The organism is Streptomyces sp. NPDC051243, from assembly GCF_044455405.1.
GTDB lineage: Bacteria > Actinomycetota > Actinomycetes > Streptomycetales > Streptomycetaceae > Streptomyces.
On record NZ_JBITES010000016.1, the window covers coordinates 114,536 to 170,538 of the forward strand.

Here is a 56,003-nt window from a genome sequence, read left to right on the forward strand (position 1 = left end):
CCGCTCCTTGGCGAGGGCGATGTCGCGAACGGTGATGCGGCGGGTGCCCTTCCCCCCGTACAGCGTCTTGCTGCCGTCGGAGGGCTTCGCCTGAGGCGTCTGGGCAGCCGAAAGCTGCGTCATTGCAACGGCTCCTTCTGTCATCTCGAGGCGCCCTTACGGCGTCCCCGGATCCCCTCCATGGTGGCACTTCGTGCCAGGGAGGGCCAGGCCCCCTCGTGTGAGATCCACCCCGCGTAAGACCTCGGTAAAAATTTACGATACGAGACGGTTCCGTATCGGAAATCTTCTAGGCTCGACGGCATGACTTCTCCCGTCCCTGACACCGGCCCCCGGATACCCGAATCCGTGCACCGGCGCCGCTGGGCGATCCTCGGCGTGCTGATGCTCAGCCTGCTGATCGTCGTGCTGGACAACTCGATCCTGAACGTCGCCATCAAGACCATCTCGACCCCGGCCCCGACCGGCCTCGGCGCCACCCAGAGCGAGCTGGAGTGGGCGATCAACGCGTACACGCTGGTCTTCGCCGGGTTGCTGTTCAGCGCGGGCATCCTCGGCGACCGGCTCGGCCGCAAGAAGGTGCTGCTCGGCGGGCTCGCCGTGTTCGGTGTCGGCTCCGCCCTGGCCGCGTTCTCCGGCTCGCCCGGCGAGCTCATCGCCTTCCGCGCGGTGATGGGCCTCGGTGCCGCCTTCGTCATGCCGGCCACGCTCGCCGTGCTCATGAACGTCTTCGAGCGCGACGAGCAGCCCAAGGCCATCGGCATCTGGGCCGGCGGCGTCGGGCTCGCCATCGCGATCGGGCCCATCACCGGCGGTCTCCTGCTCGACCACTTCTGGTGGGGCTCGGTCTTCCTCATCAACGTGCCCATCGTGCTGATCGCGGTCGCGCTGATGGTGTGGCTGGTCCCGGACTCGCGCGATCCGAACCCGGGGCGCATCGACCCCGTCGGTGTCGTGCTCTCCGTCGTCGGCCTGGTCCTGCTGGTCTACGGCATCATCAAGGGCGGCCAGCTCGCCGACTTCACGGACGTGACGGTCCTCGCGACGATCGCCGCCGGTCTCGCCGTCCTCGTCGGCTTCGTCATGTTCGAGAAGCGCAGCGACCATCCGTCCATCGACGTCACGTACTTCAGGAACAAGGTCTTCTCGGCCGCGGTCGGTGTCATCGCGCTGGTCTTCTTCGCCCTCATGGGCGTGACGTTCTTCTCGGTGTTCTACACCCAGAGCGTGCGCGGCTACTCGCCCCTGCAGACCGGCCTGCTGATGCTGCCGCTCGCCGCCGCCCAGATGATCTTCGCGCCGCGCGCCCGGCTCCTGGTGGACCGGTTCGGCAACCGGGCCACGACCACCGGCGCGATGCTCCTCATCGCCGCCACCCTGACCGCCTTCGCCGGGTTCGAGGCGGACACGCCCATCTGGATGCTGGAGGTCGTGTTCTTCCTCATGGGCGCCGCGATGGCGCACATCATGACGCCGCTCAGTGTCGTCATCATGCAGGCCCTGCCCCGCGAGAAGGCCGGCTCCGCCTCCGCCCTCAGCAACACCTTCCGGCAGGTCGGCGGCGCCCTCGGCATCGCCGTGCTGGGCTCGGTCATGTCGACCGCGTACCGGGGCGGCATCGAGGACCGGCTCACGGTGCTGCCGGAGGGCGTACGGCACACGGCGGGCGAGTCCGTCGAGGCCACGCTCGGCGTCGCGGAGCGGCTCGGCGCACGGGGCGAGGCGCTCGTCGGGCCGGCCCACGAGGCCTTCCTGCACGCCATGCACGTCACGGCGCTGTGGGGAGCGGGCGTCGCGGTGCTCGGCGCGGTGGTCATGGCGCTGTTCCTGCCCGGACGGCCGACAACGCCTCAGGAGGGAAAGCCCGAGCGGGAGTTGGCGGCCGCGGACCAGTAACCGAACCGGACACGCGCCGGATCGCGCCTGGTCCCCCGGCCGCCGCCCACCAGGGAGAATCAGCACCACCCACGGAAAGGACCGAGTTCGAGTGAGCCTCGCCGAAAGCCACCCCCGGCAAGACGGCCCCGTCAGGGGCCGCCCCCGCAGCGAGGCCGTGGAGCGGTCCATCATCGAGGGCGTCATGAAGCTGCTGGAGGACGGCGTTCCGCTCGCGGAGCTGTCCATCGAGCGCATCGCCCGCACAGCCGGTGTCGGCAAGGCCACCATCTACCGCCGCTGGAGCGGCAAGGAGGAGCTGTTCGTCGACGTCGTGCGCGCCGCCGAGCCCCCGGACCCCGAACTCCCGGGCACCTCGCTGCGGGACGACCTCGTGGCGTTCCTCGAGCAGATGCGCCAACGCGGGCTGATGACCCGTTCGTCGGCCCTCCTGCGCAGCGTGTTCGCCCAGGTGAAGAGCAGTCCGAAGCTCTGGGACGCCTATCACACGATCGTCGTCGAGCCGCGGCGCAGGAGGCAGGTCGCGCTCCTGCGCCGCGCGCAGGAGAACGGCGAGCTGCGCACGGACATCGACGCCGAGCTGATGAACGACCTGTTCACCGGCCCGATGCTGATGCGCACCCTGGTGCGCGCCGACACCGTGCTGCGTGCGGACGGCGACCTCCCGGAGGGCCTGTCGGAGCAGATCGTCGACGCCGTGCTCGAGGGTCTACGGCCCGTCAGTTCACGCACCTCGTAGATCGCATGTGCGCGTTTCGTCACAGAGCGCGCTTTCCCCCGCCGCATCCGGAACTCCTGACGGCGACTTGTACGTCCTCGCCCCCGTACGGCCGTCATGAGACGGCGGGATCGGAGCCGATCATCCCCTAGGGTTTCTCTGGGCGCGGGGGGACGACGGTGTGCACGGCAGGTAGTGAGGCGACGGTATGGCGCAGCAGGCGTACGTGACGGAGACGGACAACGGAGGCTCGGGGCCCGAGCGCCGGGAATCCGGGCTTCGGCGCCTGACGAACCGCCTGAAGGAGAGCCGCCTGGTCGCGGGCTGGCGCGGCGACCGGCGCATCTGGCGGCGCGGCATCGTACTGGCCGCCGTCGCGGTGATCCTCGCCCTGGTGATGGCGCTGCACGCGCAGATCCCGAACGCGGTCGGCAACCTCGGCAGCCTCACCGAGACGTTCCTGCCCTGGCTGGGCCTGCTCGTCCCGGTGCTGCTCCTGCTGGCCCTGGTGCGGAAGTCCGCGACCGCCCTGATCGCCGTGCTGCTCCCGGCGATCGTGTGGCTGAACCTCTTCGGCGGCCTCCTCGTGGACCGGACCGGCGCCGGCGGCGACCTCACGGTGGCCACGCACAACGTCAACGCCGACAACGCCGACCCGTCCGGCACCGCCCGGGACGTGGCCGCGTCCGGCGCGGACGTGGTGGCCCTGGAGGAGCTGACGGCCACGGCGGTCCCGACGTACGAGAAGGCGCTGGCCTCGACGTACAGGTACCACTCGGTGCAGGGCACCGTCGGCCTGTGGAGCAAGTACCCGCTGTCCGGCGTCAAGCCCGTCGACATCAAGCTGGGCTGGATCCGGGCCATGCGGGCCGTGGTGGCCACGCCGTCCGGGCAGGTCGCGGTGTACGTCGCCCACCTGCCGTCGGTGCGGGTGAAGATCGAGGCCGGGTTCACCGCCCGGCAGCGCGACAAGAGCGCCGACGCGCTGGGCGAGGCCATCGCCGACGAACCGCTGGAGCGGGTGGTCCTGCTCGGCGACCTGAACGGCACGATGAACGACCGCTCGCTCAGGGCCGTCACCGCCCAGATGCGCTCCACGCAGGGCGCCTCGGGCAGCGGGTTCGGGTTCAGCTGGCCGGCGTCGTTCCCGATGGCGCGGATCGACCAGATCATGGTGAAGGGCGTCGAGCCGGAGAGCTCGTGGACGCTGCCGGCCACGGGCAGCGACCACCTCCCCGTGGCCGCGCGTGTGAAGGTCGACACGTCCTCGTAACCGCAGGAATACCGGGCCGGGGAGCGTTTGTTCCGAAGCTGAACATAAGCTTGGTACGGAACTCCGCTCTCCCTCGAAAGGCACGGCTCTTTTCATGCCCCTGGCCCTGCTCGCCCTGGCCGTCGGCGCCTTCGGCATCGGTACGACCGAGTTCGTGATGATGGGCCTGCTGCCCGAAGTCGCGAACGACCTGGACATCTCCATCCCCGCCGCCGGGCATCTGGTCTCGGCGTATGCGCTGGGCGTCGTCATCGGCGCCCCGCTGCTGGCGGCCGTGACGGCGCGCATGCCCCGCCGGACGGTCCTGATCGGCCTGATGGCGCTGTTCGTGGCGGGCAACGCGGCGTCGGCCTTCGCGCCGGACAACTCCTGGCTGCTGGTGGCCCGCTTCGTGAGCGGTCTGCCGCACGGTGCCTTCTTCGGCGTCGGCGCGGTGGTGGCGACGAGTCTGGTCGCGCCCGAGCGCAAGGCGCGGTCGGTGTCCCTGATGTTCCTGGGCCTGACCGTCGCCAACATCGCGGGCGTGCCGGTCGCCACGCTCATGGGGCAGAACCTGGGCTGGCGGGCGACCTTCCTGGGCGTGAGCGCGATCGGCCTGGCCGCCATCGCCTCCCTCGCGCTGCTGATCCCGCGCGACCGGGTGCCGGCGCCGTCCGCCGGGCTGCGGGGCGAGCTGGCCGCGCTGAGGTCCCTGCCGGTGTGGCTGGCGCTCGCTACGACGGTCGCGGGCTTCGGCGCGCTCTTCGCGGCGTACAGCTACGTCACGCCGATGCTGACCGACTCCGCCGGGTACGCCGATGCCAGCGTGACGCTGCTGCTGGCGCTGTTCGGAGTGGGCGCGACCGTCGGCAACCTGCTGGGCGGGCGGCTCGCGGACCACGCGATGCGCAAGACGCTGTTCGGCGGCCTGCTCTCGCTGGCCGCGGTCCTGGCGCTGTTCCCACTCATGATGTCCACGGCGTGGAGCGCCGCCCTGGCGGTGGCCCTGCTCGGCATGGCGGCCTTCGTGGCCGGCTCCCCGCTCAACCTGATGGTCATGGAGAAGGCCTCGTCGGCCCCGTCCCTGGCCTCCTCGGCCAACCAGGCCGCCTTCAACCTCGCCAACGCGGGCGGCGCCTGGATCGGCGGCCTGGCCCTCGCCGCCGGCTTCGGCGTGACGTCCCCGGCGCTCGCCGGGGCGGCGCTGGCCGTGCTCGGGCTGGGGGTCGCCGCGGTCGCGTACGCGGTGGACCGGCGCCGGGTCTTTCCGCGGGGCGGGCGGGAGCGGGTGGTCGCGGGGCACGTTCCGCAGCGGGCGGAGACGGTTCGGCGCTGAGCTCCGCGCGACAACGGTTCTCTGCGCCTCGTACGACCAAGGGGCGGCCGGTGATGGTCACCGGCCGCCCCTCGTCGCACCCCGACCCCGCACTGTCGGTTCGCTGTAGGCCGTGTCGGTGATCTGTCGGTCGTTTGTCGGCGGCCCCTGGCACCGTCGTGGGCATGACGCGAATCGACAAGAACCCCGACGGCGTGAGCAGCGCCGTGTCCGTGCGGGGGTTGGTCAAGCACTACGGCGAGACCAAGGCTCTGGACGGTGTCGACCTCACGGTGCGCGAGGGCACCGTCATGGGTGTGCTCGGGCCGAACGGCGCCGGGAAGACCACCCTCGTACGGATCCTGTCCACGCTGCTGGCCCCGACCGCCGGGCAGGCCACCGTCGCCGGCTACGACGTCCTGCGGCAGCCCCGGCAGCTGCGCCGGGTGATCGGGCTGACCGGGCAGTACGCCTCCGTCGACGAGAAGCTCCCCGGGTGGGAGAACCTCTACCTCATCGGACGGCTGCTCGACCTGCCCCGCAAGGAGGCACGCGCGCGTGCCGACGAGCTGCTGGAGCGGTTCTCGCTGACCGAGGCGGCCAAGCGGCCCGCCGGCACCTACTCCGGCGGTATGCGGCGGCGGCTCGACCTCGCCGCGTCCATGATCGGTCGGCCCTCGGTACTGTTCCTCGACGAGCCGACCACGGGGCTCGACCCGCGCACCCGCAACGAGGTGTGGGACGAGGTCAAGGCCATGGTCGGCGGCGGAGTGACGGTGCTGCTGACCACCCAGTACATGGAGGAGGCCGAGCAGCTCGCCTCCGAGCTGACGGTCGTCGACCGGGGCAAGGTCATCGCGGGCGGCGGGATCGAGGAGCTCAAGGCCAAGGTCGGCGGGCGGACCCTGCGTGTCCGGCCGGCCGATCCGCTGCAGTTGCGGCCGCTCGCCGGGCACCTGGACGAGCTCGGCATCACCGGGCTCGCCACCACCACCGTGGACACCGAGAGCGGCACCCTGCTGGTCCCGGTCCTCAGTGACGAGCAGCTCACCGCCATCGTCGGCGCCATCACCGCCCGCGGCGTCACGCTCACCTCCATCACCACCGAACTGCCCAGCCTGGACGAGGTGTTCCTGTCCCTCACCGGCCACCGCGCCAGTGCCCCCCAGGACGCCGTGCCCGCCGACGACCGCGAGGAGGTCGCCGTATGAGCGCCGCAACGACCGTCACCACCGCCGTCGCCACCAACGACGCCCGCATTCCGCTGCGGTCGCATCTGCGGCACACCGGTGCGCTCGTCCGCCGGAACCTTCTGTGGGTCCGGCAGAACCCGGAGTCGATGTTCGACGCGATCCTGATGCCGATCGTGTTCACCCTGCTGTTCGTGTACGTCTTCGGCGGCTCGATCGGGCAGGCACTCGGCGGCGGCCAGGACCAGTATGTGCAGTACGTCGTACCCGGAATGATGGCCATGATGGGCATGAGCATGGCCATGTCGGTCGGTACCGGGTTCAACGAGGATTTCAACACCGGCGTCATGGACCGCTTCCGCTCCCTGCCGATCGGGCGGGGCTCGGTGCTCTTCGCCAAGATCGCGGTGGAGTTGCTGCGGATGATGGTCGCGACGACGATCATGCTGGTCGTCGGCGTTCTGGTCGGCTTCGACATCACCAACTGGGGCGGACTGCTCGCGGCCGTGGCGCTGGCCGCGCTGTTCGGCTCGGCGCTGATGTGGGTCTTCCTCACCCTCGGCGTGGTGCTGAAGAGCGCGCAGTCCGTACAGGGACTGGGCTTCCTGGTGCTGATGCCGCTCCAGTTCGGCTCGTCGATCTTCGCCCCGACCCAGTCGATGCCGGGCTGGCTGCAGTCCTTCACCGACGTCAACCCGCTGTCCTCGCTCGCGGACGCCGCGCGGGGGCTGATGGTGGGCGGCCCGGTCGCGCACGACCTGTGGGTGACCGTCGCCTGGTCGGTGGGACTCACTGCGGTCATGGCGCCGATCGCGATCCACAAGTTCCGCACGAAGAGCTGACGCACCGGGCCCCGCATCGGTGCGCGTCACACCAGGGCGGCGGCCTCCCGGGAGGAGAGGCCGCCGCCCTCCGCGTACGCCGCCTCGTACGCCGAGTCGCCGAGCACCGCACGCGCGGCCTCGACCGCACCGTCGTGCACCACGCGCTCATGGGACGTCAGGACATGCCGGGGCGGCAGCAGCGCGTCCGCGGCGCCGAGACAGCGGGCGGCGTCCCGGGCCCGGCTGCCGTCGTCGACGCGGGCGAGGGCGTACGCGGCCATGGCGAGATAGCCCGAGCGCATCTGCGGGGCGATGGCCTCGGACAGCGGGTCCTCGGCGCGTTCCAGCGCGCCCCTGATCCGCTCCAGGGACTCCGGGTAGCGCCCGTCGGCCGCGTCCAGCCAGGCCTCCGCGCCGAGGATGAAGGCGTCGAAGACGATGAAGTGGGCGATCTTGAACTGCTCGCGCAGCAGCCGCAGTTGCTCACGCGCCTCCGGAATCCGGCCGGTCAGGCCGAGCCGGCCGGCCAGGATCAGCCGGGCGAAGGGCATCGACTGGTCGTTCGGGCCGCTCGCCTGGTCGAGAACCTCGCGCAGCAGGCGCTCTCCCCGCTCGGCCTCGCCCGCCTCGATGAGGACGCTGCCGAGCCGGGCGTTGAGCACACCCGTATGGCCCCGGGCGCCGAGGTGTTCGGCGCGCTCGATCGCCGCCTCGTAGTCGACGGCGGCCTCGCGGTACTCGCCCCTGCGCTCATGTGCCTCGGCGCGTGCGGCGAGTGCCTCCGCGGTGCCCCACCTGTCGCCGAGGCGGCGGTAGATCGCCAGCGACTCGTCGGCGTCGCGGGTGGCGTCACCCGCCCACTCGGTGCGGTTGGCGAGCAGATTGGCCCGCATCTGCAGATTGGCGGCGAGGTCCCACTCGTACCCGGGCACGCCCCGGCAGGTGTCGACGGCGGCGTCGATGATGGTCCGCACCCGTTCCATGTTCCCGGTGAGCAGGACGGCGTAGAACCACAGGGAGCCGGGGAAACGGCACCCCTGGGGCAGTCCGGGCCGGTACGTCTCGCCGACGGCGCGCAGTTTCCGCTGCCCCTCGGGCGACTGCCAGAGCTCCAACTCCGTGTCCATGCAGGCGAGATGGACCAGATGGACGCTGCGCCGGGCCTCCGTGAGGACCTCGCCGGTCCAGGGCGGCGGTGCGGCGATGCAGCGCTCCCATATCGGCGCGGCAGGGCTGATGGGCTCGGTGAAGGGGTCCGGGCCGAGGTCCTGGATCTCCCGGGCCCAGTTGCGGGCGACGATGCGCTGGTCGCGCATCAGCCAGTACCAGGCCATCGAGAGCACCAGGCACATCGCCTCCTGCTCGTCCCGCACGGCCACGGCGTGGTGCAGAGCGGCGCGGATGTTCTCGCTCTCGCGCTCGAACCGGCGGATGACGGCGAGCTGCCCTGCGCCGCGCAGCGAAGGCTCGCTGGTACGGACGAGTTCGCGGTAGTACGTCAGATGCGCGCGCTCGGTCTCCGACCGCCGGCCGACCTCGTCGAGCCGTTCGGCGGCGTACTCGGCGACGGTCTCCAGTAGCCGGTAGCGCATCTCTCCGTCGCCCGAAGGGGCCGCCACCACAAGGGACTTGTCGACGAGCGAGCCGAGCGTCTCCAGTGCGACGGGCCCGCACACGGCCTCGGCGGCGGCGAGATCACATCCGCCGGCGAACACGGACAGCCCCCGCAGCACGTCCCGTTCGTCCTCGTCCAGCAGCTCCCAGGACCAGTCGACGACCGCGCGGAGGGTCTGCTGGCGGGGCAGGACGGTACGACTGCCGGAGGTGAGGAGCCGGAAGCGGTTGTCGAGCCGGTCGGCGATCTGGCGTGGCGTCAGCACGCGGAGCCGGGCAGCCGCGAGCTCGATGGCGAGGGGAAGGCCGTCGAGGCGCCGGCAGATCTCGGCGCAGGCCTCCGGGTCGGCCTCGATCCGGAACCCCGGCCTGGCCGCGGAGCCCCGGTCGGCGAGCAGCCGCAGCGCGACCGGCTCGGGCAGCGGGTCGACGGGGCGCAGCAACTCCCCCGGTACGCCGAGAGGTTCACGGCTGGTGGCGAGCACGGTCAGCCGCGGGCAGCGCTCCAGCAGCTCCGCCACGAGGCGGGCGGCGGCCTCGACGACATGCTCGCAGTTGTCGAGGATCAGCAGCATGCGGCGCTTGCCGCAGTGCTCGGCGAGCCGCTCGACGGGGTCGTCGTGCCGGTCGGACCCGGCCCGCATGGCCTCGGCACCGGCGCCGTACAGCACGGTCTCGCGTGCGCCGACGGCGGTGAGCACGGCCTCCGGTACGGCCTGCGGGTCGTCGACCGGCGCGAGCTCGGCCAGCCACACCCCGTCCGGCGCGGCGCCCCGCACGCTCTCGGCGGCCTCCTGCGACAGCCGTGTCTTGCCGGCGCCGCCCGGGCCCAGCAGGGTCACCAGGCGGGCGGTGGTCAGATCACCTCGGATGGCCTCGATGTCCGCTTCCCGGCCGACGAAGGAGGTGAGGCGGGCTCGGAGGTTGCCGGTGGGGTGGGGGTGGGGTGGTGGAGCGGTGGGGGCGATGGAGGCGGTGGGCTGAAGGGTGGTGGAGGCGGTGGGCTGGAGGGTGGTGGAACCGGCGGGTGAGAGGGCGCCGGGCGGATCGGCGGCGGGGAGCCCGCGGGCGGCACTGCCAGGGGCAGGGGCAAGGGAGTTGCCCGAGACGCGGGCGTCGGCGGCGGAGGGAAGCCGAAGCAACTCGCCGTGCAGCGCCCGAAGTTCCGGTCCCGGGCCGGAGCCGAGCCGGTCCGCCAGCAGGCGGCGTACGGCCTCGTAGGCGTCCAGGGCCTCCGCCGTGCGGCCCGCGTCGCGCAGGGCGCGCAGGCGCAGAGCCTGAAGGGATTCGTCCAGGGGGTGGGTGTCGCACAGGGCGGTGAGCTCGGGCAGGGACTGCTCGGCGTGGCCCAGGGCGAGGGCCGCGGTGTGCCGGGCGCGCAGGGCGTCGAGGCGTCGGGTCTCCTGGCGGGCCGCCTCGGCGGCGCGGTCGGGGAGGTCGGCGAGGGCGGGGCCGTGCCACAGGGCGAGGGCGTCGTCGAGGGCGACGGCGGCCTTGGCGGGGTCGCCGTCGGCCAACGCGCGCGTGCCCTCGCCGGCGAGGCGCTCGAAGCGGTGCAGGTCGATGTCGTCGGGCGCCGCGGCGAGGCGGTAGCCGCCCTCGACGGAGACCACCGCGTCCGCGCCCAGCGCCCGCCGCAGCCGGCCGACGAGGGCCTGCAGCGCGCCCGTCGCGTCGGCGGGCGGAGCCCCGTCCCACACCTCGTCCACCAGCAGACTCGCGGGCACGGTACGCCCGCCCCGCAACGCCAGCACGGTCAGCAGGGCACGCAACCGTGCCCCGCCCACCGGAATGGGGGTGCCGTCGGGGCGAAGGGCCTGGGTGGTGCCGAGAATGCGATAGAGCACGGGGTCCATTGTCTCTGGTGGGTTCGGGGGCGGTCACAGGGTTGGGGCGCGCGGCGTGTGCGGAGGTACGGGAGCCGGGTGTGCGAAAGCACGGGGGCCACACGCGGGAAGGCACGGGCACGGCAGGCGGAAAGCCACGGGGGCCGCAAGCGGGAAGGCACCCGCGCCGTACGCCCAAAGTCACAGGCCCTGCAGGCAATGGAAGGCCCCGGCGCCGCACGCCCCGCGCCCGAAGCACAAGCCCCGCATGCCCAACGCCACAGACCCCGCACACCCGAAGCCGCAGAGTCCCGACGCCCAAAGGCACAGGCCCCGCACGCCCAAAGGAACAGTGGCGCCCTCACCCCGGTTCCGGGACCGTGCTCAGGGTCGTCAGCAGTTCCGCGAGGGCGGCCGGCGGCAGGCCCGTCACCTCCGTGCCGGGGGCCGTGTGCGGTAGGCCCCGGGCCTCGCGCACCGCGTGCGACAGCCAGGAGTCGGTGCCGGGTACCTCCAGGGTCACGATCGCGCCGGCGTCGGCGTCCGCGAACCACTTCGGGCACTCCCACACCGACCGCAGCGAGCGGTCCCCGGCGACCGGCTCCCGTGTGAGCGCACCCGGCGCCACCTCGCTGAATCCCTGCCGCAGCACTTGGATCGCCCGTACCCGGCCACGGGTCTCGGGCAGGTCGGGATCTCCGTGGAACTCGGCCGTGAGGAGCCCGACGAGACGCAGCACGTCACCTGGCCGCACGTCGCCCAGCTCCTCCTCGGCCAGGACGCCGACCGGATGCCCGTGCAGGGCGACCACGAGTCCGTTCTCGTCCCGCAGGACCCGCACCGCGCCGTCGTCCCCCGGTATGTCCTCCACCGGGCCGACGACCTTGGTGAGCTGGTCGTGCCAGCCGCCGCCGAGGAAGTCGTCGGAGGAGCTGAACAGCAGGGGCCAGCTCACCTCGTCCCCGACCTTGAAGGGCGTACCGCAACACCCCATCTGCCAGTCCGCGTAGAACACATGCCAAAGCCCCATGCCCCCACCCTCCCCGGAACCACCGCCCCACCGCGAGACGTTTTCCGCTTGCGCCCGGTACGGTCGGGCAGTCCCCACGCGGTCCCGCACGTGTACGAGACGCGTGTACAAGAGTCCAGGGAGCCCCATGACCACCGCCCTCACCCGCCGCAGCGAACGGCGGATCAGCCCCGTCTTCGTCGGGATCCTGGCCGTCACCGCGGTGACCGGCTGGGCCACCTGGACCGGGTTCGCCGAGCAGCCCGGGCTGGCCGTGTTCCTGTTCGTGACCGCCGCCTGGATCGTGTCCCTGTGTCTGCACGAGTACGCACACGCGCGTACCGCCCTGCACAGCGGCGACATCTCGGTCGGGGCGAAGGGCTACCTCACCCTCAACCCGCTGAAGTACACGCACGCGCTGCTCAGCATCGTGCTGCCGGTCGTCTTCGTGATCATGGGCGGCATCGGTCTTCCCGGCGGTGCCGTCTTCATCGAGCGCGGGCGGATCCGGGGCCGCTGGCGGCACAGCCTGATCTCGGCGGCGGGGCCCTTGACCAACGTCCTGTTCGCCGTCGTGTGCACCGCCCCGTTCTGGCTGGACGCCCTGGACGGCGTCCCCCGGGACTTCCGCTTCGCGCTCGCCTTCCTCGCCCTGCTCCAGGTCACGGCCGCGATCCTGAACTTCCTGCCGGTCCCGGGCCTGGACGGCTACGGCGTCATCGAGCCCTGGCTGTCCCAGAAGATCAAGCGCCAGGTGGAGCCGTTCGCCCCGTTCGGCCTGCTGTTCGTGTTCGCACTGCTGTGGCTGCCGGCGATCAACGGCGTGTTCTTCGACATGGTCGACGCGGTCCTGCGCGGCCTGGGAATCGGCGACGTCGACACGTACTGCGGCTACGACCTGTTCCGCTTCTGGCGGGAGGCCAATCCCTACTGCTCGGTCAGCCCGTGACGGACCCGCTCTGCCGATCGGCCTTGCCACGCCTCAGGTAGTACCAGGTCATGTTCGACGACAGCCCCGCCAGCAGGACCCAGACGATCCCCAGAAGGCTGCCCTGCACGAAGGACACGACCGCCGCGGCCACGGAGAGGAGACAGACGATCAAGGCGTAGATGGCGAGGCGGGGCATTTCGGTCGGCTCCTTCGGGGGACACTGCTACAGCGACCAGTGTCCCCCATCCCTCAGAGCCTGTGTCATGTCCCCCGGCCGGGCGCGCGACGCCTGGCACGCACTCCCCCAAGCTCTTCGAGCAGGGGGGACCCCCGGCTGCGTTGCCGAAACGCGCCTGTAGCTCCTCCCCCACGACGCCCCGCGCCGGTCCGACCGGGGATATGACACAGGCTCTCAGACGTCCGTGACGCGGAGCCCGGCGTGTGCCTTGTACCGCCGGTTCACCGAGATCAGGTTCGCGACCAGCGACTCCACCTGGTGGGCGTTGCGCAGCCGTCCCGCGAAGATGCCGCGCATGCCGGGGATACGGCCGGCCAGCGCCTGGACGATCTCGACGTCGGCGCGGACCTCGCCGAGCACCATGACGTCCGTGTCGATCTCCTCGATCTCCGGGTCCTGGAGCAGCACGGCCGACAGGTGGTGGAAGGCCGCCGTCACCCGCGACTCCGGCAGCAGGGCGGCGGCCTGCTCGGCGGCGCTGCCCTCCTCCGGCTTCAGCGCGTAGGCACCCTTCTTGTCGAAACCGAGCGGGTTGACGCAGTCGACGACCAGCTTGCCCGCCAGCTCCTCGCGCAGGGACTCCAAGGTCTTGCCGTGGCCCTCCCACGGCACGGCGACGATCACGATGTCGCTGCGCCGCGCGCACTCGGCGTTGTCGGCGCCCTCGACACCGTGCCCGAGCTCCTCGGCGGCGGCCTCGGCCCGCTCGGCCGCCCGCGAGCCGATGATCACCTTCTGGCCGGCCCGGGCGAGCCGGTAGGCGAGGCCCTTGCCCTGCGGCCCGGTCCCACCGAGCACGCCGACGACGAGCCCGGAGACGTCGGGGAGGTCCCAGGGGTCCTTGGCCGGGGCCTTCGCGGGGGCGTCGGTGGGCTGCTGTGCACTGTCGGTAGAGGTCATGGGCCGACTTTACGTCCGCCCTGCGCACCCCGATGGGTCAGGTGAGGTGCGTCACGGGCACCCGGCGGAAGGTGATGCTCTCGTACGGCCCGAAGTCGCCGGTCTCGTAGAGGAGTCCGACCGTGTCGGCGTCGATCCGTACGAGGTCCGAGTAGGCGGCGGGCAGCCCGTCCACCGTGTGCGCGGGCCGCCAGGTGAGGCCGCCGTCGGTGGAGGCCCGGATGGTCATCAGGGCGCGGGCGGCGGGGTCGGCGGGGCCGGAGAAGAGCAGAACGTCGGGGTCGCGGAGCTGGAGCACGCTGCCTTCGCAGATGGGAGCGACGAGGCCGGCCTGCGGGCGGAAGGGCTTCACCAGTGTCTCGCCGCCGTCGTCGGAGTACGCGTCGGCGCGGTTGCCGGGGGACGTCGAGTCGTTGCGGGTGTTGAAGTAGACGCGGCCGTCGGGGAGTTCGGCGGCGGTGGTCTCGTTGACGTTGATGTAGCCGTCGGTGTTCTCGTCGACGTAGCCGATGCGCCAGGTGGCACCCCGGTCGTCGCTGAGCAGGCAGTGGCCGCTGTTGTACCGGGGCTCCGTGCCGGTGTCGTCGCCGGTGGGCGGGATCGTGTGGTTGGCGGGGACGACGACCCGGCCGGTGCTCAGCTGGATCGCGTGGCCGGGCGTGGTGGCGTACCAGCGCCATCCGGGCCGCTTCACCTGCGCGGTGATCTCCTTGGAGCTCGACCAGGTGACGCCGTCGTCGTCGCTGTAGCGCACCCAGATCCGGCGGCCGTCGGCGTCGCCGACCTCGCCGCGCAGGATGCCGGCCTCGGTCGCGTCGGCGTGGTTGCGGATGAAGACGAGCAGGATGCGGCCGGTGTCGAGGACGACGGGGGCGGGGTTGCCGGCGAGATGCCAGTTGTTGTCGGCGACCACCGTGAGGGGGCCCCAGGTGCGGCCGCCGTCCGTCGACCGCTTCAGCACGATGTCGATGTGCCCGTGGTCGGCGGCGGAGTTGACCCGGCCCTCGCAGAAGGCGAGGACGGTGCCGGCGGAGCTGGTGACGACGGCCGGGATGCGGAAGCTGGCGTAGCCCTCGTGACGGGCACGGAACGGGACGCTGGTCTCTGTCATGGAGGGCTCCTCGGATGGCCGGTCGCCGCGGCTCGGTCGCCGGTGGCCGCGGGCGGGGCACGGACGGTTGTGCGGGATGACGGATCGGTCTGCCCAAGTCGGGCGAATTCGTGGTGAACTCCGGGTCACGAGTGGTCGATTGCGGCAGGATGCGGTCGCATGGATGCCGTACGGGTCGCGTTGCTGCGCGAAGTACTCGCCGGGACCGAGTGGTTGGGGGCCACACGGCGGTTCGCGGGGGCGCTGCGGGCATCGGCGGTGTCGCACGGCGGCGGGCTGCTGCTGGTCGGCACGCCGGAGTACGAGCCATGGCATCTGGCGGCCCATCTGGTGGACGAGGCCGCGTGGTCGGGGACGCCGGAGCTGACCCCGACCCTGGTACGGCATGCCGCTCGCGCCTCGGATCCGGCGCATCTGGCGGTCGGTCTCGGCCGGTTGGCGGCGGCACGGCGCGGGGAGACGCTGCTGGTGGTGTCGCCGGGAGGGCCCGGGGAGCCGCTTCTGGAAGGGGTGCACGACGCCCGGCGGGCCGGGGCGACGGTGCTGGCGCTCGGCGCCGACGAGGGTGACCTGACGGCGATGGCACACGAGACGCTGGCCGTGTCCGAGAGTTCCGAGCTGGACCTGGACACCGTGCAGCACCTGGTGAGCGCGGCGGCCGGCGAGAACGCGCTGCCCGCCCCGAGAGGCCGCCGGCGGTTCCGCGACCGGCTGTCCCGGCTGGCGGAGTCACTGACCGCCCCGCCACCCGCACCCTGGTGACCGCGGCCGCGCCCAGGTGACCCCACCCGGCCCTGGCGACCCCACCCGCACCCTGGTGACCCCGTCCGCCCACTGACCCGACCCGGTCCCTCAGGACGCCGGACTCGACGAGGCCCGGCTCCGCCCGGAGCCGTCGGCTTCCTTGCCGCGTCGCCACCGGCCGTCCTGCGGCCCTTCCCCGCCGCGTCGCCACCGGCCGTCCTGCGGCCCTTCCCCGCCGCGTCCCCTCGCCGAGCCCCGACCCGCCCCGCCCCGCAAAACCGTTTGCCTCCCCCGCATCCTCACCCGAGCATGGCCCCTCGTGACGGACGACGGCCCCACCTCCCCCACCCCCGCTCCTCCTTCCCGGCTCCGCGCCGTACTCCCCGATCTCGCGCCCTGGCACGCCTCCGCCGACTTCCGGAAGCTGTGGCTGGCCGGGCTGATCTCCAACTTCGGCAGTTTTCTGACCTTCGTCGCGCTGCCGGTGCAGATCAAGGAGCTGACCGGGTCCGCGGCGGCGGTCGGCGCGATCGGTGCCGTGGAGCTGGTGCCGTTGGTGGTGTTCGGGCTGTACGGGGGCGCGCTCGCCGACGCGCTCGACAAGCGGAAGCTGATCCTGTGGACCGAGGCCGGGCAGGCCCTGCTGAGCGCGGCGCTGCTGGTCAACGCGTTGCTACCGAGCCCCGCGGTGTGGCCGCTGTACGCGGTCGCCGCCCTGTCCTCCGCGCTCGTCTCGGTCCAGCGCCCCGCCCTGGACTCGCTGTGGCCCCGGATCGTCGCCCATGAGCACCTCCCCGCGGCCGGTTCGCTCAACGCGCTGCGCTGGCAGGTCGGCGGGGTCGCGGGCCCGGCCCTGGCCGGGGTGGTCGTCGCGTACGCGGGGCTCGGCTGGGCATACGGCGCGGATCTGCTGACGTTCGTCGTCTCCGTCCTGCTCACGCTCTCCATCGCCGCCTCCCCCGCCTCCCACGCCGCCGCGAAGCCGTCCCTCAAGGCGATCGCCGAGGGCGCCCGGTACGCCTGGAGCCGCAAGGAGCTCCTCGGCACGTACGTCATCGACATCACGGCGATGCTCTTCGCGATGCCGCTCGCCGTACTTCCGTTCCTCGCGGACGAGTTGGACGCCCCCTGGTCGCTCGGCCTGATGTACGCGGCCGTCCCGGCGGGGGCGATGGTGGTGAGCCTGACCAGCGGCTGGACGTCCCGGGTGCACCGGCACGGACGGGTCGTGGTGCTGTCGGCGGCGCTGTGGGGCGCGGCGATCGCGGCCGCCGGTGTGTCCCGCGACGTCTGGCTGGTGCTGCTGTTCCTGACGCTGGGCGGCGCCGCCGACATGGTGAGCGGGATCTTCCGCGGGGTGATGTGGAACCAGACGATCCCGGACGAGCTGCGCGGCCGGCTCGCCGGGATCGAGTTGCTGTCGTACTCGGTCGGCCCGCAGCTCGGCCAGACCTATGTGGGCGGTGTCGCCGCCTGGAAGGGCGTCAGGACGTCTGTCTGGTCGGGCGGGCTGCTGTGCGTGGGCGCGGTGGGGCTGCTGGCGCTGTGCCTGCCGAAGCTGATGTCGTACGACGCGCGCACGAACGAGCACGCGGTACGGCTGCGCGAGCAGCGGGCGGCGGCAGCGGCGGCGACCACGTCGGGGCCGGCGCCGGCCCCGACGCCCGCGGAGGGTTGAATCAGTGCCCTCGGAGGGTTGAGTCAGTCGTCGTCCGCCGGGCCGGTCGGGGCGTCGTGCCAGCGGGGGTCGTTCTCCCACTCCAGGTTGCGTTCCCGCGCCAGGTCCATCGCGTGCTGGGCCTCTTCCCTGCTGGTGTACGGCCCGAAGCGGTCCTTGGCCGGGCACTCCGGCCCCTCCTCGACCTTCTTGTGGACGAGGCAGTAGTACCACTCGCCCGGCTTCCCGACCGTACGCTTCTTGAACAAGGCCATGACCGGCTCCTCTCGCCACCGTCATGTTCCCCCATGCCCGCTGGTTAGACTCGCTTGCATGTCTGGCCAGTCGCTGCTCGTACCGGGGGAGCTGTCCCCCACCCGTTCCGTGCCCGGAAACATCCGCCGCCCCGAGTACGTCGGCAAACCCGCGCCGACGCCGTACACCGGTCCGGAGGTGCAGACTCCGGAGACCGTGGAGGCGATGCGGATCGCCGGCCGGATCGCGGCGCGGGCGATGGCCGAGGCGGCGAAGCTGATCGCCCCCGGGGTCACCACCGACGAACTGGACAAGGTGGCGCACGACTACATGTGCGACCACGGTGCCTACCCCTCGACGCTCGGCTACCGCGGCTTCCCCAAGTCCCTGTGCACGAGCGTCAACGAGGTGATCTGCCACGGCATCCCGGACTCCACGGTGCTGCGCGACGGCGACATCATCAACCTCGACGTGACGGCGTACATCGGCGGGGTGCACGGCGACAACAACGCGACGTACCTGGTGGGCGACGTCGACGAGGAGAGCCGCCTGCTGGTGGAGCGCACCCGCGAGTCGCTGAACCGTGCGATCAAGGCGGTCAGGCCGGGCCGCCAGATCAATGTGATCGGCCGGGTGATCGAGTCGTACGCGAAGCGCTTCGGCTACGGCGTGGTCCGCGACTTCACCGGCCACGGCATCAACTCGTCCTTCCACTCGGGCCTGATCATCCCGCACTACGACAGCCCGCACGCGACGACGGTGATCCAGCCCGGCATGACCTTCACCATCGAGCCGATGCTGACGCTCGGGACGCACGAGTACGACATGTGGGACGACGGCTGGACGGTCGTCACGAAGGACCGTAAGCGGACGGCGCAGTTCGAGCACACGCTGGTGGTGACGGAGACGGGGGCGGAGATCCTCACGCTGCCCTGATCGCCGGCCTGATCGCCGACCTTCGAGCCCGCCCTGCCAGGGCGGGCTTTCTCTTGTACGCTTTTACCGACAGGGCGTCGGCAAACCTATTGACTTAGGTAAGCCTTACCTCAGAGGATATGGCCATGGAGCCCTTCTCGACTCTCATCCGCACCGCGTCGCACGAACAGCACGTGGAGGCCGAGACCTCGACGTTCATGAGCGACCTGCTCGGCGGACGGCTCGGCGTCGACGCGTACGCGCGCTACACCGAGCAGTTGTGGTTCGTGTACGACGCACTGGAGGCCGGGACCGAGCGGCTGGCGTCGGACCCGGTGGCGGGACCCTTCATCCGGCCGGAGTTGTTCCGGCTGCCGGCGCTGGAGCGGGACCTTGCGCATCTGCGCGGTCCGGGCTGGCGGGCGGGGCTGTCGGCGCTCCCGGCGACGCGGACGTATGCGGACCGGGTGCGCGAGTGCGCCGAGCGCTGGCCGGGCGGCTATGTCGCCCACCACTACACCCGCTACCTCGGCGACCTCTCCGGCGGCCAGATCATCCGCGACAAGGCGGAGAAGACGTGGGGCTTCGCCAAGAAGGGCGACGGGGTCCGGTTCTACGTCTTCGAGCAGATCCCCAACCCGGCGGCGTTCAAGCGGAGTTACCGCGAGCTGCTGGACGCGGTGCACGCCGACGATCTGGAGAGGCAGCGGATCGTGACGGAGTGCAAGAAGGCCTTCGCCCTGAACACCGGGGTCTTCCGGGCGTTGGGCGAGGAGTTCCCGCTGAGCGCGTGAGGCTCAGCGTTCCAGGACGACCCGGCCGCCGAGTTCGACCCAGTCCCCGGGCTGCGGCGCGGTGAGGAGCTGCGAACCGGCGCCCTGGGTGATGTTGAGCGCCCGGCCGAGCCGATGGGTGAGCTGGATGGCCGCGGCGCCGGTCGCCTCGTCCTCCTCGATGCCGTCGCCACGCCCGGGAAAGCCACGGGCCCGGACGCGTCCGGCGGCCTCGTCCTCCCAGGCCCAGGCGTAGATCCACTCCCCTGCCGGGGGCACGGTGAGGTCGTCGACCTCGGCGGCGGTCGCGTACTGCCGCAAGGTGCGCGGCGGAGCCCACTCCGCCCGCGCCTCGATCCAGCTGAACTCCCCGTCCAGCCGCGCGCCCACCACACCGGCGGGCGTGACCAGCTCGGGCACGTCGAGCAGCCAGGCCGCGCCGACGCACGGGTAACCGGCGAAGGGCAGCCGCACGGAGGGCGTGTAGATGTCGATGACCCCACGCTCGGGGTCGTCCACGAACACGGTCTCGCTGAAGCCGAGCTTCGCGGCCAACGCCTGCCGCTCGCTCCGCTCGGGGATCACCGAGCCGTCACGGACGACGCCGAGTTCGTTGCCGTATCCGCCCCTGGGTCCGCAGAAGACGCGGAGGACGTCGTAGTCAGTCACGGGGGCATTCAAGCATCGTGCCCACGGCGAGGTCGTCCCAGGCGGGGGCTCCCCCGGGGAGGTTCCAGGAGGGGGTGGGGGCGGTGTCGTACGGCAGGGAGGCGACGGCGTCGGCGTAGCCGCGTTCCACAGCGGCCCGTTGACCCCGGAGGTCCGGATGCGGCGGGCGGGAGTCCAGGCCGTCCATACGCTGCCGGTGCGCCGCGGTGACCTCCTCGGCCGTCCGCCGCCACAGTTCCTCGTCCACCACGCTCCTGAGCTCCACGCACACCGGTTCCGCCCCCTCCGCGAGCGCGGCCAGGGCGCGGTCGTGGCCGTCCGGGATCAGCCGGCCGTCGAAGAAGGAAACCCACCAAAGGAGTACGGGCGCGAGCGTGCCGTCCCTCGCGTGCTTGCGGTACGCCTTCACACGCAGGGCGTCGGGCGGGGAGAGGCGGCGCAGGGGCAGCACTCCGTGCCAGCCGCCCCCGCAGTACAGCTCCAGGCTGCCGCCCGGCCGGTCCCGGACGAAGTCCTCGGTCCAGCTACCCGGCGCGAAGCCGGTACGGCCCGCCAGCTCCCAGCGTCCGTCGCGCAACGGGGTCCCTTCAGCATCCTCCAGCCACCGCGCGTACCTGTGCGGCCAGTCGACCTCTGATCGCCTGGCCGACGAGCGCAGCGCCGGAAGCGGCGAGCGGAAGCCGTCCAGGCGGTGCAGACACAGCTCCGGGCAGCAGCCCTCGCCCGCCGACCGCCCCGGCAACAGGGGCCGCTCCCCCTGTCGCAGCAGCCGTATCCACGGCCGCACCCCGGAAGGTGACAACAAAGGTAAGGCTAACCTAAACCCATGACCGTACTGGAGAAGCCCGCGCCCGAGGCCACCTCGGACGCCACCCCACCATCCAGACGCCGCCCCACGACCGCCTGGCTGCTGACCACCGGCCTGGCCCTCGCCCTCCTCGCCCTCGTGCCGGTCGCCGCGGGCATCGGTGCCTACCCGGTTCCCGTCGGTGACGTCCTCGCCTCCATCCAGCACCGCGCCGGCCTCGGCGGCACCGAACTCGACCGCGTCGCCGAGTCGGTGCTCTGGAACGTCCGCTTCCCGCGCATCGTGCTCGCGCTGCTCATCGGCGCCTCCCTCGGCTGCGCCGGCGCGCTGATGCAGGGCGTGTTCGGCAATCCGCTCGCCGAGCCCGGCGTCATCGGCGTCTCCTCGGGCGCGGCGGTCGGCGCGGTCGGCACGATCGCGGTCGGCGTCGACTTCCTCGGCACCTGGACGGTTTCCGTCTTCGCGTTCGTCTCCGGACTCGCCACCGTCCTGCTCGTGTACGCGATGTCGCGCTCCGGCGGCCGTACCGAGGTGGTGACGCTGATCCTCACCGGTATCGCCGTGAACGCCTTCTGCGGGGCGGTGATCGGGCTGTTCCTGTTCTTCGCGGACACCGCGGCCATCCAGCAGATCACCTTCTGGCAGCTCGGCTCGCTCTCCCAGGCGACCTGGCCGAAGGTGCTGGCGGTGCTGCCGTGCGCCGCGCTCGGACTCGCCGTCGCCCCGCTGTACGCCCGCCGCCTGGACCTGCTGGCCCTGGGCGAACGGCCCGCGCGGCATCTGGGCGTCGACGTCGAGCGGCTGCGCATCGTCCTCGTCCTGGTCATCGCCCTGCTGACGGCCGCCGCGGTGAGCGTGTCCGGGATCATCGGCTTCGTCGGTCTCGTCGTGCCGCATCTGCTGCGGATGGCGGCGGGGCCGGGGCATCGGTTCCTGGTGCCGGCCAGTGCGCTGCTGGGGGCGCTGGTCCTGCTCGCGGCGGACCTGGTGTCCCGCACGATCGCGGCGCCCGCGGAGTTGCCGCTCGGGGTGTTGACGGCGCTGCTGGGAAGTCCGTTCTTCTTCTGGTTGCTGCGGCGGACTCGGCGGCGGCAAGGGGGGTGGACCTAGGTCGCGGACACGGCCTAGGGCCGGCACGTCGACCGCGCGACACCACGCCGGCCCTCCTTCCCGGCACGACGGCCCTCAGCCCCCACGACCTGTTCGGCGGTGCCGAACCGCCCGCGACCGACTCCTCCAAGGAGCCCGCCCATGAGACTTCTCCGCCCGCGCCCCGCTCCCCCACCCCCCGCCGCCCCCGGCGACACCCTGGCCGAGGCCGACGACCTCCACGTCCGCCTCGGCACCCGCCCCGTCCTGCACGGCGTCTCCCTCCCCGTCCGCGCCGGTGAGGTGCTCGCGCTCGTCGGCCCCAACGGTGCCGGAAAGTCCACCCTGTTGAGCGCGCTGGCCGCCGACGTCCCGGCCGCCGAGGGTGTCGTACGGATCCACGGTCGCCCGGCGACCGACTGGTCCGCGCCCGACCTCGCCCTGCGCCGCGCGGTGCTGCCGCAGTCGGCGACGCTCTCCTTCCCCTTCCCGGTGGAGGACGTCGTACGGATGGGACGCGCACCCCACGCCTCCTCCCCCGCCGAGGACGACCTCGCCGTCGCCGAGGCGATGGCCGCCACCGAGGTGACCGACTTCGCCGTACGGCCGTTCTCCGCGCTCAGCGGCGGTGAGCGGGCCCGCGTGGCGCTCGCCCGGGTGCTCGCGCAGCGCGCCCCGCTGCTGCTGCTCGACGAGCCGACGGCGGCGCTGGACCTCCGGCACCAGGAGCTGGTGCTGAGGGTGTGCCGGGAGCGGGCGCGGGCCGGGGACGCGGTGGTGGTCGTCCTGCACGATCTGGGGCTCGCGGCGGCCTATGCGCACCGGGTCGCGATCCTGCACGCCGGGCGGGTCGCGGCCGACGGGCCGCCGGCCGAGGTGTTCACCGAACGGCTGCTGTCGGAGGTCTACGACCAGCCCGTGGAGGTGCTTCCCCATCCGCGGACGGGGGCGTTGCTCGTGACCCCGCTACGCAATCTTTGACGTTCCTTTGGCTTCTCTATGGGCTCGGTTTTGACCACTTAGGCAATCCTTATCCGAGTTAGGCGAGCCTCACCTTCCTAGCTCGTGAGCCACGTCACGCACACTTTCGGCCACCCCTGGAGCCCTCATGCGCACCGTCAGACTCCCCGTCACCACCGCCGTCGCCGCCGTGGCAGCCCTGACCGCCGTCACGGGGTGCACGGAGAAGGGCAGTTCGGCGGGGAGCGACCGGGTCGTCAACGTGACGGCGACGGACGACAAGTGCGAGGTGTCGAAGAAGGAGTTCCCGGCCGGGCATGTCGAGCTCGCCGTCGAGAACAAGGGATCCAAGGTCACCGAGGTCTACATCCTCTTCCCGGACGACCGCATCGTCACCGAGCGCGAGAACATAGGCCCCGGCACCAAGCAGACCGTCACCGCCGAGGTGAAGGCGGGCGACTACACGATCGCCTGCAAGCCCGGCATGAAGGGCGACGGCATCCGGCAGAGCGTCAAGGCCACCGGGGACGGCGCCGTCGCCCAGCGCGACCCGCGGCTCGACAAGGCCGTCGCCGCCTACCGCGAGTACGCGCAAGCGCAGGCCGACGAGACGCTGCCGCTGGCCGAGGCCTTCGCCAAGGCCGTCAAGGACGGGGACATCGAGGCCGCGAAGAAGGCCTACGCCACCTCCCGCATCGGCTGGGAGCGCACCGAGCCGGTCGCCGAGTCCTTCGGCGACATCGACCCGAAGGTCGACGTCCGCGAGGACGGCCTGGCGGCCGGCCAGGACCCGGCCACCGACTGGACCGGCTGGCACCGGCTGGAGAAGGCCCTGTGGCAGGACAAGAAGATCGGCGACCGTGAGAAGGAGCTCGCCGACCTGCTCGTCAAGGACCTGAAGGACTGGCAGAACCGGGTCGGCAAGGCCGAGATCACCCCGACCTCCATGGCCAACGGCGCCAAGGAACTCCTCGACGAGGTCGCCACCGGCAAGGTCACCGGCGAGGAGGAGCGCTACTCGCACACCGACCTCGTCGACTTCAAGGCCAACGTCGAGGGCGCGCAGAAGGCCTACGAACTGCTGAAGCCGGTCGCCCAGGAGAACGACGCGGCGCTGGTCACCGAACTCGACAAGCAGTTCGGCGCGTTGAACGCGCTGCTCGACAAGTACCGCGCGGACAAGTCGTCGTACGACTTCACCTCGTACGACAAGGTCGGCGACGCCGACCGCAAGGAGCTGTCGGACGGTGTCAACGCCCTCGCGGAGCCGCTGTCCAAGCTCGCCGCCGCCGTCGTCGTGAAGTAAGGCGGGCACCCTCATGACCGAGACTCCTTCCTCCCCGTCCCGGCGTGCCCTGATCGGCTGGGGCGGGGCCGGGCTCGCGCTCGGTGCCGTCGCGGCCGGGGGTGCCGTGGCGATGACCGGCACGGGCCCTGACGTGGACCCCGTCGGCGCCGAGGCGGGCGCCGCCGTCGAGTTCCACGGCGACCAGCAGGCCGGTATCGCCACCCCGGTGCAGGACCGGCTGCACTTCGCCGCGTTCGACGTGAAGACCGACGACCGCGCCGAGTTCGTGCGGCTGCTGAAGGACTGGACGGCGGCCGCACGCCGGATGACCGCCGGGCAGGCGGTCGGCGAGGGCGGGTACGGCGGTCCGGCCGAGGCGCCGCCGGACGACACCGGTGAGGCGCTGGGGCTGAAGCCGTCGCGGCTGACCCTCACCATCGGGTTCGGTCCGTCCCTGTTCGAGAAGTTCCAGCTCGCCGACCGGCGGCCCGAAGCCCTCGTCGAACTGCCGCACTTCGCCGGTGACAACCTCGACAAGAACCGCAGCGGCGGCGACCTGTGCGTCCAGGCCTGCGCGGACGACCCGCAGGTCGCCGTGCACGCGATCCGCAACCTGGCCCGCATCGGCTTCGGCAAGGTCGTCATCCGCTGGTCCCAGCTGGGCTTCGGGAAGACCTCGTCCACGACCCCCGAGGAGCAGACCCCGCGCAACCTCATGGGCTTCAAGGACGGGACACGGAACATCGCCGGCACGGAGACGGACCGGCTGAAGAAGTTCGTGTGGGTCGGCGAGAAGGACGGCCCGGCGTGGATGACCGGCGGGTCCTACCTCGTCGCCCGGCGCATCCGTATGCACATCGAGACCTGGGACCGCACCTCCCTGCGGGAGCAGGAGGACATCATCGGCCGCGACAAGGGCGAGGGCGCCCCGGTCGGCAAGGCGAAGGAGCGTGACGAGCCGTTCCTGAAGGCGATGCTGCCCGACGCGCACGTCCGGCTCGCGCACCCCGACTCCAACGACGGGGCGACGATCCTGCGCCGCGGCTACTCCTTCACCGACGGCACCGACGGCCTGGGCAGGCTGGACGCGGGGTTGTTCTTCCTCGCCTACCAGCGCGACCCGCGCACCGGGTTCATCCCGATCCAGCGCAACCTGGCGATCGACTCGCTCAACGAGTACATCCAGCACGTGGGTTCGGCGATCTACGCGATCCCGCCCGGCGTCCGCGACAAGAACGACTGGTGGGGCAGCACGCTGTTCGCCAAGGAGGCGTGAGGGACCGTGTTCTCCAACTATCTGATCGGTCTGCGCGAGGGCCTGGAGGCCAGCCTCGTCGTCTGCATCCTCATCGCCTATCTGGTGAAGACGGACCGCCGGGACGCCCTCAGGCCCATCTGGATCGGCATCGGCGTCGCGGTCGCCCTCGCGCTCGGTTTCGGCTGCGCGCTCGAATTCGGCTCGCAGGAGCTGACGTTCGAGGCGCAGGAGGCGCTCGGCGGGTCGCTGTCGCTCCTCGCGGTGGTCCTGGTGACGTGGATGGTGTTCTGGATGCGCCGCACCGCCCGGCACCTCAAGGCCGAGCTGCACGGCAAGCTGGACGCGGCCCTGCGGATGGGCACCGGCGCACTGGTGGCGACCGCGTTCCTCGCCGTCGGCCGGGAGGGCCTGGAGACGGCCCTGTTCGTGTGGGCTTCCGTGCGCGCGGCCGGCGACGGCACCCCGCGCCCGCTGATCGGCGTCGCCCTCGGCATCGCCACCGCGATCGTCCTGGGCTGGCTGTTCTACCGCGGCGCCCTGCGCATCAACCTGGCCAGGTTCTTCACCTGGACCGGCGGCATGCTGGTGGTCGTGGCGGCGGGCGTGCTGGCGTACGGCTTCCACGATCTGCAGGAGGCGCGCTGGCTGCCGGGCCTGAGCGACAAGGCCTTCGACGTCAGCGACACCATCGATCCGTCGAGTTGGTACGGCACCGTGCTGAAGGGCGTCTTCAACTTCCAGCCCGACCCGACCGTCCTCCAGGTCACGGTGTGGCTGCTGTACCTGATCCCGACGCTCACGCTGTTCCTCGCACCGGTAGGGTTCGCCTCCGGGAAGGGGAAGGTGAAGGGACCTGATGAGCAGGGAACGCGGCCCTCGAAGGCTCCGCAGGCTTGACCGGAGCGCACTGATAGCTGCCTCGGTGACCGCTTTGTCGCTGACGGCGAGCGGATGCGTGGTGGTCCACGGGGAGCGGGAGATTCTCCCCTCGGCCACCAAAGCGGAGGCTGCCAAGGCCCTAGAGCAGTTCACAACCGCGTACAACAAGGCGGACAAGGCGTACGACAGCTCCCTCGACGCCGACTACGTCACCGGCGCCCTGAGCGACATCGATGCGGCGCGGCTGAAGGCGGGCAAGGCGGTGAGCCCCGGCGGCAACGCGGCACACACCCCGCTGAAGCTGTCGGACATCAAGTTCACGATCCCGAAGAAGGCGGGCTGGCCACGCTGGTTCCTGGCCGACGCGGCCGGCAACAAGTTCGGCAGCGCGCGCTGGTTCTTCGTGTTCACCCGCCACAGCCTGGACGAGCCGTGGGAGGCCGCGTATCTGACGCTGGTGGCCCCCGACGACGTGCCGAAGTTCAAGACGGACAAGGACGGCTGGGCCGAGGCCATCCCCGCGAACTCGGCCGAACTGGCCGTGCCTCCGGGGGACTTGAGCAAGGCGTACGCGAGCTACCTCAAGGACGGCGGGGACGCCTTCGCGCCCGGCCGCCACACCAGCGGGTGGCGTGCCGACCGGGCGAAGGACGCCAAGCGGCCGGGCCTGGTCAGCCAGTTCATCGACGAACCGCTCACGAACGGCGACTACGCCCCGCTGGCGCTGCGCACCACGGACGGCGGCGCGCTGGTGTTCTTCACCACGCGCTACTACGAGAAGCGGACCGCCTACGCGGGCACCTCGGTCCCCTCGCCGGGCAAGGCCGTCGAGGCCCTGACGAAGGGCGAGATAAAGCAGTCGCTCACGATGGAGATCATCTCCACCGAGGTGGCCCTGGACCCGAAGGGCTCCGGCAAGGTGGAGGTCATCGGCCGGACCCAGGGACTCACGTCGGCGAAGGGCGAGTGACGTCACTCGGGGCGGCGGCTCGGCGCGGCCGCCCCGGACGGCGGCTCAGTGCCGCAGCGGCCAGGCCGCGCCGGCGTGGTGGGACTCCTGGCCGGCGTGGCGGGCGCAGGCGTCGGTGAGGATCTCCAGCAGGCTCAGCGGGTCGGGCAGCGGGTGTTCGAGCCCGCGCACCCAGTGCACGGTCTGGCCCTCGCCGGGCAGCCGGGCGGGCGGTACGAGGACGTAGGACCCGCGGCAGTGCCAGCGCAGCCCCGGGTGCTCGTCCATGGTCTCGGGGTGGCAGTCCAGCTCGCAGGGCCACCACTCGTCCTCGTCCTCGGGGGTGCCGCGGGTGAGGGTGAAGAACAGCATGCGGCCGTCGTCGCTCTCGGCGACCGGTCCGACCTCGATGCCGGAGTCGAGCAGCCGCTCCAGCGCCTCGCGCCCGGCCTCGATCGGCACGTCGAGGACGTCGTGCACCATGCCGGTCGCGGTGATGAAGTTGGCCTGCGGCTGATGGCGGGCCCAGCGCTCGATCTGGGCGCGGTCGGTGGTGGACTGCGTCTGCCAGGCGAAGGACACCGGGTGCCGGGCGGGGGTGGGACAGCCGACCCGGTCACAGGAACAGCGGTAGCCGGCGGGGTGCGCGGCGGGCGCGAGGGGCAGTCCCGCGGCGGCGGCGGCCAGCAGCAGGGCCTCTCTGCCGCCGTCGTCGGCGGTGTCCCTGGGGCGGCGTCCGCGCAGCCACTGGGAGAGTTTGCCCTGTAGGCCGGTCCGGCCGCCCAACTCCGCGCTCATCTATCGCCTCGCCTCGCTGTCGTGCGGAACAGCATGCCCTATGGTCCCATCATCGTGCGCTCCGGGGGGCCGTAGCGGACAACCGGGGTAGGTGGGACGAGGCGTACACAGCACCTTGATCAGCGGTAATGGCCTGCTTTGGCGGGATTTACGCCCCTACCGTGCGCGGTGCGAGGCCGTACAGGGCGTAGTCGACCAACGTGTCCGTGTACTCGTACGAGATCGGGCCCGTGTGCTGGAGCCAGCGCTGGGCGAGGGGGGAGACCCAGAGCTCGAGGGCGATGCGCGGGTCGACCTCCTGGCGGACCTGGCCGACCTCCTGGGCGGCGCGCACCCGGTCGACGTACAGCCGGAGCGAGGGTTCGAGGAGCTTGGCCACGAAGACCCGGCCGAGCTCCTCGTTGACCACACCCTCGGCGGCGAGGGCGCGGGACGGGACTTCGAAGCGGGGGTCCTTGAGCTGGTCGACGGTGAGGCGCAGGACGGCCTTGAGGTCCGCGGCGAGGTCGCCGGTGTCCGGGATCGCGAACTCGTACTCCGGGCCCGCGTCCCGGGACGCCTGTTCACTCAGGTCGAGGAAGGCCTCCAGCAGGACGTCCGCCTTCGACGACCACCACCGGTAGATCGTCTGCTTGCCGACGCCGGCGCGGGCGGCGATGCCCTCGATCGTGGTCCTGGGGTAGCCGACTTCCCCGACGAGGGCGAGGGCGGCGTCGTAGATGGCGCGGCGGGACTTCTCGCTGCGGCGGGTGGTGCTGGGGGCGGGGTGGGCGGACTTCTGGGCTGCCATGGCTCGAATTTATCAGGTTGACAAGACGGAGCGTCTCGCCGGACCCTGAGTGAGTCCAGGCGATCGAGACGAACCGTCTCGTTCCATCCATGGTGACGAAGGGAGCTCGACCATGGCCCGAAACGGAGCCGGAAACATGCTGGGCGTCGGCGGGACGCGGCGGAACCTCGGCCGCGGCGCGCTGCGCGGAGGCGGCCGGGACGGCCGTATCGGCGGCGGCGCCGACCCCCGGACCCAGAAGAAGGAGCTGCTGCGCAAGTTCCAGGAGAAACAGGGGCAACTACGGGGAGAGGAGCCGGCCGACGGGGCGTCGTGACCGGTGTCGGCGTCACGGACCGGGCGGGGGCGCGGGCGAGGCTTCGTGCTGTGGGCCGGTCCTAGGCGTCGCGGGGCAGGCGGGACTTTGCGGACACGGCCTAGCGCTCTTCGTCCTCGGCCGGCGGCCAGGCGTCGCCCCAGGCCGCGTCGCGGGCCGCCTTGTAGAGGTCGCCGTGGCGTTTGGTGATCGTGGTGCGCCGCAGGGAGGGTTCGGTCTCGCACAGGTCGAGAAGGACCTGGCCCTTGCGGATCTGGGGTTTGCGTACGACGCGGGCGGGGGCCGGGGTGACGGGGTGGCGGGTGGCGGCGACGTAGGCGAACTTCTCGTCCTCGTAGGCGAGGGAGCCGCCCTTGATCTGGCGGTGGAGCGAGGAGCGGCTGACCCGTGCCGAGAAGTGGCACCAGTCCGTGCCGGGGACGATGGGGCAGGCGGCGCTGTGCGGGCAGGGCGCGGCGATGTGGAAGCCGGCGGTGACGAGGCGGTCGCGGGCCTCGATGACGCGGGTGTAGCCGTCCGGGGTGCCGGGCTCGACGATCACGACGGCCTGGGCGGCGGAGACGACGGTGTCGAGGAGGGCGGTGCGGTCGGGTGCGGTGAGCTCGTTGAGGACGTAGGAGACCGTGACCAGGTCGGTGGGGTCCAGGGTGAGCGCCGAGCCGATCCGGGCGCGGTGCCAACCGGCTTTCCCGAGCGCGGGGTTGGCGGCGGCGATCTCCCGGCCGATCGCGAGGGCGGGCTCGGCCCAGTCCAGTACGGTGACGTCGCGCTCGCCGGGCCAGGTGGCGGTGACCGCCCAGGTCGCGGCGCCGGTTCCGCCGCCGACGTCGGTGTGGCTGGTGGGGGCCCAGTCGGGGACGGCCCGCGCGAACGCCTCCAGTGCCGCGTGGACGGCCTCGAAGGTGGCGGGCATGCGGTAGGCGGCGTAGGCGGCGACGTCGGCGCGGTCTCGGAGGATGGGGGTGTGGGTGGGGGTGGCGCCCCGGTAGTTGGCGATGAGGCGTTCGACGGCCTGGGCGGCCTGGCGGGGCGGGAGACCGTCGAGGAGGTTGGCGAGGCTGTGGCGCAGGGTCTCGGCCGGGGGTACGGGGGCGTTCACTCGGCGATTCTACGAGGGCGCGCGGCGTGGGCGCGGGCCTCGGTTCTTCTCGCCGGCACCGCTACAGCTCCCGCACCGCCCGCGCCACCCTCGTGCCCACCGCCGCCCGTGGCCGGCTGTCCGGCCCCCGCCTGCGCGGATGCACCGCGTTCGCCAGCAGCACGACGAAAGTGTCCGTCGCCGGATCCAGCACCAGCGACGTCCCCGTGAACCCGGTGTGCCCCGCCGCTCCCCGCCCCGCCAGCTCCCCCATGAACCACGGCTGGTCGACCGCGAACCCCAGCCCGGGCGGGGTCAGCAGCAGCTCCACGAAGTCGGGGCCGAGGATGCGGGCGGGGCCGTACGCGCCGCCCGACAGCAGTGCGCGGCAGAAGATCGCCAGGTCCCGGGCCGTCGAGAACAGGCCCGCGTGGCCCGCCACCCCGCCCAGCGCCCACGCGTTCTCGTCATGGACGACACCCCGCAGCATCCCCCGGTCCGCCTTGGCCCACGGCCGCCGTTGGTCCTCGGTGGCCGCCGCGCCGGGGCACGGCCCGAAGTGGGTGGCGGTCATGCCGAGGGGGCGGGTGATGCCGTCGTGGACGAGGACGTCGAGGGTGCGGCTGGTGAGGCGTTCCAGTACGTGCTGGAGCAGGAGCAGGTTCAGGTCGGAGTAGCAGTAGGTGCCGGGCACGCCGATCGGTGGCTCCGCGCGTAGCATCTCCAGCCGCTCCGCGTCGTCCGCGCAGGCGTACAGGGGCAGTTCGGGCCGCAGTCCCGAGGTGTGCGTGAGCAGTTGGCGCACCGTGATGCCGTACCGGGCCGCCGCGCGGAAGTCCGGCAGGTACGCCCCGACCCGCGCGTCGATGCCGAGCGTGCCCCGCTCGATCTGCTGCACCGCGGCGACCGAGGTGAAGAGCTTGGTGAGGGAGGCCAGGTCGAAGGGCGTGTCCGTGGTCATCGGGACGCGGGAGCCGGGCGGCAGTTCCACCCCGGCGTCCTTGTCCTCGTCGTAGGAGGCGTACCGCACCGCCCAGCCGGCCGCCTCCTCCACCGCGAGGTACGGCCCCCGCCCGACGGCCAGCACCGCGCCGGCCGCCCAGGGGCGAGGGCCGGTGGTGAGGTCGTGGACCTCGCGGACGAGATGACGGATCTCCTCGGGGTCGAGTCCTGCCCTCTCCGGCGTGTCCTCGCGCAGTCTCGGCGCGCTCAGCTCTCTGCTCCCTCCGCACCCGCACTGCTGTCCGCACGTCTGTTCCAAGGACGGCACATTCCCATGAAGCAGGCCAGCGCCACCAGTGCTGCGGCCAGTTGGACGACGGCCATCGGGACGGCGGTGTCCTCCCCGGCGACGCCCACGAGGGGTGAGGCGATCGCGCCGATGAGGAAGGAGGACGTGCCGAGGAGCGCGGACGCGGAGCCGGCGGCGTTCTTGGTGCGCAGCAGGGCCAGCGCCTGGGTGTTGGGCAAGGTCACGCCCATCGCGGACATCAGGACGAAGAGGGCCGCGGCCACCGGCACCAGTCCGGCCTCGCCGAACACGCCCAGGGACATCAGCAGCAGCGCCGTCGCCGCCAGGATCACCACCGCCAGGCCCGCCCCCAGCACCCGGTCCAGGCTGACCCGGCCCACCAGCACCTTGCCGTTGATCTGGCCGACGACCACCAGCCCGACCGAGTTCAGCCCGAACAGCAGGCTGAAGGTCTGCGGTGAGGCCCCGTAGATCTCCTGGATCACGAACGGCGACGCCGATATGTAGGCGAAGAGGGCGGCGAAGGCGAACCCTCCCGCCAGCATGTACCCGGCGAAGGCACCGTCGGCGAGCAGTCCGCGCATGGCGCGCAGGGCCGCGCCGACCCCGCCGGGGTGCCGGTCGGCCGGCGGGAGGGTCTCGGGGAGCTTCCACCAGACGAGGCCCGCCAGCAGCACCCCGACCACCGTCAGCACGACGAACACGCCCCGCCAGTCCGTCACCCGCAGCACCTGCCCGCCGATGAGCGGCGCGATGATCGGGGCGACGCCGGAGATCAGCATGAGGGTGGAGAAGAAGCGGGCCATCGCCAGGCCGTCGAACAGATCGCGTACGACAGCCCGCGCGATCACTATCGCCGCCGCGCCCGCGAGTCCCTGCGCCAGCCGGAAGGCGACAAGGAGTCCGACGGTGGGCGCGAGCGCGCAGAGCGCCGTGGCGACGACGTACACCGCGAGACCCGCGAGCAGCGGGCGCCTGCGTCCCCATCGGTCGCTCATCGGGCCGACGACCAACTGCCCGAGCGCCATGCCGGCCAGGCAGGCGGTGAGCGTGAGCTGGACGGTCGCGGCGGGGGCGTGCAGGGAGCGGGTGACCTCCGGGAGCGCGGGGAGGTACATGTCCATCGCCAGCGGGGGCGTGGCGGTCAGGCCGCCGAGGACGAGGGTGACGAGGAGGCCGGTGCGGCGCAGGGAGCGGGTGGGCGGTTGCGTGGTCGTCGGTGTCGCTGTCTGCGGCACGTCCTGTGCCGGCCCCCCACGGTCGCCCATGCGCCCCTCCCTCTCCGAGTGATCCGCCCTCTATGCTCTCAGCTCGTACAGAGTGCCTAGGTCGTGTCCGCGAAGTCCCGTCGTCCGCCCGGAGGGCGGGCCCAGGCGGGACTTTGCGGACACGGCCTAGGGTCACATGAGCGAGGGGCGGGGCCGCGATGGCCGAGCAGAGCGTGCGGTGGGGGATCCTGGCGACCGGGGGGATCGCGGCCGCGTTCACGGCCGATCTCGTCGATCTGCCCGACGCCGAGGTGGTGGCGGTGGCCTCGCGGACGCAGTCCTCGGCCGACGCGTTCGCCGAACGGTTCGGTATCCCGCGGGCGTACGGCGACTGGACCGCGCTCGCCGAGGACGGCGACATCGATGTCGTGTACGTCGCGACCCCGCACTCGGCACACCGCGTGGCCGCCGGGCTCTGTCTTGAGGCCGGGCGCAGCGTGCTGTGCGAGAAGGCGTTCACGCTGAACGCGCGGGAGGCCGAGGAGCTCGTCGCGCTGGCCCGGGCACGCGGGAGCTTCCTGATGGAAGCCATGTGGATGTACTGCAATCCACTGGTCCGGCGGCTCAAGGCGCTGGTGGACGACGGCGCGATCGGCGAAGTGCGCCATGTGCAGGCCGACTTCGGGCTGGCCGGCCCCTTCCCGCCCTCGCACCGGCTGCGCGACCCGGCACAGGGCGGCGGCGCGCTGCTGGACCTCGGCGTGTACCCGGTCTCCTTCGCCCAGTTGCTGCTCGGCGAGCCGTCGGACGTCACGGCACGCGCGACGCTGTCCGCCGAGGGCGTCGACCTGCAGACCGGAGCACTGCTCTCCTGGGACGGCGGAGCGCTCGCCTCGGTGCACTGCTCCATCGTCGGCGGTACGGCGACCTCCGCGTCGGTCACCGGCTCGGGCGGCCGTATCGACGTGCCGCACGGCTTCTTCTTCCCGGACCGGTTCGTCCTGCACCGTGACGGCCGGGACCCCGAGGAGTTCACGGCCGACCCGGCGGACGGGCCCCGCAACACCCTGCGGCACGAGGCCGCCGAGGTGATGCGTGCCCTGCGCGCCGGGGAGACCGAGTCGCCGCTGGTGCCGCTGGACGGCACGCTGGCCGTGATGCGGACGCTCGACGCGATCCGGGACCGCGTCGGCGTCCGCTACCCGGGCGAGACCCCCGACGGGGACGTCACCGGCGAAGTGGCCGCGCTCACACCGGCGTGAGCCCCGGCTCCCCGGCCCGGGTGACGAAGGACGCGGCCGTCGTGACCGGCGCCCCGGGCGTGGTCACGTACGGCACGGTCTTGTAGTCGGCCCGCGCCTGCTCCTGGCCCAGCGCGACGGTCACATAGCCGCGCCGCCCGTTGTAGAACCGCATGTGCGGGTTGGCCTGCATGTACGTGTCCCAGTTGGCGGGCCGGTCGGCGCCGTCGCGGCCGCTGGCGATCGACGTGGCCACGATCTCCGTGCCGAGCGTGTCCGAGTCGGGGTCGTCGAAGTCGTCCTTGATGTCGAAGCCGTAGCCGACGTGGACGTCACCGGTGAGCACCATCAGGTTCTCGATCCCGGCGGCCCTGGCACCGTCCAGGACGCGGCGGCGGGAGGCGCGGTAGCCGTCCCAGGCGTCCATGGAGACCCGGGAGGGCGCGGTGAGGTCGAACTTCCGCTGGGAGAAGGTGACCTGCTGCGGTACGACGTTCCACAGCGCCGTCGACTCGCGCCACCCGTCGAGCAGCCAGCGTTCCTGCGTCGCGCCGGTCATCGTGCGCGCCGGGTCGTCGACGTCCGGGCCGGGGATCTGGGCGCCGTCGCCGTAGGCCTGGTTGGAGCGGTACTGCCGGGTGTCCAGCACGTCGAACTGGGCGAGCCGGCCCCAGTGCAGGCGGCGGTAGAGCCGCATGTCCGGGCCCGTGGGCTGCTGCGGAGTGCGCAGGGGCTGGTTCTCCCAGTAGGCGCGGTAGGCGGAGGCGCGGCGCAGCAGGAACTCCTCCGGCGGGACGCTGTTCTCCGGGGTGTCGCCGGCGTAGTTGTTCTCGGTCTCGTGGTCGTCCCAGGTGACGACGAAGGGGTGCGCGGCGTGCGCGGCCCTGAGGTCGGGGTCGGTCTTGTAGAGGGCGTAGCGCAGGCGGTAGTCCTCCAGGGTGACCGTCTCCCGGTTGAAGAGCGCCGGGAGCGTGCGGTCGGTGTAGTTGCGGTAGCCGCCGACGGAGTTGACCGCGTACTCGTACAGGTAGTCGCCGAGGTGGAAGACGACGTCCACGTCGTCCTGCGCGAGATGGCGGTACGGCGTGAAGTAGCCGTCGGTGTAGGCCTGGCAGGAGACGGCGGCCAGGGTGAGGGAGCCCACCTGGCTGGTGGCGAGCGGCGCGGTGCGGGTGCGGCCCGTCTCGCTGATCCAGGTGCCGGTGCGGAAGCGGTAGTAGAAGGCACGGTCCGCGTCCAGGCTGTCGACCTCGACGTGGACCGTGTGGTGGAACTCGGGGTGCGCGGTGGCCGTGCCGCGTCTGGCGATACGGCTGAACCCCTCGTCGTGCGCCAGTTCCCACTGGACGGTGACGCGTTCGGCGGGCAGTCCGCCGTCCGGCTGGTACGGCGCGGGGGCGAGGCGGGTCCACAGGACGACGGAGCCGGGCTGCGGGTCGCCGGAGGCGACGCCGAGGGTGAAGGGGTCGGCGGTGATCTGGCGGGGGTCGAGCCGCGCGGCACTCGCGGCGCCCGCGGCCGGCAGGTTGACGGCGAAGGCGAGCGCGGCGGCCGCGCCGGTGAGGGTCAGGAAGCGACGCCGGCCGATGTGCCGGGCGGCTGCGCGCAGTTCGAGGGCGTGCTGGGGCGGGTCTGAAGCGATGGTCATCCGGTCCTCCCCTGACTGATGGATGCATGACGCATTGGAGTGGCCGGGGACGACACTCGCTTGGCGCGTACATAACACCCGGATGGCAGACAGATGAGTTCCGAATGGCGGACCCTCACGTACGCTGCGGGCCCATGAGCGAGAGGGAAACGGACACAAGGATCGCCGTGGTGACCGGCGCCGGCTCCGGTATCGGCCGCGCGGTCGCGGTGGAACTGCTGCGCGCGGGCTGGTCGGTGGCGCTGGCCGGGCGGCGCGTCGAGACGCTGGAGGAGACGGCGGGGCTGGTGCCCGACGGGGCCGCTCTCGCCGTACGCACGGACGTGTCACGCGAGGAGGACGTGGCCGCGTTGTTCGCCGCCACCGCGGAGCGGTTCGGGCGGGTGGACCTGCTGTTCAACAACGCGGGGACGTTCGGGCCGGGCGGGGTGCCGGTCGAGGATCTGTCCTACGACGCCTGGCGGCACGTCGTGGACACCAACCTCAACGGGGCGTTCCTGTGCGCGCAGGCGGCGTACCGGCAGATGAAGGAGCAGGACCCGCAGGGCGGCCGGATCATCAACAACGGCTCGATCTCGGCGCACACCCCACGGCCGCACTCGGTGGCCTACACGGCGACCAAGCACGCGCTGACCGGTCTGACCAAGTCACTGTCGCTGGACGGGCGGCCGTACCGCATCGCCGTCGGGCAGATCGACATCGGCAACGCGGCGACCGACATGACCGCGCGCATGGAGACGGGCGCCCTGCAGGCCAACGGGTCGGTGGTGCCCGAGCCGGTGATGGACGTGGCCGATGTGGCGCGGACCGTGCGGCACATGGCCGAGCTGCCGCTGGAGGCGAACGTGCAGTTCGCGACGGTGCTGGCGACGGCGATGCCCTATGTGGGGCGTGGCTGAAAAGCCCCGACGCCCCTCGTCACCTCCACAACTTGCACAAGCGGAATACGAAGTTCCACTGCGTCGCGGCCGGTGGGCGGCATATGCTCAACTTCATCTACACCAGAGCTTCACATATGAAGCAGACGGCTTCCGCAAGCCATACCGAGGGGGGAGGCGGCAGCCGTTCCACGATCACCGGGTGGGGGTGGACCTCGCGCGGGACCGCGAGGTACGCACCGGTGCGTGGAACGGCTGCCGCACAGGCCGTACGACGATGCTCAACGGCCCGGAGTTCTCACAGACGTCACGGAGTCCGGCAGGGCGTGTGCACTCACGCCTGACCGGTCTCGAAGCGGGAGATCCTGCCGTCCTCCTCCACCTCGAAGTGCCAGCGGGTGCGCATCTCGCCCCAGGTGTCGTTGCGGAAGCCGGCGAGGATGTCGCGGCCGTGGTTCGACTCGTTGTCGACCTCCATGTGGCCGTTGGAGGAGAAGATCTCGTCCTCGATCCAGTCGGCGAGGTCGCGGTCGGTGCCGTCGTCCGCCATGGTCGCGCCGGGCGCGAGGATGCTCAGGAAGCCCTCGCGGTCGTGGGCGTTGACTGCGGTGACGAAGGCGCGGACGGCGGGGTCGCTGAGTTTGGACGTCTGAATCGTCATACCGGTCAGACTCACATCGCCCCCGCCGACCCGCCACCCGAACGGCGGCGACGGCGGGCCGGGTGGGTGTTTTCGGTGCGACGGTGGATACGCGGGAGGGGATCTGTTCGAGCCGACTGTTCCTGCTGACTGTTCCGGGAGTCGCTGTGAGTGCTGTGAGTGCTGTGAGTGCTTTCGACCGACGTGACCTTGGTCTGCTGTTGCTCCGACTGGGTGCCGGCGGGGTGCTTGCCGCGCACGGCTCGCAGAAGCTGTTCGGCTGGTTCGGCGGGCACGGCATCCAGGGGACCGGCCAGTTCATGGAGTCGGTCGGCTACCGGCCGGGCAAGGCGAGCGCGACCGCGGCGGGCCTCGCGGAGACCGGTGGCGGCACGCTGCTGGCGCTGGGGCTGGCGACGCCCGCGGCGGGTGCGGCGGCGGCCGGGGCGATGGCGGGGGCGTCCGCGGTGCACGCCCCGAACGGCTTCTTCAACCAGGGCGGCGGCTACGAGTACGCGGCCACCCTCGGCCTGGCCGCGACCGGCCTCGCGATCGCGGGCCCCGGCCGCCTCTCCCTGGACCACGCCCTGCGCCACGTCCTGGACCGCGGCTGGATGGTCCCCACGGCACTGGCGGCGACGGCCGCGGTGACGGCGCTGGTGGTGGGGGCCCGGAACCGGCGGCTGGACAAGCCGGAGAAGGAGGAGGGGGCGGGCGGGTTCGAGGGCCAGGAGTCGCTGTTCGGGGAGTAAGCGGGTCCGTTCGAGCATGCGGTCGGACTACGCCTCAGGGGCGCGGGGCTGCATCAATTGGCGGCTCCGCCGCGTGGGCGCGACAAGCCACGACGGCGCGGTGGACGACCGACGGCAAAGCGCGCCCCTCACCCAGGTGTCAACCGCAACACCGTTCCCTCGCCGTTCGCCGAGGCAGCGCAGCAGCCGGTACTCGGCGGGCATGAGCTCGATGGTGCGCTCGCCGCGGCGGGCGTGAGCTCGATGGTGCGCTCGCCGCGGCGGGCCCGGCGGGTGGCGTCGTCCAGGACGAGGTCGCCGTAGCGCGGCGAGCCGTCCCAGCCCGCGGGCTGCCCGTCACCGCGAGGTGCGCGCACCAACCGGCGTGCGCGAGCGAGGACTTCGGCCACCCTCCCGCAAGCCACGTCCGGCTGCCGGTCCGCGCCGGGACTGGCCCCGGGGAGGGTGCCCAGGAACTCGCCGGTCCCGGTCGGCAGCAGGACGGCCGGGCGGTCGGGGCGAGAGACGGCGGCTGTGCCTGAGCGCCTCGGTGTCCGGCAGGGTCACGTCGAGGATGACCAGATCGAAGCGGCGTTCGGTGAGCAGGGCCGTGGCCTCGGTGCCGCGGTCCACCGCGACGGTCCGGCAACCGGCGAGCTCCAGCAGCGCGGAGAGCGGCTCGCAGCTGCGGGGATCGCCGAGGACGAGCAGGACGTCCGGTACCGCGTCCGTCGACGACGGTTTCGGCATACGGCCGCTTTGCCGGCGGGCTGTCGGAGGCAGGTGAGCACCGGTCCGGCCAAGTCGGGGCCCTCACCTCCAGGGTGTGGCGACGAGGCGGATCCGTGCGTCGTCGCCGACGAGGCGTGCGGTGGTGGTGGGCAGCGGGATGTGGGCGATCCAGCGGCCGGGGGCCGGGTCCTCGTCGGCGCGGGGTGTGCCGGCGACGCGGTGGTCGCGGATGGCGCCCTCGATCTCCGAGTTCCAGGCGGCCCAGATGCCGGGGCCGGCCTGCGGTGTGCCGACGTCGATGACGAGGGTGTCGGAGAAGTCGGCGGTCTGCTCCAGGTGGTCGCCGAGACCGAGGATGCCGCCCCGCTCGCGCAGGGAGATGAGCCGCAGGTCGAGAATGAACCGCATGGGCTCGTCCGTCGTGGTCCGCAGTCCGCTGTTGAGGAAGGTGGTCGCCAGCGACACCGAGGCCTCCTGCCCGTCCCGGTGCCCGTCGAGCTGGATGGGACACCAGTGGGTCGCGAGCCGCTGGTGCATCACCACGGGCAGCCCGCGCACCGACAGCCGGGCCTCGGCCTGCCACACGAGGTCGTCGTCATCGGGCAGCCGGTGGCCGACCAGCGACGCCTCGATCCGGGTGTCCCCGAACAGGAACCGCCGCAGGTTCTGGTAGCCCTCCTCGGAGTTGACCATCCCGTAGCGCCCGCTGTGACTGCGGTGCACGAAGGCGCGCTGCGCTCCCTTCACGGACGCCCGCTCGATCTGCACCAGCCCGTCGCTGCGCGGCCCGACGGCGGCCGAGGACAGCCCGAAGGCGACGTCGTAGTCGGCCGGGTCGGTCCCCACGAGACAGAACACCCGCTCCAGGGGCAGCGCCCCCGGCCCCTGGGGCATCTCGCGGGCGTCCCACCCCCGGGGCGGGCCGTCGGGGTCCAGCTCGGCCTGCGGGGTGAGGTACTCGTACATCCGCCGGGGCCCGAAGATGTCGGCGCCCTGGATGCCGAAGGCGTCCCGCACCTTCTCCAGCAGCCCGCCCCCGATGTCGAACGTGATGCCGCCGTGCGGGGTGCCGTAGGTGAAGAGCTTCGCGACGCATCCGGCGTCACGCCCCCGGTCGGGCAGCACCTTCTGCAGCAGGCAGCGGCAGATCAGGCCGCCCATCGAGTGGGCGACGAGGTGCACGGCGGGCGCGCCGGTCTTCTCGCGCAGCCGGTCGATGAGATCGAGCAGGTCGGCGGCGGCGTTCTCCAGCCGGTACTCCTGAGGACTGCCGCCCCAGGTGGTCGCCGAGCGGTCGTAGAAGCGGTGGATCCAGACGGTGTTGGCGGGAATCTCCGCGTGCTCGGCGAGATAGGCCGCCTGGTTCCCCTTCACCAGCAGCTCGTAGCCCTCCTCCCGCAGCAGGCGCAGCAGCGGGCTCTCGAACTGGTGGAAGAGCGGCTGGTTGTGCGCGCCGACGCGGACGTGGGTGGAGCCCTCATTGAACCCGTAGAAGGGGTCGTCCACGGTCTTGTCGATGCCCCGGGTTCCGCCGCCGAAGCCGCGCACGTAGACGAGGGGGAGTCTGCGGTTGTCGTCCACGCCGTGCCTCCGGGTGCCGGGGTCCTCGCTTCCTGACTAGAGGAAGCCCAGATCTTGCCTCCGGGAGGGGGCCGGAGCGGTGATGTGACGGAATCCGTCGTTCCGGCACATCCGGAAATCGTGCGACGGATGCCCCGCCCCGCCCCGTAGAGCAGACGACAGACGGATGTCTGCGGGGAGGGGAACAGAACGTGGCAGGGCACGGAGTCAGAGCCGGCAAGGGTACGGCGGCCGCGCTGGCGGCGATGGTGGCGCTCACCGCCTCACAGGCACCGGGCGCGGTCCCGGCACGGGCGTCGGCGCCGACACCGACGCAGGCACCCGCCGAGCAGGGGCCGAGCGTCTCCGGCGACACCCCGTACCGCACCGAGCTGCCGCCGCTGCGGACCGGAGAGCCGGGCGGCGACAAGGCGCCGGCGGAGGTGGGCGGCGCGCTGCCGGCGAGTGTGTTCGCCGCGTACCGGCGAGCGGAGGAGCGGCTCTCGCGGGAGGCGCCCGGCTGTCGCCTGCGGTGGCAGCTGCTGGCGGCGATCGGGCAGGTGGAGTCCGGGCAGGCGCGCGGCGGCCGGGTGACGTCGGACGGTACGACGGTGACGCCGATCCTCGGCCCACGGCTGGACGGCGTGGCGTTCGCGCTGATCCGGGACACGGACGGCGGCGCCCACGACGGGGACACGGCGTACGACCGCGCGGTCGGTCCGATGCAGTTCATCCCGTCGACCTGGGCCCACTGGGGCGCGGACGGCAACGGCGACGGGCGCCGGGATCCGAACAACGTCTTCGACGCGGCGCTCGCCGCCGGGCGCTACCTCTGCGCGGGCGGGCGGGATCTGTCCGTCCCGGCCGAGCTGGACCGGGCGATCCTCGGCTACAACCACTCGGCGGCCTACCTGCGCACGGTCCGGGCCTGGTACGCGTACTTCCTGGACGGCCACCGGGTGGTCCCGGACGCCTCCGCCGGTTCCGCCGACCGCCCCGAGCCGTCGCGGTCCTCCTCGAAGCCGAAGGAGGTCTCACCGACGCCCCCCTCCACCCCTCCGGGCGCCACCCCGTCCCGCCCGCCGTCGACCCCCGCCTCGCCGACCCCCACCGCCCCGTCGCGTCCGGCCACCGACCCCGAGGAGACCGAGAATCCGCAACTCCCCCTCCCCTCCTCCGACATCGACCTCCCGGCCGATGACCTGCTGCCCAGCGGCGCCCCACTCACCAGTAACAGGGCGGACTCGTCACCAGTAACAGGGCGGACTCGATGACCGCTTCCCCCTCCACAACCGCCGATACTGGGCGGTAATGTCGCCACCCGCCGGACAGCACCAGACCGGTGGGTGAGCGCGAAGGGGCCCTCATGGCGACGGACATGCCCGCGGACATGCCTGCGGACCTGCCTGCGGACATGCCCGCAGAGTCAGCTGCGGAGATGGACGCCGTCGACGAGCGTTGGGAGCGCATGTGGAGCCACCGTGAGCAGCTGCTCAAGGTGGCCCGGCGCAGGTCGATGAGTGCGGAGGACGCCGAGGACGCGGTGCACGAGGCGATGCTGCGCGCCGCCGAGCGCCCCGACCTGGACGACGAGCGGCTCGCGGCCTGGCTGACGACGGTCACCATGCGGCTGTGCGTCGACCGCTACCGGCAGGTGAACCGTGAGGCCCAGGTGCACACCAGCCCGACCCTCATCACCCCCGGTCCCGTCCCCGTCGAGGAGGCCGTGTGCGACCGGGCCGAGGCGAAGTGGCTGGCGGTGCGCAGCGGTGAGCTGCCCGCGCGGCAGGCCGAGGCACTGCGGCTGAAGTCGGAGGACCTCGACGTCGGGCAGGTCGCCGTCCGGATGGGCCTCAGCTACCGGACCGTCGAGTCGCTGCTGGCCCGGGCCCGGCGGACGCTGCGGCAGTCGCTGGCGGCCACGCTCGGGTTCGCGCTGTTCCTCATCGGCTGGGGGCGGCCGAGGCCGGCCGGCAAGACCCCGGCCGTGCTGGTGGCGTCGACGGCGGCGACCTTGGCCGTGGCCGGGTTCGTGCTGCCGTACGCCGTCGACGGCGGTGACGGCGGAGGCGGTACGGCTCCTCAGCCCGTCGTCGCCTCGCCGGACGCGGAGGCGCTGCGGCGGGACGGCGACGACGACGGCCGTACTGCCGGGGGGAACCGGCCCACGGCCACGGCGGCCGAGCGGAGCGCGACCGGATCACCGTCCGGGGAATCGTTCCTGCCGCTGTCCGTGCCGTCCCTGCCGCCGGTCCCGGAGGTATCGGTGTCCCCGCTGCCGACGCTGTCCGCGCCGGAGGTGCCGGAGGTCCCGCAGGTGCCGGAACTGCCCGAGGTCCCGGACCTGCCGGTCACCCCCTCCCCCCTTCCGACGGACACGGCACTCCCGTCGGTCCCGGACGCCCCCACCGCCGTACCGTCCCCCTCGCTCCCCGTGCCGACGGCGACCCCACTGCCGTAAACGCGACCCACTGCGGTAACTCCTGAACTCCGGACATACAGCCGTAAATCGGCGCTGAAATCTCGTCCGGAAACGCGCTCGAAAAAATTCCGCCATCCGAGCGACGGACGCCCGCCCCCTCCCCGTAGAGCAGATGTCAGAGCTGCTCCACGGACATGGGCTGAAGGGCGGGACCGGATGGGTGTCGAGATCTGTGTGGAAGGGCTGACCAAGTCCTTCGGTCACCAGGTCATCTGGCAGGACGTCTCACTGACACTGCCCGCCGGGGAGGTCTCGGTCATGCTCGGCCCCTCGGGCACGGGCAAGTCGGTGTTCCTCAAGACGCTCGTCGGGCTGCTGAAGCCGGAGCGGGGCTCGATCACGATCCAGGGCCGGGACATCACCAAGCTCCGCGAGCACGACCTGTACGAGGTGCGGAAGCTGTTCGGCGTGCTGTTCCAGGACGGGGCGCTGTTCGGCTCCATGAACCTGTACGACAACATCGCCTTCCCGCTGCGCGAGCACACCCGTAAGTCGGAGAGCGAGATCCGGCGCATCGTGCTGGAGAAGATGGACATGGTCGGACTGATCGGCGCCGAGGAGAAACTGCCCGGCGAGATCTCCGGCGGTATGCGCAAGCGGGCCGGACTGGCCCGGGCCCTCGTCCTCGACCCGGAGATCATCCTCTTCGACGAACCCGACTCGGGCCTGGACCCGGTCCGCGTCGCCTACCTCAACCAGCTGATCGTCGACCTCAACGCCCAGATCGACGCGACCTTCCTGATCGTCACGCACGACATCGCCTCCGCCCGCCAGGTCCCGGACAACATCGGCCTGCTGTTCCGCCGCGAGCTGGTGATGTTCGGCCCGCGCGAGGAGCTGCTGACCAGCGATGAGCCGGTGGTACGGCAGTTCCTGAACGGCCGGATGCAGGGCCCGATCGGCATGGCGGAGGAGAAGGACGCCGCACAGGTCGAGCAGGAACTGGCCGCGCTCGGCGACGACGGCGGCGGCAAGGGCACACAGTCTCCCGGCAGTCAGGCCTTGACTCCCCGCCTGCTGCCGGGCCCAGGAATCGCACGGCCGCCCCGCTGGGAGGCGATCGCCCGGCGCGAGGCCGCGCTGCACCGGACGACGGTGGCGAGCGCATGAGCCTGTCACCGATCGGAGCGCTGCGGCACTCGGGAAGCCTGTTCGCGATGGCGCTGGACGTCCTCCGGACCATCCCCCGACGGCCTTTCCAGGCAAGGGAGTTCATCCAGCAGGCGTGGTTCATCGCGAGCGTCACGATCCTGCCGACGGCCCTGGTCTCCATCCCCTTCGGCGCGGTCATCGCGCTGCAGATCGGCAGCCTGACCCGGCAGCTCGGCGCCCAGTCCTTCTCCGGGGCCGCCTCCGTGCTGGCCGTGCTGCGCGAGGCCTCGCCGATCGTCACCGCGCTGCTGATCGCGGGCGCCGGCGGCACGGCGATCTGCGCCGACCTCGGGGCGCGGAAGATCCGCGACGAGATCGACGCGATGCAGGTGCTGGGCATCGACCCCATCCACCGCCTCGTCGTGCCGCGCGTCCTGGCGTCGATGCTGGTGGCGGTGCTGCTCAACGGCCTGGTGTCGGTGGTCGGCGTGGCGGGCGGCTATTTCTTCAACGTCGTCCTGCAGAACGGCACGCCAGGCGCCTACCTCGCCTCCTTCACCACCCTCGCCCAGCTCTCCGACCTGTGGGCGGCCGAGGTCAAGGCACTCGTCTTCGGCGCGATCGCTGCGATCGTCGCCTCGTACAAGGGACTGACCGCGAAGGGCGGTCCGAAAGGTGTGGGCGACGCGGTGAACCAGTCGGTGGTGATCACCTTCATGTTGCTGTTCGTGACGAACTTCGTGATGACCGCGGTGTACTTCCAGGTCGTCCCGCAGAGGGGTTAGCCGATGAGACTGCTCCAACGCCCCTTGCGCTCACTCGAAGAGCTCGGCGTCCAACTCTCCTTCTACGGCCGCTCGTTGGCGTGGACCGGCCGCACCCTGCGCCGCTACAAGAAGGAGATCCTGCGGCTGCTCGCCGAGGTGAGCTTCGGCCGGGGCGCGCTCGCGGTGGTGGGCGGCACGGTGGGTGTGATCGCCTTCCTGTCCTTCTTCACCGGCACGGAGGTCGGTCTCCAGGGCTACGCGGCCCTCAACCAGCTGGGCACCTCCAACTTCGTGGCGTTCCTCTCGGCGTACTTCAACACCCGGGAGATCGCCCCGCTGGTGGCCGGCCTCGCGCTCTCGGCGACCGTCGGCGCCGGCTTCACGGCCCAGCTCGGCGCGATGCGGATCAGCGAGGAGACCGACGCGCTGGAAGTGATGGGCGTGCCCTCGCTGCCGTTCCTGGTGACGACGAGGATGATCGCCGGGTTCGTCGCGGTGATCCCGCTGTACGTGATCGGCCTGCTGTCGTCGTATCTCGCCGCCCGCACGATCACCACCGTCTACTACGGCCAGTCGGCCGGCACCTACGACCACTACTTCCAGCAGTACCTGCCACCGGTCGACGTGCTGTGGTCCTTCGGCAAGGTGCTCGTCTTCGCCGTCCTGATCATCCTGGTGCACTGCTTCTACGGCTACTACGCGAGCGGCGGCCCGGCGGGCGTCGGCGTGGCGGTGGGCCGCGCGGTCCGGACCTCGATCGTGGCGATCAACGTCCTCGACTTCTTCCTGTCGCTCGCGATCTGGGGCGCCAACACGACCGTACGGATAGCGGGGTGAGCCGCCGTATGAGGGTTCTGAGACTGCGTTTGTACGGCGTCGTGTTCATCGCCGTACTCGCACTGCTGCTGGGCCTGTCCGTCGCCGTCTATCAGCAGGCGTTCACGCCGGTCGTGCGGATCACGTTGGAGGCCGACAGCCTCGGCAACCAGCTGGACCCGCGCGCCGACGTCAAGCTGCGCGGGCTGCTGGTCGGCGAGGTGCGCGAGGTGCACGCGGACGGGACGAAGGCGCGGCTCGACATCGCGCTCAAGCCGGAGCACGTGGCCCACATCCCGTCGGACGTGCACGCGCGGCTGCTGCCCAAGACGCTGTTCGGCGAGAAGTACGTCGATCTGGTGCCGCCCGCCGGCACCGGCTCCTCCTCGGCCCGCCCGATCCGCGCCGGGGACGTCATCACCCAGGACCGCACCCGCGTCGGCATCGAGGTGCAGCAGCTGCTGAACGACCTGCTGCCCCTGCTCCGCACGGTCCAGCCCGGCAAGCTCAACGCCACCCTCTCCGCGATGGCCACCGCCCTCGAAGGCCGCGGCGACCGGATCGGCGACAACCTCACACGCCTGGAGGCCTACCTGAGCCGCCTCAACCCCCACCTTCCGACCCTCACCGAGAACATCGCCCGGTTCGCCGAGGTCGCCGAGATCTACGGCGACGCGGCGCCCGACCTGATGGAGATCCTGCGCAACACCGTCACCACCAGCCGCACGATCGTCGAGCAGGAGGACCGGCTGGCAGCGGCACTGAAGACCACGGCGACGGTCGCGGGCACGGCGGAGGACTTCCTGGACACGAACGGCGGCCGGCTGATCACCCTGGGCCGGGTCTCCCGCCCGACACTGGAGCTGTTCGCCCGCTACTCCCCCGAGTACCCGTGCCTGCTGGCCGGGTTGGTCCGGCAGGAGAAGGCCTCGGAGGAGGCGTTCCGGGGCGGCAAGATGCACATCACGCTGGAGGTCGTACGGCCGCAAGGGGCGTACGAACCCGGTGAGGAGCCGCGTTACGGCGAGCGGTCGGGGCCCAACTGCCGTGATCTGCCCGGTCCTCCGGTACCGGCGCCCGGCGCCCACCTCAACGACGGTTCGAAGCCCGGCGGTTCGGCCGGGGGCTCCTCCGCGGGCGGTCCGCTGGGCGTCTCCTCGACCCTGGCAGAGCAGCGGGCGGTCGGCTCGCTCGTGGCCCCGGTCATGGGCGTGCCCGCGGACGAGGTGCCGCCGGTGACGACGCTGCTGTTCGGGCCGCTGGTGCGCGGGACGGCGGTGAGTGTGGCATGAGCCGTACGAAGGCCAAGGGCGCCCGGCAGACGGCCGCCCCGCTCATCAAGTTCAGCCTCTTCGCGCTGGTGACGATCACGGCTACGGCACTGCTCGCGGCCACCATCGTGAACATCTCCTTCAGCAAGAAGGACACCTACCGCGCGGTGTTCAGCGACGTCACCGGCCTGGAGGAGGGCGACGACATCCGGGTGGCCGGAGTGCGGGTCGGCGAGGTCGAGGGCATCCGGATCAAGGACCGGACGCTGGCCGAGGTCACCTTCACGGTCAGCCGGGACCGGCCGCTGCTCACCGGCACGGGCGCGGTCATCCGGTACCGCAACCTGGTCGGCCAGCGGTACGTCGCGCTGACGGAGGGCGCGGGCAACGGGACCGAGCTGCGCCCCGGCGCGACGATCCCGCTCTCCCGCACGCAACCGGCGCTGGACCTCAACGCCCTGCTGAACGGCTTCAAGCCGCTGTTCGCCGCGCTCAGCCCGAAGGACGTCAACCAGCTCGCCACCGAGATCATCCGCACCCTCCAGGGCGAGGGCGGCACGGTGAACAGCCTGCTCGTGCACACGGCGTCCCTCACCTCGACACTGGCCGGCCGCGACAGGCTGATCGGCTCGGTGATCGACAACCTCAACACGGTCCTTGCGACCCTGGACCAGCGTGGCGCCCGCTTCTCCGGCCTGCTCAAGCAGCTGCGCCGGGTCATCTCGGGCCTGTCCGCCGACCGCAAGCCCATCGGTGAGTCGCTGGTGAGCATCGGCGATCTGACCGAGGCCACCTCGGGCCTGCTGCAGGACGCGCGTCCGGCGCTCAAGGACGACATCGCGGAGCTGACCGACCTCACCGGAACCCTGAACGACAACGAGAAGACCGTGGAGGGCGTGCTGAAGCGGCTGCCGAACAAGCTCAACGAGCTGACGGGGACGGCGTCCTACGGCTCGTGGTTCAACTTCTACCTGTGTGACTTCGACGGCCGGATCGTGCTGCCGAAGACGGAGTCGACGTCCCAGCAGGTGCTCACTCCCGACCTGCACGTGGCGAGGGCGAGGTGCGGGGCATGAGCCGTAAGCATCGTCCGGAGCCGATGTTCAGGGTGCGGGTGGAGCCGCCGAAACTGCCACGCGTACGGCTGCCGAAGGCACGGCTCCTGCCGTCCCGCAAGCCCCGCCGGCAGCCGCTGGTCAAGGTACGGGTCGAGCCGCCGAAACTGCCGAAGCTGCCGCGGATACGCCTGCGACGCCCGCATCTGGGCCCGTTCCGCGAGCGCAACCCCGTCGTCATCGGCGCGGTCGGACTCACCGTCCTGGCGCTGCTGACCGCGGCCGCGTTCAACGCCGACCGCCTGCCGGTGATCGGCGACGGCGAGACGTACAGCGCGGCCTTCTCGGAGGCGGGCGGCCTCAAGCCGGGCGACGAGGTGCGGATCGCCGGCGTCAAGGTCGGCAAGGTCCAGGAGGTCGACCTGGAGGGCGACCACGTCAAGGTCACGTTCAAGATCAAGGGCGAGCCGGCCTTCGGCACGGACACCGGCGCGTCGATCCGGGTCAAGACGATCCTCGGCTCGAAGTACCTGGCCCTGCACCCCGAGGGCAAAGGCCAGTTGGCGCCCGGCACGGAGATCCCGCTGAAGCGCACGGTCCCCGCGTACGACGTCGTTCAGGCTTTCAGCGACCTCACCACGACGACGGAGGAGATCGACACCGACCGAGTGGCGAAGGCCCTGGACACCATCTCCACCACCTTCGAGGACTCCCCCTCCGAGGTACGGGCGTCCATCAAGGGCCTGTCACAGATCTCCCGCACGGTCGCCTCCCGCGACAAGGCGCTGCGCGAGCTGCTCGACCACGCGAACGGCGTCACAGCCGTCCTGGCCGAACGCTCGGGGGACTTCACCGCCCTGGTCAGGGACGGCGACAAGCTGTTCCAGGAGATCAGCAGGCGGCGCGAGGCGATCCACAACCTGCTGAAGAGCTCCGCCGCCCTGGGCGTCCAGCTCTCCGGCCTGGTCCAGGACAACGAGAAGGAGATCGGGCCCGCGCTCAAGGGCCTGAACCGTGTGGTGGAGATGCTCGAACGCAACCAATCCAGCCTGGACCGGAGCATCAGGCTCCTGGCCCCGTACGTACGGGTCTTCACCAACACCCTCGGCAACGGCCGCTGGTTCGACTCGTACGTGCAGAACCTGGTCGCCGCTCCGGTGGAGCCGCGGACGGGAGGCGCCCGGTGAGCAGCCGTTGGAAGAAGCGCGCGGCCCTGCTGACCTCCCTGGTCCTGGTCGCGGCGCTCACCTACGTACTGTGGCCCCGCCCCGAGCCGGTCCGCGTCACGGCGTACTTCCCGCGCACGGTCGGCATCTACCCCGGCTCGGACGTCCGCGTCCTCGGTGTCCGGATCGGCGAGGTCAAGGCGATCAAGCCGGAGGGCGGCCGCGTGCGCGTGGAGCTGGAATACGACGCGGACCGCAAGGTCCCGGCGGACGCACAGGCGGCCATCATCAACTCCTCGGTGGTCAGCGACCGTTACGTGCAGCTGCTGCCGGTGTACCGGGGCGACGGCCCGGTGCTGCGGAACGGGGACGAGATCCCCGAGTCACGCACGGCCGTACCCGTCGAACTGGACCGTATCTTCGACAGCCTCCACACCACGGCCGAGGCGCTCGGCCCGGACGGCGCCAACAAGGACGGCTCCCTGTCCCGGCTGCTCGGCGTGAGCGCCGACAACCTCGACGGCCAGGGCGAGAACCTCCACCAGACGGTCGAGGACCTCTCGGCGGCGGTCACGACCCTCTCCGACGGCCGCACGGACCTGTTCGACACGATCCGAAACCTCCAGGTCTTCACGGCGGCACTGGCGGCCGACGACAAGAGCGTGCGGTCGTTCAACAGCAACCTCGCGAAGGTCGCCGAGCAGTTGGCGGGCGAGCGCGAGGACCTGGCGGCGGCGCTGAAGAACCTGGGCACGGCGCTCGGCGACGTCTCCGACTTCGTGAAGAGCAACAAGAAGTCGCTGACCTCGAACGTCGAGGGCCTGAGCAAGGTCACCAAGGTCCTGGTCACCCAACGGGCCGCACTGGAGGAGCTGTTGGAGGTAGCCCCCACCGGCATGTCGAACCTCAACAACGCCTACAACCCGTCGTCCGGCACCCTCGACACCCGCAACAACGCCGACCAGGCCCAGGATCCGGCGTCGCTGCTGTGCTCGCTGCTGCGGACGACGGGAGACGAGGGCGGCAAGAACCCGGACTGCACCGAACTGAGGGAGCTGTTCGACTCCCTGCCGGAGGTGCCGCACGGCGGCGGTACGGCGGTCACCGGCACGGTCGACCGGACGCTCGGCGGAATCCTGGGGGCGAGCGCATGAGCATGCTGCGCAAGGGCGGGGCGGTCGCCTGGGCCGCCGTCGGCTGCATGGTGCTGTCCGGCTGCGAGTTCAACGGCTGGTACGACGTCCAGCTGCCCGGCGGCGCCGCCTCGGACGGCAACGCGTACCACGTCACCGTCGAGTTCCGCGACGTACTGGACCTGGTGCCGCAGTCGGCGGTGAAGGTCAACAACGTGACGGTGGGCGCGGTCGAGAAGGTGGAGCTGGACGGCTGGCACGCACGCGTACGTCTGCGGGTCGCCGACTCGGTGAAGCTGCCGGCGAACGCGATCGCGGAGCTGCGCCAGACCAGCATGCTGGGCGAGAAGTACGTCTCGCTGTCGAAGCCGACGGAGGCGGAACCGGTCGGCCGCCTCGCCGACGGCGATGTGATCCCCCTGTCCCGCAGCGGCCGCAACCCGGAGATCGAGGAGGTGCTGTCCGCCCTGTCGGCCCTCCTCAACGGCGGCGGGGTGGCCCAGCTGAAGACGATCACCGTGGAACTGAACAAGGCGCTGGAGGGCCGCGAGAACAGGGTCAGGTCCCTCCTCACGGAACTGAACACGTTCCTGGGCGGCCTGGACAAGCAGAAGGCGGACATCGTCCGGGCCCTGAAGGCCGTGGACCGACTCGCCGAACGACTCGGCGGCGAGAAGGAGACCATCGCCAAGGCCGTGGACACGATGCCACCGGCCCTGAAGGTGCTGGCCGACCAGCGACGCGACCTGACGGCGATGCTGACGGCGCTGTCGAAACTCGGCACGACGGGCACCAGGGTGATCAACGCCTCGCACGACGACACGGTCGCCAACCTGAGGCAGCTGCGCCCGATCCTGCAGCAGCTCAACAAGGCGGGCGACGACTTGCCCAACTCCCTTGAGCTGCTGACGACGTACCCATTCCCCCGCAACGCGGTGGACGCGATCAAGGGTGACTACGTCAACCTGCACATCACGGCGGACCTGGACCTGGCCGGGATCTACGGCAACTTGACAAAGAAGCCGGGCGACGGGGACGGCAAGGGCGACTCCCAGGACCCCACGCTCCCGGACACCCCCGACCTGCCGGACGTACCGGATCTCCCGGAGGTGCCTGAGCTCCCGGGCGTACCGGGTGCGCCGGGTGGGCCGACACCCACGGCGCTCCCGAACGGCCCGAGCGCGCCGTCGTCGCCTTCGGGGCCGTCCGGGGACGGGGGCGACGTGCTGTGCCCGCCGGTGTGCACGGCGGCCTACGGAGCGAGCGGATACGGCACCGGGGCCGGGACGACCGACTGGCCGGCCGGAGTGAATCTGGAACTTGCCGAGCTGATGCTGAAGGGAGTCCAGCCGTGATCACACGCACGGTCAAGGTCCAGCTGCTCGCCTTCGCCACCATCACGGCCATAGGCGTGTCGTATGTGGGCGCCGAGTACACGGGCCTGGTGGACGACGTCCTGGACCGCGGCTACACGGTACGGGCGGACTTCGCCGACTCCGGCGGCGTCTTCCCCGGCGCCGAGGTGACGTACCGCGGGGTGCCGGTCGGAAGGGTGGGCGCGCTGCACCTGACGGGCACGGACGGCGTTTCCGTAGCCCTGGACATCGAGGATGGTGCCCCCCGCATCCCTGCGAACACCCTGGCGGTGGTGGCAAACCGCTCGGCGATCGGAGAGCAGTACGTAGACCTGCAACCGCGCACGACCAAGGGCCCGTACCTACTGGACGGCAGCACGATCGAGCGAGCGAGCACCCGCGTACCACTGCCGACGACCGACCTGGTCCTCAGCCTGGACCGCCTGGTGAACTCGGTCGGCAAGAAGGACCTGCGGGTGACCGTGGACGAGCTGGACAAGGCGTTCGCGGGAACCGGCCCGAACCTGAGCCGCCTGGTGGATTCGGGCAACGGCCTGATCGAGTCGGCGTCGGAGGCACTGCCGGAGACGATCGCGCTGATCGAGGACTCGCGGACGGTCTTGAAGACGCAGGCGGACCAGGGTTCGTCGATCAAGTCGTTCGCCCGTGATCTGTCGTTGCTCTCGGCCCAGTTGAAGAAGAGCGACGGGGACCTGCGCAAGCTGATCGGCAACGCGAGACCGGCGGCGCAGGAGGTGAACTCGCTGCTGAAGTCGGCGGGCCCCGAGCTGTCGGTCCTGCTGGCGAACCTGATCAGCGGCGGCCAGGTGACGCTGGCGAGGCTGCCCGGCGTGGAGCAGGCGCTGGTCACCTTCCCGGTGATGGTGGCGGGCAGCTACACGGTCGTACCGGGCGACGGCACCACGCACTTCGGCATGGTCCTGAACGCCGACGACCCGCCGGCCTGCAGGCAGGGATACGGCACGACCCGCCGCGACCCGGCGGACACGAGCACGCGTGAGGCGAATACGCAGGCTCGCTGCACGCTGCCGCGGGGCAGCGAGTCGTCGGTGCGGGGAGCGCAGAACGCGCCGGGCGCGTCGCGCACGTATGGCGGTGCGAACCAGGCGACGTACGCCTCGCCGTACGTCACCCCATACGACCCGGAGACCGGCACGACGGTCGCTCCGGACGGCAGGAACGTCGAGATCGGCTCGACGGGCGGCCAGCAGGCCGTGTTCGGAAAGGAGTCGTGGCAATGGCTGCTCGTTGGCCCGATGGCATAAGGCGCATGAGGCTCATGAGGGCTATGAGGGCCATGAATCCCAGGATGACCTCCAGGGCAATGACGGTGGGGCTGATAGCGGCGACGGTCCTCACCACCGCGCTGACGGTCTGGCTGGCCCTGAGCATGTACACCCACCGAGAGGCGGACCAGCGCCGCCAGGACATCCTGGCCGCGGCCCGCCAGTCAGCCCTGAACTTCACGTCCCTCGACTACCGCCACTACGGCCGCGACAGCGCGAACGTCCTGGCGGGCGCGACCGGCGACTTCAAGAAGCAGTTCGCGGCCCAGACGAAGCAGTTGACGGATCTGGTGGCCCAGAACAAGTCGGTCTCGGAAGGCCAGGTCCTGGAGGCGGGCATCGTCCGCTCCGACGAGAACTCGGCCCGTGTCCTCGTGGTGGCCGACAGCAAGGTGACCAACACGGCGGTGCCGCAGGGCGAGGCGCGCACGTACCGCCTGCAACTGGACCTGGTCCACCGGGACGGCCGCTGGCTGACGTCGAACGTCGAATTCGTCGGCTGACAAGCACCACCACTGAGGAGTACGACCATGCCGAAGACGACGACCGCCGGCGCCCCCGGCACGAGCACCCGCCGCACCCTGACGGCAGCGGCTCGCGCAGCAGCCAAGCGCGCGGAACGCGGCACCGCTTCCGTGCCGGCGACCGAGAAGGAGTCCGGGCCCTGTGCCACTGCCGAGCGCCCGCTCGCAGGCCGAACCGTACTGATCGACGCCCCGAAGAACGGCTGGCAGGACCCACCGGAGCCGTCACCGGAGGCTTTCGAGGAGGAGCAGGAGGATGCGCCGGAGGAGGGGAACAAGCGGAGCACACCCGGCCGCCGAGGTCTGCTCACGGCGCTGCTCGGCGTCCTGCTCGTGGCGGGCCTGGTGGCGGCCGCCGTACTGGGATGGCAGTACTGGGACGCCCGACGAACGGAAACCGCCCGCACGGAGGCACTGGCGGCGGCAAAGAAGGCGGCCCCGATCGTCCTGTCGTACGACTACCGCCGCCTGGACAAGGACTTCGCGGCAGCCCGCGCCCACTTGACCGGCGACTTCCGCGAAGAGTACGCCAAGACCACGAAGACGGTGGTCGGCCCGACGGCCCAGAAGTACCGGGGCGTGGTGAAGGCAACGGTCGCCGCCCCTGCCTCCGGCGGCGCCCCGGCGGCCTCGGTCGTCTCGGCTTCACCAGAGAAGGTCGTGGTGCTGCTGTTCGTCAATCAGGTCACTGAGAGCACGCAGGTTTCGGGGGCTCGGGTGGATCTGAACCGGGTGCGGCTGACGATGTCACGCGCGGCGGAGGGGTGGAAGGTGAGCGGGGTCGACGCACTCTGACGGAGAACCCGACCGCCGGCCGAAGACAGCGGTGGTTGTGATTCTCTGCTGTGGCAACAGCTCCAAACGGACGAGGAAATGCGTCACCGACTCCCTCGGCCACACCTCCCTGTTCACCGTCGACTCCCGGCTGAGGATCGTCGCCGAGACCGACCGCGCGGGGCGCACCACCCGTACGACGTACGACGACCAGCACCGCCCCCTGACCGTCACCGACCCCCTCGGCGCCACGACCAGTTACCTCTACGACGACCTGGGACGGCTCCTGAGTGTCCAGCGGCCCGACGAGACCACCGCCTCCCTCACCTACGACGAGGACGGCAACCCGGTCGAGACACGGGAACCGGACGGGGCCGTCACCCGCCGCGCGTACGACGAGGCCGGACGGCTGATCAGCACGGTGCGGCCGGACGGCACCATCGTTGCCCTGGCATACGACGAGCAAGGCCACCTGGCCGCGGTCACCGACCCGCTGGGCCGGACAACGCGCGTCGAGAGCAACGCCGCCGGGCTGCCGCTCAGAGTGACCGACCCGCTCGGCGCCACGATCACGTACGGGCGCGACGCATTCGGCCGCCCGGTCACGGTGACCGACCCGCTGGGCAACGTCACCCACATGAGCTGGACGGTGGACGGCAAGCTCGCCCGACGCACCGGCCCTGACGGAGCCGTCGAGTCCCTGGAGTGGGACGGCGAAGGGAACCTGATCCGCCATACCGATCCCGTCGGCGGCGTCACGGAGTACGAGTACACACACTTCGACCTTCTCGAAGCCCGCACCGAACCGGACGGCACCCGGCAGCAGTTCCGCTACGACACCGAACTCCGGCTGCGCCAGGTCACCAACCCCCAGGGCCTGACTTGGGGCTACGAGTACGACCCCAGCGGCCTCGTCACCACCGAACGCGACTTCGACGGCCGCCTCCTCGTCTACGCCCACGACGAAGCCGGGCGCCTGCGCCAGCGGGCGAACTCCATGGGCCAGACCGTCTCCTACAAACGGGACCTGCTCGGCCGCGTCACCGTCAAGAACGCCGACGGTGACGAAACCCACTACACCTACGACCTCGCGGGCCGCCTGGTCGCCGCCGCGACACCGGAGTCCGAACTCGTCCTGCAGCGCGACCGCATGGGCAGGCCGCGTACCGAAGTGTACGAAGGCCGCATCCTCGCCCTGGACCGCGACGCGCTCGGCCGGCCGGTGCGCCGGATCACTCCGACCGGCGCCGTCACCACCTACGCATACGACGCCGCCGGTAACCGCGTGGGCGTTGGCATCGACGGCCACACCCTCGACTTCGCCTTCGACGCCGCCGGACGTGAAACCAGGCGCCATGTCGACACGGCGCTGACCTGGGCCAACCAGTGGGACCCCGCCGGACGCCTCCTCACCCGGACCGTCACCGCGGACGGCGTCATCGGCGACCCACGCGGGGCGATGTACCAGCACGGCGGCGGTGCGGTGGTGCAGGAGCAGGTGTACGAGTACCGGACCGATGGCTGCCTCACCGGCGTTACCGACCGTCTGAACGGCACCCGGCGCTTCCGCCTCGACCGCGCCGGCCGCGTCACACAGGTCAGCGGCGAGGGCTGGACCGAGACCTATGCGTACGACACCGCGGGCAACCTGACCCAGGCCACCTGGCCCACGTCCCACTGTGAGTCGGCACTCGGTGAGCGTGAGTTCAACGGCACCCGGCTACACAAGGCAGGCCGGTGGACATACGTCCACGACGAGGCCGGCCGTGTCATCGAACGCCGCAAGACCCGCCTCTCCCGCAAACCCGATGTCTGGCGCTACACATGGGACGCCGAGGACCACCTCACCGCCTGCACCACTCCCGACGGCATCACCTGGCGTTACCGCTACGACCCCCTCGGACGCCGCACCGCCAAACGGCGGGTCGACGCGGACGGCAACGTGGCGGAGGAGACCCTCTTCACCTGGGACGGCATCCAGGTCATCGAACAGACCACCACGACGCATGACGGAGCCCCGTCGATCGCGCTGACGTGGGACTACGACGGCCTCGCTCCCATCGTCCAGGCCGAGCGAGCTCTGGACCCCGAAACCCAGCAGGCCGTCGACGCCCGCTTCTTCGCCATCGTCACCGACCTCGTCGGCACCCCCACCGAATTGGTTACCCCCGACGGCGACCTCGCCTGGCGGACCCGCACCACCCTCTGGGGCACCACCGCCGTGGCTCGCGGCGCCACCGCCCACACCCCCCCTGCGCCACCCCGGCCAGTACGCGGACCCGGAGACCGGCCTCCACTACAACCTCTACCGCCACTACGAC

The 56,003-nt window shown here is 71.5% G+C and carries 53 protein-coding genes and 1 pseudogene (2 of these 54 running past the window's edge); 36 read left to right on the plus strand and 18 right to left on the minus strand.

What is annotated here, in order from left to right; all coding sequences use genetic code 11:
- A protein-coding gene (panB, locus tag ACIBAG_RS34745; protein ID WP_399110734.1) for a 3-methyl-2-oxobutanoate hydroxymethyltransferase crosses the window boundary here: on the minus strand, positions 1–123 show its 5' end (the start). It extends 753 nt beyond the left edge of the window; the window shows 123 of its 876 coding nt (coding positions 1–123); its start codon is at positions 121–123; the stop codon falls past the left edge of the window.
- A 180-nt stretch (positions 124–303) separates the two neighbouring features.
- Here panB and ACIBAG_RS34750 point away from each other — a divergent pair, with 180 nt between their 5' ends.
- The 6 genes from ACIBAG_RS34750 to ACIBAG_RS34775 all read left to right on the plus strand — a co-directional run bounded on the left by ACIBAG_RS34750 (position 304) and on the right by ACIBAG_RS34775 (position 7,213).
- Positions 304–1,896, plus strand: a complete 1,593-nt coding sequence (locus ACIBAG_RS34750; protein ID WP_399110736.1) for an MFS transporter — start codon at positions 304–306, stop codon at positions 1,894–1,896.
- Between the two features lie 91 nt (positions 1,897–1,987).
- Positions 1,988–2,635: a TetR/AcrR family transcriptional regulator gene (locus tag ACIBAG_RS34755; RefSeq protein ID WP_399110738.1), complete on the plus strand. Its 648-nt coding sequence runs from the start codon at positions 1,988–1,990 to the stop codon at positions 2,633–2,635.
- A gap of 187 nt (positions 2,636–2,822) precedes the next feature.
- Positions 2,823–3,887 (plus strand): endonuclease/exonuclease/phosphatase family protein, encoded by a 1,065-nt coding sequence (locus ACIBAG_RS34760; RefSeq protein ID WP_399110740.1) that lies wholly within the window; start codon positions 2,823–2,825, stop codon positions 3,885–3,887.
- Between the two features lie 94 nt (positions 3,888–3,981).
- Positions 3,982–5,202 carry an MFS transporter gene (locus ACIBAG_RS34765; protein WP_399110742.1) on the plus strand — a complete coding sequence of 407 codons (1,221 nt, stop codon included), beginning with the start codon at positions 3,982–3,984 and terminating at the stop codon, positions 5,200–5,202.
- Positions 5,203–5,366: 164 nt separating this feature from the next.
- Positions 5,367–6,392 (plus strand): ATP-binding cassette domain-containing protein, encoded by a 1,026-nt coding sequence (locus ACIBAG_RS34770; RefSeq protein WP_399110744.1) that lies wholly within the window; start codon positions 5,367–5,369, stop codon positions 6,390–6,392.
- The gene (locus ACIBAG_RS34775; protein WP_399110745.1) at positions 6,389–7,213 is read left to right on the plus strand and encodes an ABC transporter permease; all 825 of its coding nucleotides are present in this window, start codon (positions 6,389–6,391) and stop codon (positions 7,211–7,213) included. Before ACIBAG_RS34770 ends, ACIBAG_RS34775 begins: the two co-directional genes overlap by 4 nt.
- A gap of 26 nt (positions 7,214–7,239) precedes the next feature.
- Here the strand turns inward: ACIBAG_RS34775 and ACIBAG_RS34780 are convergent, their stop codons facing one another.
- Positions 7,240–10,665 carry an AfsR/SARP family transcriptional regulator gene (locus tag ACIBAG_RS34780; protein ID WP_399110747.1) on the minus strand — a complete coding sequence of 1,142 codons (3,426 nt, stop codon included), beginning with the start codon at positions 10,663–10,665 and terminating at the stop codon, positions 7,240–7,242.
- A gap of 331 nt (positions 10,666–10,996) precedes the next feature.
- Positions 10,997–11,665, minus strand: a complete 669-nt coding sequence (locus tag ACIBAG_RS34785) for a DUF6578 domain-containing protein (RefSeq protein ID WP_399110749.1) — start codon at positions 11,663–11,665, stop codon at positions 10,997–10,999.
- 127 nt (positions 11,666–11,792) lie between these two features.
- On the opposite strand from ACIBAG_RS34785, the gene ACIBAG_RS34790 reads away from it, so the two are divergent.
- The gene (locus tag ACIBAG_RS34790; RefSeq protein ID WP_399110750.1) at positions 11,793–12,593 is read left to right on the plus strand and encodes a site-2 protease family protein; all 801 of its coding nucleotides are present in this window, start codon (positions 11,793–11,795) and stop codon (positions 12,591–12,593) included.
- Here ACIBAG_RS34790 and ACIBAG_RS34795 read toward each other — a convergent pair.
- From ACIBAG_RS34795 to ACIBAG_RS34805, 3 genes are all read right to left on the minus strand, one after another.
- Positions 12,583–12,771 (minus strand): hypothetical protein, encoded by a 189-nt coding sequence (locus tag ACIBAG_RS34795; protein ID WP_399110752.1) that lies wholly within the window; start codon positions 12,769–12,771, stop codon positions 12,583–12,585. The two genes, ACIBAG_RS34790 and ACIBAG_RS34795, sit on opposite strands and share 11 nt — an antisense overlap.
- A 216-nt stretch (positions 12,772–12,987) precedes the next feature.
- Entirely contained in the window at positions 12,988–13,713 is a 726-nt protein-coding gene (npdG, locus tag ACIBAG_RS34800; protein ID WP_399110754.1) for an NADPH-dependent F420 reductase, read from the minus strand.
- A 37-nt stretch (positions 13,714–13,750) separates the two neighbouring features.
- Entirely contained in the window at positions 13,751–14,824 is a 1,074-nt protein-coding gene (locus tag ACIBAG_RS34805; protein ID WP_399110756.1) for an exo-alpha-sialidase, read from the minus strand.
- Between the two features lie 159 nt (positions 14,825–14,983).
- Between ACIBAG_RS34805 and ACIBAG_RS34810 the strand changes: the two genes are divergently transcribed.
- Together ACIBAG_RS34810 and ACIBAG_RS34815 are read left to right on the plus strand one after the other, a co-directional pair.
- Positions 14,984–15,586, plus strand: coding sequence for a hypothetical protein (locus tag ACIBAG_RS34810; protein ID WP_399110759.1), 603 nt, complete (start codon positions 14,984–14,986; stop codon positions 15,584–15,586).
- A gap of 301 nt (positions 15,587–15,887) precedes the next feature.
- Complete coding sequence (locus ACIBAG_RS34815; RefSeq protein ID WP_399110761.1) at positions 15,888–17,246, plus strand: MFS transporter; 1,359 nt, start codon at positions 15,888–15,890, stop codon at positions 17,244–17,246.
- 23 nt (positions 17,247–17,269) lie between these two features.
- Here ACIBAG_RS34815 and ACIBAG_RS34820 read toward each other — a convergent pair whose 3' ends face one another.
- A complete protein-coding gene (locus ACIBAG_RS34820) occupies positions 17,270–17,500 on the minus strand; it encodes a hypothetical protein (protein WP_399110763.1) in 231 nt (76 codons plus the stop codon).
- A gap of 58 nt (positions 17,501–17,558) precedes the next feature.
- On the opposite strand from ACIBAG_RS34820, the gene map reads away from it, so the two are divergent.
- Together map and ACIBAG_RS34830 are read left to right on the plus strand one after the other, a co-directional pair.
- On the plus strand, positions 17,559–18,416 hold the full coding sequence (map, locus tag ACIBAG_RS34825) for a type I methionyl aminopeptidase (protein ID WP_399110764.1): 858 nt from the start codon (positions 17,559–17,561) through the stop codon (positions 18,414–18,416).
- A gap of 125 nt (positions 18,417–18,541) precedes the next feature.
- Positions 18,542–19,189, plus strand: a complete 648-nt coding sequence (locus tag ACIBAG_RS34830; RefSeq protein WP_399110765.1) for a heme oxygenase (biliverdin-producing) — start codon at positions 18,542–18,544, stop codon at positions 19,187–19,189.
- A gap of 3 nt (positions 19,190–19,192) precedes the next feature.
- Here the strand turns inward: ACIBAG_RS34830 and ACIBAG_RS34835 are convergent, their stop codons facing one another.
- Positions 19,193–19,837 (minus strand): PhzF family phenazine biosynthesis protein, encoded by a 645-nt coding sequence (locus ACIBAG_RS34835; RefSeq protein WP_399110767.1) that lies wholly within the window; start codon positions 19,835–19,837, stop codon positions 19,193–19,195.
- Positions 19,830–20,639 carry a hypothetical protein gene (locus tag ACIBAG_RS34840; RefSeq protein ID WP_399110768.1) on the minus strand — a complete coding sequence of 270 codons (810 nt, stop codon included), beginning with the start codon at positions 20,637–20,639 and terminating at the stop codon, positions 19,830–19,832. The genes ACIBAG_RS34835 and ACIBAG_RS34840 overlap by 8 nt, the downstream gene beginning before the upstream one ends.
- 24 nt (positions 20,640–20,663) lie before the next feature.
- On the opposite strand from ACIBAG_RS34840, the gene ACIBAG_RS34845 reads away from it, so the two are divergent.
- The 6 genes from ACIBAG_RS34845 (at position 20,664) to ACIBAG_RS34870 (ending at position 27,089) form a co-directional block, all read left to right on the plus strand.
- Complete coding sequence (locus ACIBAG_RS34845; RefSeq protein WP_399110770.1) at positions 20,664–21,755, plus strand: FecCD family ABC transporter permease; 1,092 nt, start codon at positions 20,664–20,666, stop codon at positions 21,753–21,755.
- Between the two features lie 141 nt (positions 21,756–21,896).
- Positions 21,897–22,715, plus strand: a complete 819-nt coding sequence (locus ACIBAG_RS34850; RefSeq protein WP_399110771.1) for a heme ABC transporter ATP-binding protein — start codon at positions 21,897–21,899, stop codon at positions 22,713–22,715.
- A gap of 127 nt (positions 22,716–22,842) precedes the next feature.
- A complete protein-coding gene (gene efeO, locus ACIBAG_RS34855) occupies positions 22,843–24,000 on the plus strand; it encodes an iron uptake system protein EfeO (RefSeq protein WP_399110773.1) in 1,158 nt (385 codons plus the stop codon).
- Between the two features lie 13 nt (positions 24,001–24,013).
- Positions 24,014–25,258 (plus strand): iron uptake transporter deferrochelatase/peroxidase subunit, encoded by a 1,245-nt coding sequence (efeB, locus tag ACIBAG_RS34860; protein WP_399110775.1) that lies wholly within the window; start codon positions 24,014–24,016, stop codon positions 25,256–25,258.
- A gap of 6 nt (positions 25,259–25,264) precedes the next feature.
- Positions 25,265–26,137 (plus strand): iron uptake transporter permease EfeU, encoded by an 873-nt coding sequence (gene efeU / locus ACIBAG_RS34865; protein ID WP_399110777.1) that lies wholly within the window; start codon positions 25,265–25,267, stop codon positions 26,135–26,137.
- Complete coding sequence (locus ACIBAG_RS34870; RefSeq protein ID WP_399110779.1) at positions 26,097–27,089, plus strand: hypothetical protein; 993 nt, start codon at positions 26,097–26,099, stop codon at positions 27,087–27,089. Before efeU ends, ACIBAG_RS34870 begins: the two co-directional genes overlap by 41 nt.
- A gap of 45 nt (positions 27,090–27,134) precedes the next feature.
- Here ACIBAG_RS34870 and ACIBAG_RS34875 read toward each other — a convergent pair whose 3' ends face one another.
- Entirely contained in the window at positions 27,135–27,866 is a 732-nt protein-coding gene (locus tag ACIBAG_RS34875; protein ID WP_399110781.1) for a bifunctional DNA primase/polymerase, read from the minus strand.
- Positions 27,867–28,014: 148 nt separating this feature from the next.
- Positions 28,015–28,656 (minus strand): TetR/AcrR family transcriptional regulator, encoded by a 642-nt coding sequence (locus tag ACIBAG_RS34880; protein ID WP_399110782.1) that lies wholly within the window; start codon positions 28,654–28,656, stop codon positions 28,015–28,017.
- Positions 28,657–28,768: 112 nt separating this feature from the next.
- Between ACIBAG_RS34880 and ACIBAG_RS34885 the strand changes: the two genes are divergently transcribed.
- Entirely contained in the window at positions 28,769–28,972 is a 204-nt protein-coding gene (locus ACIBAG_RS34885; RefSeq protein WP_399110783.1) for a DUF6243 family protein, read from the plus strand.
- Positions 28,973–29,072: 100 nt separating this feature from the next.
- Here the strand turns inward: ACIBAG_RS34885 and ACIBAG_RS34890 are convergent, their stop codons facing one another.
- From ACIBAG_RS34890 to ACIBAG_RS34900, 3 genes are all read right to left on the minus strand, one after another.
- Positions 29,073–30,071 carry a small ribosomal subunit Rsm22 family protein gene (locus tag ACIBAG_RS34890; RefSeq protein ID WP_399110784.1) on the minus strand — a complete coding sequence of 333 codons (999 nt, stop codon included), beginning with the start codon at positions 30,069–30,071 and terminating at the stop codon, positions 29,073–29,075.
- A 61-nt stretch (positions 30,072–30,132) separates the two neighbouring features.
- On the minus strand, positions 30,133–31,320 hold the full coding sequence (locus ACIBAG_RS34895) for a serine hydrolase domain-containing protein (protein ID WP_399110786.1): 1,188 nt from the start codon (positions 31,318–31,320) through the stop codon (positions 30,133–30,135).
- Positions 31,260–32,570, minus strand: a complete 1,311-nt coding sequence (locus ACIBAG_RS34900) for a multidrug effflux MFS transporter (protein ID WP_399110787.1) — start codon at positions 32,568–32,570, stop codon at positions 31,260–31,262. Before ACIBAG_RS34900 ends, ACIBAG_RS34895 begins: the two co-directional genes overlap by 61 nt.
- A 158-nt stretch (positions 32,571–32,728) precedes the next feature.
- On the opposite strand from ACIBAG_RS34900, the gene ACIBAG_RS34905 reads away from it, so the two are divergent.
- Complete coding sequence (locus ACIBAG_RS34905) at positions 32,729–33,772, plus strand: Gfo/Idh/MocA family protein (protein WP_399110789.1); 1,044 nt, start codon at positions 32,729–32,731, stop codon at positions 33,770–33,772.
- Here the strand turns inward: ACIBAG_RS34905 and ACIBAG_RS34910 are convergent.
- Positions 33,759–35,399 carry an alkaline phosphatase D family protein gene (locus ACIBAG_RS34910; RefSeq protein ID WP_399110790.1) on the minus strand — a complete coding sequence of 547 codons (1,641 nt, stop codon included), beginning with the start codon at positions 35,397–35,399 and terminating at the stop codon, positions 33,759–33,761. The two genes, ACIBAG_RS34905 and ACIBAG_RS34910, sit on opposite strands and share 14 nt — an antisense overlap.
- A 134-nt stretch (positions 35,400–35,533) precedes the next feature.
- Here ACIBAG_RS34910 and ACIBAG_RS34915 point away from each other — a divergent pair, with 134 nt between their 5' ends.
- Complete coding sequence (locus tag ACIBAG_RS34915; protein ID WP_399110791.1) at positions 35,534–36,298, plus strand: SDR family oxidoreductase; 765 nt, start codon at positions 35,534–35,536, stop codon at positions 36,296–36,298.
- 313 nt (positions 36,299–36,611) lie between these two features.
- Here ACIBAG_RS34915 and ACIBAG_RS34920 read toward each other — a convergent pair whose 3' ends face one another.
- Complete coding sequence (locus ACIBAG_RS34920; RefSeq protein WP_399110793.1) at positions 36,612–36,938, minus strand: nuclear transport factor 2 family protein; 327 nt, start codon at positions 36,936–36,938, stop codon at positions 36,612–36,614.
- Positions 36,939–37,102: 164 nt separating this feature from the next.
- Here ACIBAG_RS34920 and ACIBAG_RS34925 point away from each other — a divergent pair, with 164 nt between their 5' ends.
- Positions 37,103–37,669, plus strand: coding sequence for a DoxX family protein (locus ACIBAG_RS34925; protein ID WP_399110794.1), 567 nt, complete (start codon positions 37,103–37,105; stop codon positions 37,667–37,669).
- 336 nt (positions 37,670–38,005) lie between these two features.
- On the opposite strand, the gene ACIBAG_RS34930 is transcribed toward ACIBAG_RS34925, so the two are convergent.
- Complete coding sequence (locus ACIBAG_RS34930; protein WP_399110796.1) at positions 38,006–38,398, minus strand: response regulator; 393 nt, start codon at positions 38,396–38,398, stop codon at positions 38,006–38,008.
- 63 nt (positions 38,399–38,461) lie between these two features.
- On the minus strand, positions 38,462–39,961 hold the full coding sequence (locus ACIBAG_RS34935; RefSeq protein WP_399110797.1) for an esterase/lipase family protein: 1,500 nt from the start codon (positions 39,959–39,961) through the stop codon (positions 38,462–38,464).
- A 191-nt stretch (positions 39,962–40,152) separates the two neighbouring features.
- Between ACIBAG_RS34935 and ACIBAG_RS34940 the strand changes: the two genes are divergently transcribed.
- The 15 genes and pseudogenes from ACIBAG_RS34940 to ACIBAG_RS35010 all read left to right on the plus strand — a co-directional run.
- Positions 40,153–41,214: a lytic transglycosylase domain-containing protein gene (locus ACIBAG_RS34940; RefSeq protein WP_399110798.1), complete on the plus strand. Its 1,062-nt coding sequence runs from the start codon at positions 40,153–40,155 to the stop codon at positions 41,212–41,214.
- A gap of 140 nt (positions 41,215–41,354) precedes the next feature.
- The gene (locus ACIBAG_RS34945; RefSeq protein WP_399110800.1) at positions 41,355–42,401 is read left to right on the plus strand and encodes a sigma-70 family RNA polymerase sigma factor; all 1,047 of its coding nucleotides are present in this window, start codon (positions 41,355–41,357) and stop codon (positions 42,399–42,401) included.
- 177 nt (positions 42,402–42,578) lie between these two features.
- On the plus strand, positions 42,579–43,532 hold the full coding sequence (locus ACIBAG_RS34950; protein WP_399110802.1) for an ABC transporter ATP-binding protein: 954 nt from the start codon (positions 42,579–42,581) through the stop codon (positions 43,530–43,532).
- The gene (locus ACIBAG_RS34955; RefSeq protein ID WP_399110804.1) at positions 43,529–44,299 is read left to right on the plus strand and encodes an MlaE family ABC transporter permease; all 771 of its coding nucleotides are present in this window, start codon (positions 43,529–43,531) and stop codon (positions 44,297–44,299) included. The genes ACIBAG_RS34950 and ACIBAG_RS34955 overlap by 4 nt, the downstream gene beginning before the upstream one ends.
- A gap of 3 nt (positions 44,300–44,302) precedes the next feature.
- Complete coding sequence (locus ACIBAG_RS34960) at positions 44,303–45,118, plus strand: MlaE family ABC transporter permease (protein WP_399110806.1); 816 nt, start codon at positions 44,303–44,305, stop codon at positions 45,116–45,118.
- A gap of 8 nt (positions 45,119–45,126) precedes the next feature.
- Positions 45,127–46,389, plus strand: coding sequence for an MCE family protein (locus ACIBAG_RS34965; RefSeq protein WP_399110807.1), 1,263 nt, complete (start codon positions 45,127–45,129; stop codon positions 46,387–46,389).
- Entirely contained in the window at positions 46,386–47,444 is a 1,059-nt protein-coding gene (locus ACIBAG_RS34970; RefSeq protein WP_399110809.1) for an MCE family protein, read from the plus strand. The genes ACIBAG_RS34965 and ACIBAG_RS34970 overlap by 4 nt, the downstream gene beginning before the upstream one ends.
- A complete protein-coding gene (locus ACIBAG_RS34975) occupies positions 47,441–48,610 on the plus strand; it encodes an MCE family protein (RefSeq protein WP_399110810.1) in 1,170 nt (389 codons plus the stop codon). Before ACIBAG_RS34970 ends, ACIBAG_RS34975 begins: the two co-directional genes overlap by 4 nt.
- Entirely contained in the window at positions 48,607–49,743 is a 1,137-nt protein-coding gene (locus ACIBAG_RS34980; RefSeq protein ID WP_399110812.1) for an MCE family protein, read from the plus strand. The genes ACIBAG_RS34975 and ACIBAG_RS34980 overlap by 4 nt, the downstream gene beginning before the upstream one ends.
- Positions 49,740–51,077 (plus strand): MCE family protein, encoded by a 1,338-nt coding sequence (locus ACIBAG_RS34985; protein WP_399110813.1) that lies wholly within the window; start codon positions 49,740–49,742, stop codon positions 51,075–51,077. The genes ACIBAG_RS34980 and ACIBAG_RS34985 overlap by 4 nt, the downstream gene beginning before the upstream one ends.
- Positions 51,074–52,363 carry an MCE family protein gene (locus ACIBAG_RS34990; protein ID WP_399110815.1) on the plus strand — a complete coding sequence of 430 codons (1,290 nt, stop codon included), beginning with the start codon at positions 51,074–51,076 and terminating at the stop codon, positions 52,361–52,363. The genes ACIBAG_RS34985 and ACIBAG_RS34990 overlap by 4 nt, the downstream gene beginning before the upstream one ends.
- A gap of 44 nt (positions 52,364–52,407) precedes the next feature.
- Positions 52,408–52,887, plus strand: a complete 480-nt coding sequence (locus tag ACIBAG_RS34995; RefSeq protein WP_399110817.1) for a hypothetical protein — start codon at positions 52,408–52,410, stop codon at positions 52,885–52,887.
- Between the two features lie 27 nt (positions 52,888–52,914).
- Positions 52,915–53,703, plus strand: coding sequence for a hypothetical protein (locus tag ACIBAG_RS35000; protein WP_399110819.1), 789 nt, complete (start codon positions 52,915–52,917; stop codon positions 53,701–53,703).
- A 37-nt stretch (positions 53,704–53,740) separates the two neighbouring features.
- Positions 53,741–55,573, plus strand: a pseudogene (locus ACIBAG_RS35005) (type IV secretion protein Rhs); the annotation flags it as partial.
- A 361-nt stretch (positions 55,574–55,934) separates the two neighbouring features.
- Positions 55,935–56,003: the 5' end (the start) of an RHS repeat-associated core domain-containing protein gene (locus ACIBAG_RS35010; protein ID WP_399110931.1), read on the plus strand. Its footprint extends 471 nt past the window's final position; 69 of the gene's 540 nt are visible here — the first part of the coding sequence; it begins with the start codon at positions 55,935–55,937; its stop codon lies beyond the right edge, outside the window.

Bases quoted from the DNA above. Each gene is read 5' to 3' on its own strand.
- ACIBAG_RS34750 (WP_399110736.1), top strand. From the start codon at position 304: ATGACTTCTCCCGTCCCTGACACCGGCCCCCGGATACCCGAATCCGTG.
- ACIBAG_RS34760 (WP_399110740.1), top strand. From the start codon at position 2,823: ATGGCGCAGCAGGCGTACGTGACGGAGACGGACAACGGAGGCTCGGGG.
- npdG (WP_399110754.1), bottom strand. From the start codon at position 13,713: ATGACCTCTACCGACAGTGCACAGCAGCCCACCGACGCCCCCGCGAAG.
- ACIBAG_RS34970 (WP_399110809.1), top strand. From the start codon at position 46,386: ATGAGCCGTACGAAGGCCAAGGGCGCCCGGCAGACGGCCGCCCCGCTC.
- ACIBAG_RS34900 (WP_399110787.1), bottom strand. From the start codon at position 32,570: ATGGGCGACCGTGGGGGGCCGGCACAGGACGTGCCGCAGACAGCGACA.
- ACIBAG_RS34945 (WP_399110800.1), top strand. From the start codon at position 41,355: ATGCCCGCAGAGTCAGCTGCGGAGATGGACGCCGTCGACGAGCGTTGG.
- ACIBAG_RS34965 (WP_399110807.1), top strand. From the start codon at position 45,127: ATGAGGGTTCTGAGACTGCGTTTGTACGGCGTCGTGTTCATCGCCGTA.
- ACIBAG_RS34790 (WP_399110750.1), top strand. From the start codon at position 11,793: ATGACCACCGCCCTCACCCGCCGCAGCGAACGGCGGATCAGCCCCGTC.
- ACIBAG_RS34875 (WP_399110781.1), bottom strand. From the start codon at position 27,866: ATGAGCGCGGAGTTGGGCGGCCGGACCGGCCTACAGGGCAAACTCTCC.
- ACIBAG_RS34810 (WP_399110759.1), top strand. From the start codon at position 14,984: ATGGATGCCGTACGGGTCGCGTTGCTGCGCGAAGTACTCGCCGGGACC.
- ACIBAG_RS34960 (WP_399110806.1), top strand. From the start codon at position 44,303: ATGAGACTGCTCCAACGCCCCTTGCGCTCACTCGAAGAGCTCGGCGTC.
- efeO (WP_399110773.1), top strand. From the start codon at position 22,843: ATGCGCACCGTCAGACTCCCCGTCACCACCGCCGTCGCCGCCGTGGCA.
- ACIBAG_RS34870 (WP_399110779.1), top strand. From the start codon at position 26,097: ATGAGCAGGGAACGCGGCCCTCGAAGGCTCCGCAGGCTTGACCGGAGC.
- ACIBAG_RS34915 (WP_399110791.1), top strand. From the start codon at position 35,534: ATGAGCGAGAGGGAAACGGACACAAGGATCGCCGTGGTGACCGGCGCC.
- ACIBAG_RS35000 (WP_399110819.1), top strand. From the start codon at position 52,915: ATGCCGAAGACGACGACCGCCGGCGCCCCCGGCACGAGCACCCGCCGC.
- ACIBAG_RS34885 (WP_399110783.1), top strand. From the start codon at position 28,769: ATGGCCCGAAACGGAGCCGGAAACATGCTGGGCGTCGGCGGGACGCGG.
- ACIBAG_RS34775 (WP_399110745.1), top strand. From the start codon at position 6,389: ATGAGCGCCGCAACGACCGTCACCACCGCCGTCGCCACCAACGACGCC.
- ACIBAG_RS34995 (WP_399110817.1), top strand. From the start codon at position 52,408: ATGACCTCCAGGGCAATGACGGTGGGGCTGATAGCGGCGACGGTCCTC.
- ACIBAG_RS34770 (WP_399110744.1), top strand. From the start codon at position 5,367: ATGACGCGAATCGACAAGAACCCCGACGGCGTGAGCAGCGCCGTGTCC.
- ACIBAG_RS34805 (WP_399110756.1), bottom strand. From the start codon at position 14,824: ATGACAGAGACCAGCGTCCCGTTCCGTGCCCGTCACGAGGGCTACGCC.
- ACIBAG_RS34975 (WP_399110810.1), top strand. From the start codon at position 47,441: ATGAGCCGTAAGCATCGTCCGGAGCCGATGTTCAGGGTGCGGGTGGAG.
- ACIBAG_RS34780 (WP_399110747.1), bottom strand. From the start codon at position 10,665: ATGGACCCCGTGCTCTATCGCATTCTCGGCACCACCCAGGCCCTTCGC.
- ACIBAG_RS34910 (WP_399110790.1), bottom strand. From the start codon at position 35,399: ATGACCATCGCTTCAGACCCGCCCCAGCACGCCCTCGAACTGCGCGCA.
- ACIBAG_RS34920 (WP_399110793.1), bottom strand. From the start codon at position 36,938: ATGACGATTCAGACGTCCAAACTCAGCGACCCCGCCGTCCGCGCCTTC.
- ACIBAG_RS34880 (WP_399110782.1), bottom strand. From the start codon at position 28,656: ATGGCAGCCCAGAAGTCCGCCCACCCCGCCCCCAGCACCACCCGCCGC.
- efeB (WP_399110775.1), top strand. From the start codon at position 24,014: ATGACCGAGACTCCTTCCTCCCCGTCCCGGCGTGCCCTGATCGGCTGG.
- ACIBAG_RS34850 (WP_399110771.1), top strand. From the start codon at position 21,897: ATGAGACTTCTCCGCCCGCGCCCCGCTCCCCCACCCCCCGCCGCCCCC.
- ACIBAG_RS34785 (WP_399110749.1), bottom strand. From the start codon at position 11,665: ATGGGGCTTTGGCATGTGTTCTACGCGGACTGGCAGATGGGGTGTTGC.
- ACIBAG_RS34765 (WP_399110742.1), top strand. From the start codon at position 3,982: ATGCCCCTGGCCCTGCTCGCCCTGGCCGTCGGCGCCTTCGGCATCGGT.
- ACIBAG_RS34795 (WP_399110752.1), bottom strand. From the start codon at position 12,771: ATGCCCCGCCTCGCCATCTACGCCTTGATCGTCTGTCTCCTCTCCGTG.
- ACIBAG_RS34955 (WP_399110804.1), top strand. From the start codon at position 43,529: ATGAGCCTGTCACCGATCGGAGCGCTGCGGCACTCGGGAAGCCTGTTC.
- ACIBAG_RS34845 (WP_399110770.1), top strand. From the start codon at position 20,664: ATGACCGTACTGGAGAAGCCCGCGCCCGAGGCCACCTCGGACGCCACC.
- ACIBAG_RS34930 (WP_399110796.1), bottom strand. From the start codon at position 38,398: ATGCCGAAACCGTCGTCGACGGACGCGGTACCGGACGTCCTGCTCGTC.
- ACIBAG_RS34820 (WP_399110763.1), bottom strand. From the start codon at position 17,500: ATGGCCTTGTTCAAGAAGCGTACGGTCGGGAAGCCGGGCGAGTGGTAC.
- ACIBAG_RS34830 (WP_399110765.1), top strand. From the start codon at position 18,542: ATGGAGCCCTTCTCGACTCTCATCCGCACCGCGTCGCACGAACAGCAC.
- ACIBAG_RS34985 (WP_399110813.1), top strand. From the start codon at position 49,740: ATGAGCATGCTGCGCAAGGGCGGGGCGGTCGCCTGGGCCGCCGTCGGC.
- map (WP_399110764.1), top strand. From the start codon at position 17,559: ATGTCTGGCCAGTCGCTGCTCGTACCGGGGGAGCTGTCCCCCACCCGT.
- ACIBAG_RS34950 (WP_399110802.1), top strand. From the start codon at position 42,579: ATGGGTGTCGAGATCTGTGTGGAAGGGCTGACCAAGTCCTTCGGTCAC.
- ACIBAG_RS34905 (WP_399110789.1), top strand. From the start codon at position 32,729: ATGGCCGAGCAGAGCGTGCGGTGGGGGATCCTGGCGACCGGGGGGATC.